This window comes from Streptomyces sp. NPDC056222, assembly GCF_042264065.1.
Lineage (GTDB): Bacteria > Actinomycetota > Actinomycetes > Streptomycetales > Streptomycetaceae > Streptomyces.
Genome location: NZ_JBHJTL010000042.1, coordinates 1 through 55140 on the forward strand (window position 1 = coordinate 1; position 55140 = coordinate 55140).

Below are 55140 nucleotides of genomic sequence, written 5' to 3' on the forward strand. Positions count from 1 at the left end.
CGGGCCTGGCCCTCGGCCACCTGCGGGAAGGCGACCCGTAAAAACCGGGGCGGCTCTCCGACCCACCCGGGGGGGCCCCGGCCCCCCGGCCCCCCGCCGAGGAGCCCGGCCCAGAACCGCACCAGAGCCGCCGGATCGGCGCAGTCGAAAACGATCTCCGAAACGTGTGCGCGCATGGCTCCAGCTTACGGAGGTCAGGGCCGGGCGGCGCTCGCGGTGAACCCCTCGGCATCCCAGACGCCGCCGAGCGCCGGGGCCAGCCACTCGCCCGCGCGCGCCCGGAACGAGGCCGGATCGAGACCGCCCGCGCCCTCCGGTACGGCACCGAGCAGAGGCGCCCCGGCCATCTCCGGCAGTTCGGCCAGGTTGCAGCACGACGCCAGGTCCGGAGCGGTCGGCCAGCTGCCGACGACGACGCCGAGCTGCTCGATGCCGCGTGCCGCGAGCGCCTCGGCGGTGAGCTGGGTGGTGTTGAGCGTGCCGAGCCCGGCGGGCACCACGACGAGCACCGGGGCGTCGAGCAGACGGGCCACGTCGGCGAGAGTGCCGCCGTCCTCGTCGAACCGGACCAGGAGCCCGCCCGCACCCTCCACCAGGACCAGATCGTGCTCGGTCGCCAGCTTCGCGGCCGCCTCGGCGACCTCCTGCGGCCCGACCGGCGCCATGCCCGCCCGCCGGGCGGCCGTGGCGGGCGCCAACGGCTCAGGGAACCGAGCCAGTTCGGCCGAGGTCCCCGCCCCGGAGAGCCGTACGACCTCGTCCGCGTCCCCGCGCTCGCCCGGTTCGAGCCCGGTCTGGGCGGGCTTGAGCACGGCGACCGACCGGCCCTGGGCGGTGGCGACCGCGGCCACGGCGGCCGTCACGATCGTCTTGCCGATCTCCGTCCCCGAACCGCTGACGACGATGACGGTCATGGTGTGTCGAGTCCTCTCTGAGCCCCCGCGCCCGTACGGTCGCGGGGTCGTCCGGCACGCCGGCCGCATCGGGGCCCGAAGGGCACCGACACGGACCGGCGTTCCATTGCTCCGGGCGCGGCCCGGTAGGTCAGCCCGCCACCGCGGCCGCGCGCACCGCGGCACAGATACGGGCCAGGTCCGCGTCGCCGGTCACGAACGGCGGCATCGTGTAGATCAGGTCGCGGAACGGCCGCAGCCACACGCCCGCCCGGACCGCCGCCTCGGTGGCCGCGGCCATGTCGACGTCGTGGTCGAGCTGGACGACACCGATGGCGCCGAGCACCCGCACGTCCCGGACACCGGGCAGCGAGGCGGCCTCGGCGAGACCCGTGCGGAGCCCCGTCTCGATCCGCTTGACCTCCAGCGCCCAGTCCTGGGACATCAGCAGGTCGAGCGAGGCCAGGGCCACGGCCGAGGCCAGCGGGTTGCCCATGAAGGTCGGCCCGTGCGCGAGCACCGGAACCTCGCCGAGCGAGATCCCCTCGGCGATCCGCGTCGTGCAGAGCGTCGCCGCCATCGACAGATAGCCGCCGGTCAGCGCCTTGCCCACACACATCACATCGGGCGAGATCCCGGCGTGGTCGGCGCCGAACAGCGTGCCCGTGCGGCCGAACCCGGTCGCGATCTCGTCGAAGATCAGGAGCACGCCGTGCTCGTCGCACGCCTCACGCAGGACGCGCAGGTACTCGGGCGAGTGGAACCGCATCCCTCCCGCGTTCTGCACCACCGGCTCCACGATCACCGCGGCGATCTCGTCCGCGTGGAGCGCGATCTGCTCCCGCAGCATCTCCGCGTACGACTCCTCGTACGCGGTGGGCGGCGCGTCCACGAACACCTGCTGCTGGAGCACGCCCGACCACAGCTGGTGCATCCCGCCCTCGGGGTCGCACAGCGACATCGGCTGCCAGGTGTCGCCGTGGTACCCGCCGCGCCAGGTCAGCATCCGCTGCTTCTCCGGCCGGCCCACCGAGCGCCAGTACTGCAGACACATCTTGGCCGCGACCTCGACGGAGACCGAACCCGAGTCGCTGAGGAAGACATGCTGGAGCGGTGCGGGGGTGATCTCCACCAGACGGGTGGCGAGCCGGACCGCCGGCTCGTGGGTGAGCCCGCCGAACATGACATGGCTCATCCGGTCCAGCTGGCCGTGCGCCGCCTCGTTGAGCACGGGGTGGTTGTAGCCGTGGATGGCCGACCACCACGAGGACATGCCGTCGATCAACTCGTCCTGGCCGTGCACGGGTTCGGCGAGCTGCAGCCGTACCCCGGACGCGGACGCGACGACCAGCGGGTCCGTACGGCCCGGCATGGGGGCGTACGGGTGCCAGACGTGCGCCCGGTCCAGGGCGAGCAGTTCGTCGTTACGCATTCGGCGCGAGCTCCGTCCCGGCGCCGCGTCGACGTACGGCCACGAGGTCGGTGCGCGCTCCCGGCACGGCCTCGGCGGCGGGCTCCGCCTCCGGAGCCGCCTCCGCCGCCGGCGCGTGGCCCCCGCACGGCCCACAGCCGCCGCCCGCCTCGGCGTGCGAACCGCAGCCCGCACCGGCCTCGGCCTGCGAGCCGCAGCCTGCCGACGCCGAGGAGCCGCACCCGCCGGCCTCGCGCGCCGCCGCGAGCGCGTCCGCGCGGTGCTTGGGGAGCGTCGTGGTGCCCGTGCCCTCCACCTCGAAGCCCGCGTCCGCGATCATGTCGAGGTCCGCCTGACCGGCCTGTCCCTCGCTGGTCAGGTAGTCGCCGAGGAAGATCGAGTTCGCGATGTTCAGCGCGAGCGGCTGCATGGAGCGCAGGTGCACCTCGCGCCCGCCCGCGATCCGGACCTCCACATCCGGGCAGACGAACCGCACCATCGCCAGGATCCGCAGGCAGCGCTGCGGGGTGAGGTTCCACTCCTTCGCGAGCGGAGTGCCCTCGAACGGGATCAGGAAGTTCACCGGCACCGAGTCCGAGCCGAGGTCGCGCAGCGCGTAGACGACGTCGACCAGGTCCTCGTCGCTCTCACCCATGCCCGCGATCAGACCGGAGCAGGCCGACAGACCGGCGCCGTGCGCCTTCTGCACGGTGTCCACCCGGTCCTGGTACGTGTGGGTGGTCGTGATCTCTCCGTACGTCCCCTCGGACGTGTTCAGGTTGTGGTTGTACGCGTCGGCGCCGGCCTCGCGCAGCCGCTCCGCCTGGCCGTCCGAGAGCAGACCGAGGCACGCACAGACCTCGACGCCCTCGTTCTGCTCCTTGATGGCCTCGATGGTCTTGCCGACCCGTTCCACGTCCCGGTCCGTCGGCCCGCGGCCGCTCGCCACCAGACAGACCCGCTTCGCACCGCCCGCGACACCGGCGGCGGCCGCCTGGGACGCCTCGTCCGGCTTCAGCCAGGTGTACTTCAGGATCCCGGCAGTCGAGCCGAGCCGCTGGGAACAGTACGAGCAGTCCTCCGGGCACAGCCCGGACTTCAGATTGACCAAGTAGTTCAGCTTCACCCGACGCCCGAACCACTGGCGGCGCACCTTGCCGGCCGCGGCCACCACATCGAGCAGTTCGTCGTCGGAGGTCGCCAGCACGGCGAGCGCTTCTTCACGGCTCGGCAGCTCGCGCCGCAGCCCCTTCTCCACCAGCGTGTTCAGCAGGTCCATAAGGGCTGATCCTCGCCTACCGCACACCTCGCGGCCAAGGAGGATCTGAACAAACGAGGCCGTTTGAGGTGTGTGCATGGCCACACCCTGACCTCGGCCCCGGGCGGCTAGGGTCTGTGCGCTGCCTACAAAAGGATCTGCCCCATGCACCGGGACGAGGACACGCGCAGGACGGCGTTCGACTGGACCGACGCCGAGGCACGCCGCCGCGAGCGGGCGGGGCTCGTCCGCACGCTCAGGCCCCGCGCCGCCGAATCGGACCTGCTCGATCTGGCGAGCAACGACTACCTCGGACTGACCCGCCGGCCGGAGATCACGGAGGCGGCGGCCGAGGCGGCACGCCGCTGGGGCGCGGGCTCCACCGGCTCGCGCCTCGTCACCGGCACCACCCGGCTGCACACCCGCCTGGAGCGCGAACTCGCCGAGTTCTGCGGCTTCGAGGCGGCCCTCGTCTTCTCCTCCGGCTACACCGCCAACCTCGCCGCGCTCACCGCGCTGAGCGGCCGCGACTCCCTGATCGTCTCGGACGCGGGCAACCACGCATCGATCGTCGACGGCTGCCGGCTCTCGCGAGCCGAGACGGCCGTGGTCCCGCACGCCGACCCCGAAGCGGTACGCAAGACCCTGCGCGCCCATGAGGGCCGCCGGGCCCTCGCCGTCACCGACTCCGTCTTCTCCGTGGACGGCGACAAGGCGCCACTGACCGAGATCGCCGACGCCTGTCGCGCCCACGGCGCCGCGCTCGTCGTGGACGACGCCCACGGCCTGGGCGTACTCGGCGACGGCGGCCGGGGCGCCCTGGCCGCAGCGGGTCTCGCCGGTGACGAGGACGTCGTCGCCACCCTGACCCTCTCCAAGTCGCTCGGCAGCCAGGGCGGCGCCGTCCTCGGCCCCGCCCGGGTCGTCGAGCACCTGGTCAACGCGGCCCGGACGTTCATCTTCGACACCGGTCTTGCCCCGGCCGCCGCGGGCGCCGCCCTCGCGAGCCTGCGGCTGATCCACGGAGAGTCCGGCCTCGCCGAGCGCGCGCGTACCGTCGCCACCACGCTGCACCGGATGCTCACCGAGGCCGGACTGACCGCCGTCCGCCCGGACGCGGCCGTCGTCTCGGTGCGCGCCCCCTCGCCCGAGGCCGCGCTGCGGTGGGCGGCCGACTGTCGCGAACTGGGTCTCGCCGTGGGCTGCTTCCGGCCTCCGTCGGTCCCGGACGGCATCTCCCGGCTGCGCCTGACGGCCCGCGCCGATCTGACGGATGCGCAGATCGACCGGGCGGTGGAGACGATCGTGCGTACCGCGCCTCCGGCTCCCTGAACCGCAGCAGCCCGGCTGCCCAAATACGGTCTCCCGTAGCAGAGTTCACCGCTTCGAGCGACAAATATGCACATATCTTGGTGGATCGCCATACAGGGCGGCACCATCGGTGGCACTCTGACGCGTAGCGCAATCCGGGCCGGGCCCGGTGGGAAAGGGACAGCGTCGCCATGGCAGACCACCAGGAAGCAACCGTCACTCTGCCGAGCGATCCCGCCTCGGTGTCCGCCGCCCGCAGATATGTCGCCGACATCCTGACCGGCTGGGGGCTCGCCGAGGTCGGCGACACCGCCGACACCGTCCGGTTGATCGTCTCGGAACTGGCCACCAACGCCGTCCAGCACACCTTCGGGCAGTCGCCCACCTTCACCGTCGACGTCCGACTGGAGCGCGAGGAACAGCTCCACATCGGCGTCACGGACAGCCACCCCCGCTGGCCGAAGCGGCTCCCGGCCGCCGTGCAGCAGGACAACGGCCGGGGGATGGTCATCATCCGTTTCCTGACCGCCGAGGCGGGCGGCCGGCTCTCCGTCACTCCGACCATCGAGGGCGGCAAGACGGTCTGGATCAACCTCCCCTGGACCGCCTCCGCGAACCGGGCGCTCGCTCCTCAGCCGGCCGGCTCCTAGGGAGTGTCCTGCCGGGCCGGGCTCGTGTGCCCTGACACGCACACCCCTAGCCCCGGGCGAACCCGCCCCGCAGCAGCGCCCGCAGGGACCGCGCCGCCGGCCCCGACTCCTCACCGCGATGCGCCACCGAGATCGTCCGGCGGAACGACGTCGGCTCCAGCGCCCGTACACCCAGCGGCGACGCCGCCATCGTGGCGACCATCTCCGGCACCACCGCCACTCCGAGCCCCGCGCTGACCAGCGCGCACACCAGGGCGTACCCCGGCGTCCGGCACACGACGGACGGGGTCGCGCCGGCCCGGGCGAGTGCGCCCTCCACGCCCCGCCTCGGTGGATGGTCCGGCGCGCTGCTGATCAACGGCTGCCCGGCGAGCTCAGCGATCGGCAGCCGCCCCGAACCCTCCGCCAGCGCATGGCCCGGCGCCGTGACCAGGACCAACTCCTCGACCAGCAGGGTCTCCAGCACGACCCCCGGCGGCAGCGGAGCGGCCTCCGCGGGCTCGTAGGTGTGGGTGAGCGCCAGATCGACCTCGCCCTGCGCCACCGCCGTCACCCCGGCCGGCGGCTCGTACTCGGCGACCGTCAGCTCCACGTCCGGATGGGCCCGGCGGAACGCGCTCAGGATCGGTGGCAGCAGATGGATCCCGACGGTGGTGAAGGTACCGACCCGGAGCTGCCCGCCGGAGAGCCCGCTGAGCTGCGCCAGTTCGTGGCGCGCCTGCTCCATCTCGTCCAGGACCCGGCGTGCGCGGGTGACGAGCAGTTCACCCGCGGGAGTCAGCCGCGCGCCCCGATGGTGCCGGACGAGCAGCGCGGCGCCCGCCTCCCGTTCCAGTTTGGCGAGCTGCTGCGAGAGCGCGGGCGGGGTGTAGCCGAGTCGCGCGGCGGCCCGGGTGATCGAGCCGTCCTCGGCGACCGCAACCAGCGCCGCGAGCCGCACAAGATCCTGCATAAAGGATTCCTTTGGCCAGACCCAGAAGATCGTGTCTACACACTAAAGGCTCGCGACGGGCACGCTGGGGTCATGGACGGACAGCTGATCGCCTTCATCGGGGTCGCGGCGGGCATGGTGGCCATGCCGGGCGCGGACTTCACCGTCGTCGTACGCAGCGCCCTCGCCTCCCGGCGGGCCGGGGTGGCCAGTGCCGTCGGGGTGGCGGGAGGCCTCCTGGTACACACCGCCCTCGCGGTGGCGGGGCTCGCGGCCGTGCTGATCGCCGTACCGGTGCTCTACCGCGTCCTGCAGATCGCCGGCGGTGTGTACGTCCTTCACCTCGGCGTGCAGGCGTTGCGCGGCGCGCTGCGGGCGACGGGGGAGGCGTCGGCCGACACCGCGGGCGAGGCGAAGGTCTCCCGCGCCCTCCGGCAGGGGTTCCTGGCCAATGTGCTGAACCCGAAGGCACCCGTGCTGTTCCTGAGTCTGCTGCCGCAGTTCGTGCCGGACGGTGTCGCGGTCGTGCCGCGCACACTGCTGCTCGCGTCGATCGTGGTGCTGCTCGCCCTGCTGTGGTTCCCCCTGGTGGCCGTCCTGGTGGACCGCCTGGGCCACTGGTTGCGTCGTCCGCGGACGGCCAGGACCGTACAGGGGGTGACGGGCGGCGCGCTCGCCGCCCTGGGCCTGACCCTGCTGTCGGCTCCCCTCGCGGGGAACTGAGGCCGGTGCGAGAGGGTGCGGCGGCGCCACCGCACCCCCGTGACGGCATTGTTCAGCCCGTCATGAGGTCAGCCGGTCACTCGGTCATCGGACCCGGCCGTAGTAGACCTTGGACGACCAGATCCGGTCGAGCTTCACCCAGGAGCCCGTCTTCGGCGAGTGCCAGATCTTGTTGTTCCCGGCGTAGATGCCCACGTGGTACACCCGTCCACCCGAGTGAAAGAAGACCAGGTCACCCTTCTGCCGACTGGAGGCGGAGATGTGCCGGGTCTTGTTGTACTGCTGCTGCGCGGTACGGGGCAGCGACTTGCCCGCCTTCTTGTACGAGTAGAGCGTGAGCCCCGAGCAGTCGAACCGAGTGGGGCCGGACGCGCCGTACCTGTAGGGCGATCCCTTCTTGGCCACCGCGACGCTCAGCGCCTTGCCGGCGTGCGCGGTCGCGGCCTGGGCCTCCGAAGTGACGCCCGGCGCCAGCATCGTGCCGCCGACGGTGGCGAGGGTGAGAGCCGAGACGGCTCCGGCCCGGGACAGCAGGGACGGGACATGAATCTGCGCGGTCATGCGCAACCCTTCGTCAGCCGCCTGTGAAGGATGACCTGTCGGGTTCGGACTGGCGAAGTTGCCCGGCCGCGGCTGCGGCTTCACCCCGAGGAACGGCCCCACTGCTCGGTCGTCCCGTACTGCTCGGGTCCTCCACTCCTGCCGATCCACTCCTGTCGACCAGACATCCGGGACAGCGGCAGGACTCGGCGTCCGCCCGGACCGCCCCGCCGCGGTGGCGGGGGCTTGTCGTCGTGAGGGATCTTGACCCACATTCATGGCGAAATCCGAGTTGAAACGACGCTATGTGAGGCTCCTCACGACTGATCCGTTCGGGTGGACAGGCATGTTTCGTGATCTTCTGAGGTTTGGCCGACGAGCCGCGTACCAGGGGAGAAACGCCCGATTCCGCCAGATGCGTACACCTGTTGCGCAACTCACCCCCCACATATGTCGATTCGTCGACTACGCCGAACGGGGGAGGATTTCTATGGTCGTGATAGCTCTAGTGGACCTCGACACGACACGCGGATGTGTCAACTCGCGCGGGCTCCGGGCACGGTGACGCGCTCGGCGCGGCGCTCTCCGTCCAACACCCGCAGCGCGCGCGCCAATGTCTCCGCGTGCACGTCGGTCTCACCGCGCACATGCATCACCGTCAGGGCGGCGCGCAGGGCGGTCGCCCGTCCCACCAGGGCCTGAGCCGCTCGCAACGCCCCATAAGTATGCAAGGTCCTGGATGGATTGATTCGCCCCAGGAGGTCGACGACTTCGAGATAGGCGTCGACGAACTCGCCCTCGGCGCGCGTCAGCGCGGGCAGCGGCGGCAGCTCGGGAACCATCCCCGGCTCACCTCGCCCCGGCGCCGCCGGACGCCCCACGGTTCCGAATCACATGATCCACCAGCCCGTACGCGGTGGCGGCCGACGCGTCGAGGATCGTGGTGCGGTCGATGTCGGCGTCGATCCGCTCGCGATCCTGTCCGGTGTGGGTGGCCAGCATCCCGGCCACCATCGCACGCAGCCGCATCAATTCCCGTGCCTGGATGTCGAGATCGCTGGGCTGGCCCTGCAACGGCTCGTCCATCGTGGGCTGCTGGAGCACCACCCGGGCGCCGGGCAGTGCGAGCCGCTTCCCGGGCGCACCGGCCGCGAGCAGCACGGCGGCGGTGGACGCGGCCTGGCCGAGGCAGGTGGTCTCCACGTCGCAGGTGACGACCTGCATCGTGTCGTAGATCGCGGACATCGCGGTGAGCGAACCGCCGGGTGAGTTGATGTAGAGCGAGATGTCCCGGTCCGGGTCGGCGTACTCCAGGTGAAGGAACTGGGCGATGACGTCGTTGGCCGAGGTCTCGTCGATCGGTGTGCCGAGGAAGATGATCCGCTCCTCGAGCAGCTTGGAGTACGGGTCGAGGGTCCGGCTGCCGAAGCTGGTGCGCTCGGTGAACTCGGGAAGGACGTAGCGGGCATCCATGGGTCGCCTCCTTGTTCCTTTCAAAATGTACAGGACGTACATTCCGTAAGATGAGGAGCATGGCCTATGAGATTCCGGTGACGCAAGCACGCGCTGAGCTCGCCGACCTGATCAACCGCGTGGTGTACGGCAACGAACGTGTCGTCGTGACCCGGCACGGCAAGCCGCTCGTGGCGCTGGTCTCAGCCGCTGACCTGGAGAAACTCGAAGCGGGGCAGGAAACCGCCGAGGAGCAGGTGGTCAGCTCCGTCTCCACCGTCCGTACCCTCACGTCCGCTCCGGGTGAACAGAGCCGCTTCGGCATCGCGGCCCGCCACCGCGCCCCGGGTACTCCTGACGCATGAGAAAGCCGCGTGCCCCCGTCCGCTACAGCGGGGGCACGCGGCCGTTCGAGAAGGCCGTGCGGGAACGTCGTACGAGGACGGGTCAGCCCGCCGGCGCCGGTTCCGGGACCGGGGTCGGTGCCTGCGCGATCGCCGTGCGCTCGCGCCGCCCGCCGAGCAGCAGCGCGGCCAGACCGGCCACCGCCCACACGCCGAGGACCAGCAGCGGACCGCCCGCCCCGCCGCCGTCGAAGAAGGCGACCGAGCGCAGTGCCGAGCCGCCCGCGCCAGGCGGCAGCCACTGGCCGAGCGCGCCGGCCGGGGCAGGCAGCAGCTCGGGTGCGCTCGCCACACCCGAGAACGGGTTGCCGACCAGGATCATCAGGAGCGCCCCGAGCCCGAGACCGGGCTTGCCGAACAGGGTGGCGAGCCCCGCGAGCGTCGCGCCGATGGCGAGGACGGTCAGCGCGAGGACGCCGGCCTCCGCCCACCAGTCACCGGTGAGCGCCCCGAGCCAGCTGTGGCCGAGTGCGGTGCCGACGATGCCGGCGAGCGCGGCCGCGCCCGTCAGGGCGAGGCCCGCCCGGGTGCGGCGCAGGCCGAGGACCGTCACCAGGACGCCGGAGGCCGCGCCGGCCAGGATCAGGGGGAACAGGCTCGACCCGAACGCGCTGCCGCGCGGATCGCCCGCCGGTGCCGGGACGACATCGGTCACCTTCATCGGGGTGCCGGCGGGGGCCTGGGCGGTGACGGCCTCGCGCAGCAGTCCGGCGACGACCGGGCTCGCGGCGGAGGCGGTCAGCAGTTCGGGGCCCTGAGGGGTGACGATCACCGCGCCGTATACGACCCGGTCCTCGATCGCGGCACGGGCGGCGCCCTCGGAGGCGTAGCGGTGGACCTCGAAGGCCCCGTCGTGCTCGGTGAGGCGCTGCTCCAGGGGGGCGGTGGCGGTGGCGGGCCCCGCGACGCCGATCGGCAGGTCGCGCGGGGCGATCCGGGCGGCGGGCCAGGCGAAGGCCGACAGGGCCAGGGCCACGACCACGGGGATCAGCACCATCACCGCGAAGGTCTTGCGGGTGGCGGTGGCAGCCATGACGTACTCGATTCAAAGAGAAGGATCGTTCGTTTTACGTGATGGGCCCACTGTCTCCCCGGGGCGGTCGCTTGTCAAGAATGAATGTTCGTTTTAGATTTTGGTCATGGCTCGTGTCTCCCAGGAACACCTCGATGCCCGCCGCCGTCAGATCCTCGACGGTGCCGCGCGCTGCTTCGCCCGCAACGGCTTCCACGCCACGTCGATGGCGGACGTACTGGCCGAGGTGGGCCTGTCGGCCGGCGCCGTCTACCGCTACTTCCGCGGCAAGGACGAGCTGATCGCGGCCATCGCGGCGGAGGCGTTCGCCGGGATCCGCGGCGCCTTCGAGGAGGCGTCCCGGGCGACCCCGCCGCCCACCCCCGACGTCCTGCTCGGTGCCGTCATGCGGATCTTCCTGGAGGAGCGCATCCCGGGCGGGGACCGGCAGGCCTTCGCGCGGCTGATCATCCAGGTCTGGTCCGAGACGCTGCGCGACGAGCACCTGTTCCAGACCCTCTCCGACGGTTACGACGGGATGCGCGAGGCGTGGGCAGGTCTCGTCGAGGCCTACCGGGCCAACGGGCTGATGCGCGCCGACGTCCCCGCCGACCATGTGGCCCGGACCATGATCGCCACCGCGCAGGGCTTCATCGCCCAGCAGGCGCTCTTCGGGGACGTGGAGGTCCGCATCCTCGAGGACGGGCTGCGGGCGCTGATGTCCATGGAGACGCAAAGCCGGAGTTAACGCGCCGGAAAAACTTCCGCCCTAACGTGCAATGTCTGGCCCAGCAGCCCGTCACCGCAGTTCAACAGCATGTTGAAGATCGGTAGCGTCCGCTGCTGTCCGGGAGAGACCGCCCGGTGGACGACTGTGAGGTGGAAGCGTGCAACTGACCCCGCACGAGCAGGAACGGCTGCTCATTCATGTGGCGGCGGACGTGGCCGAGAAGCGCAGAGCACGCGGAGTGAAGCTCAACCACCCCGAGGCCGTCGCCCTGATCACCACTCATATCCTGGAGGGCGCGCGGGACGGCCGTACGGTCGCGGAGCTCATGGCCTCCGGCCGCAAGGTCCTCACCCGGGACGACGTCATGCTCGGGATCCCCGAGATGATCCACGACGTCCAGGTCGAGGCGACCTTCCCCGACGGCACCAAGCTCGTCACCGTCCATGACCCGATCGTGTGACGGGGGAGTGCCGCCGATGATTCCCGGAGAAGTCCTTTTCGGTGAAGGTGCCGTCGCCCTCAACGAGGGCCGGTCCGTCACCCGCCTCACCGTCCTGAACGCCGCCGACCGGCCCGTCCAGGTCGGCTCCCACTACCACTTCGCCGAGGCCAATCCCGGTCTGGAGTTCGACCGCGCCGCCGCGCGCGGGCAGCGGCTGCACATCGCCGCCGGTACCGCCGTGCGTTTCGAGCCCGGCATTCCGGTCGAGATCGAACTCGTACCACTGCAGGGTCACCGCGTCGTCCCCGGCCTGCGTGGAGAGACCGCGGGGCCGCTCGACACCCTCGCGCGACCGCTCGACGCGCCCGCCGCCGAGACCGCGGGAACGCGGGAGAAGCCGGCCGTCGACGCCGAGGAGGCCGACCGTGCCTGAACTGCATCGCGCCGTGTACGCCGATCTGTTCGGCCCCACCACCGGCGACCGCATCCGGCTTGCCGACACCGACCTGCTCGTCGAGATCGAGGAGGACCGCTCCGGAGGACCCGGCCGCGCCGGCGACGAGGCCGTCTTCGGCGGGGGCAAGGTCATCCGCGAGTCCATGGGCCAGGCCCGTACGACCCGTGCCGAAGGCGCGCCCGACACCGTCGTGACCGGCGCCGTGATCATCGACCACTGGGGTGTCGTCAAGGCCGACATCGGCATCCGCGACGGCCGGATCACCGCCCTGGGCAAGGCCGGAAACCCCGACACCATGGACGGGGTCCACCCCGATCTGGTCATCGGTCCCGAGACCGAAGTGATCGTCGGCAACGGGAAGATCGTGACCGCGGGCGCCATCGACGCCCATGTCCACTTCATCTCGCCCACGGTCGTCGAGCAGGCGCTCGCCACAGGCATCACCACCCTCGTCGGGGGCGGCACCGGACCGGCCGAGGGCACCAAGGCCACGACCATCACCCCCGGCCCCTGGCATCTCGCCCGGATGTTCGAGGCGCTCGACACCTTTCCCGTCAACATCGGACTGCTCGGCAAGGGCAACACGATGTCCAGGGAAGCCATGCACTCCCAACTGCGGGGCGGTGCGCTCGGGTTCAAGATCCACGAGGACTGGGGGGCGACCCCGGCCGTCATCGACGCCTGCCTGAGCGTCTGCGACGAGACCGGAGCTCAACTCGCCATCCACACCGACACCTTGAACGAGGCGGGGTTCGTCGACGACACCCTCGCGGCGATCGCCGGCCGCACGGTCCATGCGTACCACACCGAAGGCGCCGGAGGCGGGCACGCCCCCGACATCATCACCGTCGTGTCCGAGCCGTACATACTGCCCAGCTCGACCAATCCGACCCGGCCGCACACCGTCAACACCATCGAGGAACACCTCGACATGCTGATGGTCTGCCATCACCTCAACCCGGCGGTCCCCGAGGACCTCGCCTTCGCCGAGTCCCGTATCCGCCCCTCGACGATCGCCGCCGAGGACGTCCTGCACGACCTCGGTGCCATCTCGATCATCTCCTCGGACTCGCAGGCCATGGGGCGCGTCGGCGAGGTGATCATGCGCACCTGGCAGACGGCGCATGTGATGAAGAAGCGCCGCGGCGCGCTTCCCGGCGACGGCCGCGCGGACAACCACCGGGCCCGTCGCTATGTCGCCAAGTACACGATCAACCCGGCCGTCGCCCAGGGGATGGACCACCTCATCGGTTCGGTCGAGCCCGGCAAACTCGCGGACCTCGTGCTCTGGGATCCGGCGTTCTTCGGTGTGAAGCCGCAGACCGTGCTCAAGGGCGGCCAGATCGCCTACGCGCAGATGGGTGACGCCAACGCCTCCATCCCCACCCCGCAGCCCGTCCTGCCCCGCCCCATGTTCGGTGCGCTCGGCAAGGCCGCGGCGGCCGGCTCGTTCAACTTCGTCGCCCAGGCGGCGATCGAGGACGACATCACCCAACGGGTGGGCGTGAACAAGGAGTTCACAGCGATCGGAAACACCCGACGCATCACCAAGGCGGACATGCGGGAGAACGACGCGCTGCCCCGGGTCGAGGTCGACGCCGACACCTTCACGGTCACGATCGACGGTGAGCCGGTCGAGCCCGCGCCCGCCGCCGAACTGCCCATGGCCCAGCGTTACTTCCTCTTCTGATGACGAGTCGCGCCGCCCTTCTCGTGCTCGCCGACGGGCGTTTCCCCGCCGGCGGGCACGCCCACTCCGGCGGGGCCGAGGCCGCGGTCAAGGCCGGCCGGATCACCGACGCGGCGAGCCTCGCCGCGTTCTGCCGGGGCCGGCTGCACACCAGCGGCCTGACCGCGGCGGCGCTCGCCGCCGCGGCCGCGCTCGGCCACGACCCGTACGCGCTCGACGCGGCCGCCGACGCCCGCACTCCCTCGCCCGCCCTGCGCGCCGCCGGCCGCAAGCTGGGCCGGCAGATGATGCGAGCCGCCCGCGCCGCCTGGCCCTGTCCCGAACTCGACGCGCTGGCCACCGCGTTCCCGCGCGGCGCCCACCAGCCCGTCGTCCTCGGCGTCGCCGCCCGCGCCGCCGGGCTCGGCCCCGAGGACGCCGCACACTGCGTCGCGTACGAGACCGTCAGCGGCCCCGCCACCGCCACGGTGCGGCTGCTGAGCCTGGACCCCTTCCAGGCCACCGCCGTCCTCGCCCGCCTCGCCCCCGCCATGGACCGGGTCGCCGAGGAAGCCGCCGCCGCGGCCCGGCAGGGCATCGACGCCCTGCCCGCCGCCTCCGCGCCCCTCCTCGACATCACCGCCGAGCAGCACGCTTCCTGGCCCGTCCGCCTCTTCGCATCCTGAGAACCACTGGAGCCCGCCCATGCACCTCGACCACTCCCACGACCACCTCGGCGCCGTCTCCGCCGACGCCCACCGGCCCGACGGCACCCGGCGCGCACTGCGGATCGGACTCGGCGGACCCGTCGGCTCCGGCAAGACCGCGACCGTCGCCGCGCTCTGTCGGGCCCTGCGCGACCAGCTCTCCATCGCCGTCGTCACGAACGACATCTACACCCGCGAGGACGCCGAGTTCCTGCTCCGCAACGCCGTCCTGCCCCCCGAGCGCATCCAGGCCGTCGAGACCGGCGCCTGCCCGCACACCGCGATCCGCGACGACATCTCCGCCAACCTCGAAGCCGTCGAGGAGCTCGAGGACACCGTGGGCCCACTCGATCTGATCCTGGTCGAGTCCGGCGGCGACAACCTCACCGCCACCTTCTCCAAGGGTCTCGTCGACGCCCAGATCTTCGTCATCGACGTCGCGGGCGGCGACGACATCCCCCGCAAGGGCGGCCCCGGCGTCACCACCGCCGACCTGCTGGTCGTCAACAAGACCGACCTCGCCCCCTACGTCGGCTCCGACCTGGAGCGCATGGCTCGTGACGCCAAGCAGCAGCGCGGCGATCTGCCCGTCGCCTTCACCTCGCTCACCGGCGAGCACGGAGTCGCCCCCGTGGCCGACTGGGTCCGCGCCCGGCTCGCCGCCTGGACCGCCGTCACCGCCGCATGAGCCTGCGCGCCACCGCCCGGATCGTCGCCGACGCCGACGGCGGACTGCCGCTCCTGGAGAGCGACGGCCCCCTCGCCCTCCGCCGCACCCGCACCACCGGCCCGTACACCCGCGTCACCGTCGTCGGCGCGATGAGCGCGCCGCTCGGCGGCGACCGGCTCGCGATCGAGACCGAGGTGCGGGACGGGGCGCGGCTCCTGGTCGACTCGGCCGCCGCGACCGTGGCCCTCCCCGGCCGCGCCGCCGACCCCGCCGCGTACGACATCAGGATCACGGTCGGCGACGGCGCCGTGCTGCGCTGGCTGCCCGAACAGCTCGTCTCCGCGTACGGCTCCGACCTGCGGATGCGGACCACCGTCGAACTCGCCGCCACCGCACGGCTCGTGCTCCGCGAGGAGCAGATCCTCGGCCGCCACGGCGAGGAGACCGGCACGCTCCTCACCCGGCTCACCGTCCGCCGCGACGGACGGCCCCTGCTCGACCAGGAGTTGGCGTACGGACCCGGTGCCCGCGGCGGATGGGACGGCGGCGCGGTCCTCGCCGGAAACCGAGCGACCGGACAACTCCTCGTCGTCGACCCCGAGTTCGAGGACAAGCCGGTCGAGCCCCGGCCGCTCGGCGGAAACGCCGTCCTCGCACCGCTCGCCGGACCCGCCGCCCTCGTCACCGTCGTCGCCGGCGACGCCCTCGAACTGCGCCGCACCCTCGACGAGGCGCTGGGCATCCTCGCGCCGTCCTGACTTCACCGCTCAGCGGTACACCGCTCTCCGGTTATTGGTTCGGCAAAGAAACAGGTGTACGCCCTTTTGCGGTGCGCCGGTGGAACGAAAGGATCCACCGGACAGACCGACACCACGGCGCCGCCACGGGGGCAGCGCCGACAGAGGGGGAGGCAACACGTGAGACGCACAGCAGTGCTCGGCTCGGCTGGCACTCTGATAGCGGGCACGCTCATGGCGGGCGCACTGGCAGCACCGACCGCCGCTGCCGACAGCCGCCACCGGCCGGACAGCGAGGCGCGCGGCGTCGCCCTGGCCGCCGAACGGGCGGCCAGGCAGGGCATCGACTGGCAGGACTGCCCGGCCGACTGGGGCCTGGAGAAGCCCATCACCTGCGGCTGGGTCACCGTCCCGGTCGACTACAGCAGGCCGAACGGCAAGCAGATCAAGATCGCCGTCGACCGCATCGGCGCCACCGGCACGCCCGCCGAGCGCCAGGGCGCGCTGCTCTACAACCCGGGCGGCCCCGGCGGTTCCGGCCTGCGCTTCCCGCGCCGGGTCACCACCAAGGCCCCGCTCTGGGTGAACACCGCCAAGGCGTACGACTTCGTGGGCTTCGACCCGCGCGGCGTCGGCCACTCGGCGCCCATCTCCTGCGTCGATCCGGCCGAGTTCGTCAAGGGACCCAAGCTCGACCCGGTCCCCGACAGCGAGGCCGACAAGCGCGCGCAGCGCAAGCTCGCCGCCGAGTACGCCGAGGGGTGCGCGGAGAAGAGCGGCGACATCCTGCCGTACATCAACACCCTCAACACCGCCCGCGACCTCGACGTCATCCGGGCCGCGCTCGGCGAGAGGAAGCTCAACTTCGTCGGCGTCTCCTACGGCACCTACCTCGGCGCCGTCTACGGCACGCTCTTCCCGACGCACGTCCGCCGCATGGTGCTCGACAGCGTCGTCAACCCGTCGACGCGGAAGATCTGGTACGAGGTCAACCTCGACCAGGACATCGCCTTCGAGGGCCGGCTGAAGGACTGGATGACGTGGGTCGCCCAGCACGACGCCACCTTCCACCTCGGCGACACCTACACCGAGGTCCGGCAGCAGTGGGAGACCCTGCGCGCCGATGCCAAGAAGAAGCCCCTCGGCGGCAAGGTCGGCCCGGCCGAGCTCATCGGCTTCTTCCAGAACGCGCCGTACTACGACTCCATGTGGGTGCCGGTCGCCGAGGCCTGGAGCGCCTACGCCGCCGGTGACCCGCAGCCGCTGATCGACTCGGCGGCCGCCGACCCCACCGACACGGCCGGCAACGCCGCCTCCGAGAACGGCAACGCGGTCTACACGGCCGTCGAGTGCGCCGACGCCCCCTGGCCGACCAGCTGGAAGAAGTGGGACCGCGACAACAGCCGGCTCCACGAGCGGTACCCGTTCATGACCTGGGCCAACGCCTGGATGAACCTGCCCTGCGCCACCTGGTCCACCCCGCGCCAGCGCCCGACCGAGGTGCGGACCGGCAAGGGCCTGCCGCCGGTGCTCATCACCCAGGCCGAGCGCGACGCGGCCACGCCGTACGCCGGAGCGCTCGAGCTGCACAAGCGGTTCAAGGGCTCGCGCCTGATCACCGAGAAGGACGCCGGCTCGCACGGCATCACCAACCTCACCAACCCGTGCCTGAACACCCGGGTGGAGGCCTACCTGCTGTCGGGCAAGCTCGACAGCAAGGACGTGACCTGCGCACCGCACGCCACGCCCCAGCCGTAACCACCGAGTGACCCTTGGAGGGGCGGCCGTCGCGCGACGGCCGCCCCTCGTTCACGCGCGGGCGGCGAGCCAGGCGTCCTCTGCCGCGTAGTCGAAGAAGTCCACCTGGTACTTCACCAGTCCCGGGAACGCCTCCCGCCAGTCCCGCACCGCCAGCTGCGCCGAAAGCCACTCGACCGTCGCCGGCAGGGACTCCTCGTACGACACCACCGGCCGGTACCCCAGCTCCTTCTCCGCCGCTGCCATGCCGTAGACGACCGGATGGGCCCCGGTCCACGGCGTGAGCCCCACCGTGCCCTCCGGAGGCCGCCCCTCGAAGAGGACCGTCTCGCTCTCCACGCCCATCACCGCGTCGATCGCCCGGCCGATCTCCGCCACCGTCGGCGCCTGCGGATCCGCGCCGTTCAGCACCCGGCTGCCCGGGTTCGCCGCCGCCAGCCGGATCAACTCCCCGAGATTGTCCGCGTGGACGGGGTGGAACCGTGAGGCGCCGCCGTAGGAGAGGAGGCGCACCGGCCGCCCGTCGAGGGCCCGCTTGACGAACCACAGCTCTCGCGGCCCCGGGCAGTGCAGCCCATGGATCGCCCCTGCCCGCACCACCGTCGTCGGCAGCGCCTCACCCGCCGCGAGCAGCTCACGTTCCAGAGCCACCTTTCGCGTGCTGTACGAAGCGTCGCCCGGGGCGACCGTCCGCCAGGACTCCGGGATCGGCACCGGGTAGGCGGGGAAGCCGTCCGGCTCGTCCTGGGTGTCGAAGCTGCGGCCGCGCTCGTCCTCGTAGACCGCGCCGCTGGAGATCACCACGGCCGAGCCGATCCGGTCGGCGAGCCCGGTCAACTGCCGTCCATGCGCGCCGTCGTAGCCGACGATGTCCACCAGCACGTCACAGCCGTCGCCGAGCGCCGCGGCGAGCGCGCCCTCCTCGTTCCGGTCCACGGTCGCCGAACGGACCTCCGTCGGCCATGTTCCGTCCCGGCCGCCGCGCCGCGACGCCGCCGTCACCTCCCAGCCGTCCGCGACGAGCGCCCGCACGGCCGCCCGCCCCACCTGTCCTGTCGCACCCACCACATACGCGTGTCCCTTGGCCATGGGCGCGACGCTACGGCGGTCATGGCCGTCGCCCCAGGGTCTTTCGCCGTGCGCGGATCCGCCGTCAGCGTCCCCGGCGGGGGAACTTTCGCGGAGCCTTGGCGTTCGCCGCCTTCGCCTGCTCCTCCGCCGCCTTCACCTTGGCCGCGTAGTCGTCGACGTACTCCTGCCCGGACAGCGCCAGGATCTCGTACATGATCTCGTCCGTCACCGCGCGGACCGCGGCCTTCTCGCCCTCCATCCCGGCGTACCGCGAGAAGTCCAGGGGCTCCCCGAACCGGATGGTGACCCGCCTGACCTTGGGCACGACCTGGCCGGGCGGCTGGATCTCGAAGGTGCCCACCATCGCGCACGGGATCACGGGCACGCCGGCCGTGATCGCCATGACCGCGACCCCGACCTTGCCCTTGTAGAGCCTGCCGTCGTGCGAGCGGGTGCCTTCCGGATAGATCCCGAGCAACTCACCCTTGGACAGCACCCCGAGCCCCTCGCGGATCGCCGCCTTCCCGGCCTCCTTGCCGGAGCGGTCGACCGGGATCTGCCCGGCACTGCGGAAGAACGCGGCGGTCAGCCGGCCCTTGAGCCCTGGCCCGGTGAAGTACTCCTGCTTGGCGAGGAAGGTGATCCGCCGCTTGAGCACCACGGGCATCAGGAAATGGTCGGAGAACGACAGATGGTTCCCCGCGACGATCGCCGCGCCCTCCTCCGGGATGTGTTCGAGGCCCTCGATACGAGGCCGGAACAGCAGCCTCAGCAGCGGCCCGAGCAGAACGTACTTCATCAGCTGGTAGAACACCGGCAGCCCCCGTCTCCCTTGAGCATCGCCTATTTGTAACCACTCGCGCGACCGTGGTCCACACTGGAGACGGAGAGTGGACCTTATGGCTGCTGCACACCGACGCATACGGCCCGGCGCAGCCGTCACCGTGCTCCTGTGCGCGGTGACGACCGCCGGGTTGTACGGCTGCGCCGACTCCGGCACCCCCGAGCCCACGCCGACCCCCGCGCCGACCACTCCCGTCCCCACCCAGGAGACGCGGTCGCCCTTCACCGGACTGCCGGCCCGTCCCGCCCCCGTGCTCGCCGTCAAGATCGACAACGTGCCCCCGGCCCGCCCGCACACCGGGCTCGGCGCGGCCGACCTCGTCTACGTCGAGCAGGTGGAGGGCGGCCAGACCCGGCTGCTCGCCGTCTACTCCTCCGATCTGCCGGAACGGATCGGACCCGTCCGCAGCGCCCGCGAGTCCGACATCGAGCTGCTGCGCCAGTTCGGCAGGCCCGCGCTCGCCTACTCGGGCTCGCAGGCCGCCCTGAAGCCCCTCCTGCAAGCCGCCCCGCTGTACCCGCTGCCCCCGGAGGACGCCCCCGGCGCCTATCTGCGCGGCGGCGGCCGACCGGCGCCCCACAACCTGTACGTCCTGCCCGGGCGCGCGCTCGCCGCCGCGCCGAACGCCGAGGACGCCAAGGACATCGGCTTCCGCTTCGGTCCCGCCCCCGCGGGCGGGGAGCAGGTCAACGAGCGCACCGTGCGCTTCCCGGCCTCCCGCTACACCTTCACCTGGAACGCGGGGGAGAAGGGCTGGCGGGTGGCGATGGACGGCAGCCCCGCCCGTACCACCGACGAGGGCCAGGTGACGGCGACCACCGTCGTGGTGCAGCACGTGACCATACGGTCCTCGCGGTTCCGCGACGTCCTCGGGAGCGTCTCGCCCTACACCGAGACGGTCGGCAGCGGCACCGCCGTCGTCCTGCGCGACGGCAAGGCCCACGACGCCCGCTGGAGTCGCCCGGTGGCCGAGAAGGGCACGACCTTCACCACACCGGACGGGGCGCCCCTGAACTTCGCCCCGGGCCACATCTGGATCGTCCTTGCCCCGCGCTGACATCCCGCGCGGATGGCTCCCGCTCCGACGGGTACCCGCCCGACACGACCAGTGAGGAGGCCCGCCATGACCGCCGACATCTGGGGCTACGCCGAGACCTCGGGCCATGTGCCCGGCACCCGGCTCATCGGATACAGCGTCGAGGCCACCGACGGCTCGATCGGGAAGATCGACGAACACACGGAGGACGTCGGCCGGTCCTATCTCGTCGTGGACACCGGACCGTGGATCCTCGGCCGGCGCGTGCTGCTCCCCGCCGGCCTGGTCTCGAGCATCGACACGGAGAGCGAGACCGTCCGGCTCTCCTGCACGAAGGAGACCGTCAAGGGCTCACCGCCCTTCGAGAGCGGGCAGCACGAGGACGACGGCGACTTCATCAGGCTGATCGAGTACTACTACAGCAACCGGCACATGTGAGCTCAGGGCTGCGGGCCGGGCCTGCTCGGCCCGCGGCGACGGGCGCCCGCGGGGGCGGAGCTGTCCGCCGCCGCCATACCGATGGTGACCACACCGAGCACGATCCAGCCGAACCAGAGCCAGCCGCTGCTGCCGAGCGCCACCGTGTACGCCGTCGTCAGCACCAGGGCCGCGACGGTGATCACGCTCATCGCCTTCGTGGGACCGGACATCTGTCCGCCTCCTCCCGACAGGGCCGTCCCCCTCATCGTGACCCCTGAGGCGGGCGAAGCGCTACTCCCGCGTCACACCCACGTCGGACCCGAGCCTCAGTCCCGTGTCCCGACCTGCTGCCCACGGGTCCGGAGCGAGGCGAGATACGCGTTGTACGCCTCCAGCTCCTTGTCCCCGTCACGGTCGGCGGCCCGGTCCTTGCGGACGGCCTGCCGCTGCTCGGAGTGGTACCACTGGTACACCAGCGCGATCAGCACCAGCACAGACGGGATCTCGCTGAACGCCCAGGCGATACCGCCCGCCGCGTTCTGGTCGGTGAGCGCGTCGATCCCCAGCGAGGCCGGTGGATTCTTGTACGCCTCGATCATCGGCTCGCTCGCCATCATCAGCGCGATGCCGAAGAAGGCGTGGAACGGCATCCCCGCGAAGAGCTCCAGCATCCGCATCACATAGCCGGGGCGATGCGGTCCCGGGTCGACCCCGATGATCGGCCAGAAGAAGACCAGGCCGACGGCGAGGAAGTGCACCATCATCGCGATGTGTCCGACCTTCGACCCCATGAGGGTGTCGAAGAGCGGGGTGAAGTAGAAGCCGTACAGGCTCGCGATGAAGAGCGGGATCGTGAACGCGGGATGCGTGATGATCCGCATGTAGCGGCTGTGCAGCAGCATCAGGAGCAGCTCACGCGGGCCCTTGTCGCCCCGGGCCGCGACCGGCAGCGCCCGCAGCGCCAGCGTCACCGGCGCGCCGAGCAGGATCAGGATCGGCGAGAGCATCGAGATGACCATGTGCTGCACCATGTGCACGCTGAACATGACCATGCCGTAGTCGTTCAGCTTGGTGCACATCATCAGTGCGACGGTCAGCACGCCCAGCGTGAAGAGGATCGTCCGGCTGACGGGCCAGGTGTCACCGCGCCTGCGCAGCCGAGCCACGCCCCATCCGTACAGCGCGAGTCCCACGACGCTGCCGATGAGGAAGAACAGGTCCGGCGAGAACTCGAGCCCCCGTCCCAGCGTGAACGGCGGCAGATCCATGGTCATGCCGTGCCCGCTGTGATCCATGTGTGTACTCCTGGAGCCCGATTCGCGCTTGTTGTCCGCACCAGACTAGAACCGCCCCCGTTCGCGGATGCGACCGGGGGCGGTTCGTGGTGTCGGTACGGGGGTCAGAGCACGCACTCGGCCTCTGCGTAGCGCTCCGCCGGGACCGTCTTGAGGGTCTCCACGGCCTGGGCCAGCGGGACCATCGTGATCTCCGTGCCGCGCAGTGCGGTCAGCATCCCGAACTCGCCGCGGTGCGCGGCCTCCACCGCGTGCCAGCCGAAGCGGGTGGCGAGGACTCGGTCGTATGCCGTCGGCGTGCCGCCGCGCTGGACGTGACCGAGTATCACCGGGCGGGCTTCCTTGCCGAGCCGCTGCTCCAGCTCGACCGAGAGCTGGTTGGCGATGCCCGTGAAGCGCTCGTGCCCGTACTGGTCCTTGGCGCCGACCTCGAAGTTCATCGAGCCCTCGCGCGGCTTGGCGCCTTCGGCCACGACCACGATCGCGAAGCGCTTGCCGGCCTCGAAGCGCTCGCCGACGCGGGCGGTCAGCTCGTCGATGTCGAAGGGGCGCTCGGGCACGACGATCGCGTGGGCGCCCGCGGCCATGCCGGAGTGCAGGGCGATCCAGCCGGTGTGCCGGCCCATGACCTCGACGATCAGGACGCGCTGGTGGGACTCGGCGGTGGTCTTCAGCCGGTCCAGGGCCTCGGTCGCTACGCCGACGGCGGTGTCGAAGCCGAAGGTGACGTCCGTCGAGGCGATGTCGTTGTCGATGGTCTTCGGCACGCCGACGATCGGCAGTCCCGCCTGGGAGAGCAGGTTGGCGGCCTTCAGGGTGCCCTCGCCGCCGATCGGGATGATCGCGTCGAGGCCGAGCTCGGCGACATGGCCCTTGGCGCGCTCGACGCCGTCGACGAGGTGGGCCGGCTGGACCCGGGAGGAGCCGAGGATGGTGCCGCCACGGGCCAGGATGCCGCCCACCGCGTCGAGGTCGAGCTTGCGGTAGTCGGCCTCCAGGAGGCCCTTCCAACCGTCGTGGAAGCCGATGACCTCGTCACCGTGGTCGACGACGGCGCGGTGCACGACGGAACGGATGACGGCGTTCAGACCGGGGCAGTCGCCGCCGGAGGTGAGCACACCAATGCGCATAGCCCAAATACCTTTGCAACGTGGGCCGACTTCCGGACCACGTCGTCCGGTTGGATCCCCGCCACCCTATCGGTGCCGAGTGGCGGGGCCGAACCCGATGTCCGCAGTTTGGACACCGTATTTACTTACGAATCCAATGGGCGTAAGGGCGCTCAGACGTGCAGTCCGCCGGACGGTCAGGCGGGCTGGGTCGCCGCCGCGATGCGCTCGGCGCGCAGCGCCTCGTACCACCGGTCGTCGGTCGGCGGCAGCGCGTTCACGTCGAGGGCCAGCTTCAGGAGCAGGTCCGCGATCTGCGGGTTGCGGGCCATGACCGGGCCGTGCATGTACGTACCGAAGACGGTGTCGTTGTACGCGCCCTCGGTGCCGTCGCCCGTGCCGTTGCCCTTGCCCAGGATCGTGCGGGCGAACGGGCGGGCCGTCGGGCCGAGATGGGTGATGCCCTGGTGGTTCTCGAACCCGGTGAGCTGGGGGAGACCGAGCCGCGGGTCGATGTCCGCGAGGACGTCGCCGACGCACCGCTCGCCCTCGCCCCGGGTGGAGATCACGTCGATCAGCCCGAGGCCGGGCTCGCGCTCGCCGAGGTCGTTGATGAACTCGTGGCCCAGGATCTGGTACCCGGCGCAGACCGAGAAGATGATCGCGCCGTTGGACGCCGCGCGCTCCAGGCCGCCGTCGCGGCGCAGCCGCTCGGCCGCGAGCCGCTGCGGCCGGTCCTCGCCGCCACCGATCAGGTAGATGTCGCCGGAGGTCGGGATCGGCTGGTCGCTGCGGACGTCGACGCGCTGGACGTCCAGTCCGCGCTGGCGGGCGCGGCGCTCGACGACGAGGGCGTTGCCCTGGTCGCCGTACGTGCTGAGCAGGTCCGGGTAGACCCAGACCAGGCGCAGGCTGCTGTCACTCATGCTGCATGTCCTCTACGGGTCAGTTGCCGACGCGGCGGCGGACGTCCTGGAAGGCGGTGTAGTTGGCGATCAGCTCGATCTGTCCCGGCGGGGCGAGCCGAACCGCCTCGTCGAGCGTCTCGCAGACGCGGAACTCCACACCCGCGACCTCCAGGCGGACCGCCAGGTCCAGCTTGCGGTCGCCGATGACCATGATCGGGTGGCCGGCGAGCCGCCCGTAGTCGACGTCCCAGAGCCAGGAGGTGTCCGTGCCGTCGGCGCCGCGCGCGTTGACGGAGAGGATGACCGGGGTCGGCGGCTGGTCGATGAGGGAAAACGTTTCGAGCCACCCCGCCGGGTTCTTCGCGAGCAGCAGCCGCAGGTCACGGTTCTGGAAGGAGACCACGTCGTAGCGGCCGGCCACGGCCTGCACCTGGTACATGCGCTCCAGGGCGACCTGCGGCGGGACGCCGAAGACGGCGGCGACGGCGGCGGAGGTCGCGGCGTTGGCCTTGTTGGCGCGGCCGGGCAGCTGGAGGTGGATCGGCCAGGCCGAACCGTGCGGGTCCAGGACGTGGTCGCCGTTGAGCGCCCAACTCGGCGCCGGGCGGCGGAAACCGCACTCGCCGCAGAACCAGTCGTCACCCGGACGCTGCATCACACCGCCGCAGGCGGGGCACGACCAGGCGTCGTCCTTCCACTCCTGACCGGCGGCGACCCACACCACATTGGGGGAGGAGGAGGCGGCCCACACGATCAGCGGGTCGTCGGCGTTGGCGATGACCACGGCCTTCGTGCCGCTCAGGCCCTCGCGCCACTTCTCCGCGAGCATCCGGGTCTCGGCGGCGCGGTCGAGCTGGTCGCGCGAGAGGTTGAGCAGTGCGATCGCCTTGGGCGTGGTGTCCCGGGCGACTCCGGCGAGGTACTTCTCGTCGACCTCGATGACGCCGTACTTGGCGTCCGAGCCGCCGGCCAGCGCCGACGTGATGCCCGCGGGCATGTTGGCGCCCAGCGCGTTGGAGACGACGGGGCCGCTGGCCCGCAGCGCCTCGGCGATCAGCCGGGTCGTGGTGGTCTTGCCGTTCGTCGCGGACACCAGGACGACGTCCAGATGCTGCGCGAGCCGACCCAGCAGGTCCGGGTCGAGCCTCAGCGCCACCTTGCCGCCGATGACCGATCCGCTGCCGCGTCCCGCTGCGCGCGACACCGCGGCCGCGGCCTTGCCCGCCGTCACGGCCAGCTTGGCACGCGGCGACAGCGGCTCTGGATTACCGGGGTGTCCTGACATCTTTCTTGTTCCTCCTTGCGTCGGTCCGGGCTCAGCCTATCGAGATCAGCCAGGCGACCCGAACTGCGGCACCCCTGGAACCCTCGCCGAAACGACGAGGTCAACGCGGACCGTACCCTTACGTCCATGCGAAACCGGCCGATCCCCGGCAGTTCCGGCCGCGTCCGAGGCATGACCTTGCTCGGCGACCCGGTGCTGCACACCCCCTGTGAACCCGTCAGCGACTTCGGCCCGGAGCTCGCCCGGCTGATCGAGGACATGTTCGCCACGATGTACGCGGCGAACGGCGTCGGCCTCGCGGCGAACCAGGTGGGTGTGGGGCTGCGCGTCTTCGTGTACGACTGCCCGGACGACGAGGACGTGCGCCATCTCGGGCACCTGGTGAACCCACGCCTGGTGGAGGCGGACGGGGACGTGTTCCGGGGCCCCGAAGGCTGTCTGTCCCTGCCGGGTCTGGAGGCCCCGACCCCCCGATTCGACCGCGCGGTCGTCGAGGGCGTCCTGATGGACGGCACTCCGGCCCGCGTCGAGGGCACGGGCTTCTTCGCCCGCTGCCTCCAGCATGAGACGGATCACCTGGAGGGCGGCGTCTACGCGGACCATGTGACGGGGTGGCGCAGGTCACGGCTGCTGCGCGCGATCCGCAAGGAGCCGTGGGGTACGGGAGCGGACGCGCTGCGCCACTGACCGCCTTCGCCGTTCGAGCCCGGGGCCCGGGCCGGGGCCGGGTCGGGTCGGAATCCCGGCGCCGTGCGGCTCGGGTCGGAATCCCGGCGCCGTGCGGCTCGGGTCGGAACCCCGGCGATTTGGGGCGTGGTCCAGAACCCCGGCGCCTTGCGGGCTCGGTTCCGAGTTCGGGTGCCTTGCGGGCTCTGGTCGGAATCCCTGCGCCATGCGGCCCGGGGCGGAGTCCCTGCGCCATGCGGCCCGGGGCGGCACCCCGTGGCCTGCCCGGCGTGGAATCGGAACGCGGGCGCCTTGCCGGTCCGGGTCAGAACCCCGGCGCCCCGACGCGGTCGGCGGCTTCCGCCAGGCGGCCCCACAGCAGGTCCGCGAGGGCTCGGACCAGCTCGCTTCGCGAGCACGGGCGCTCGCCGAGCCACCAGTCGCCCGCCGCGTGCATCATGCCCACGATGCCGTGACCCCAGATCCGTGCCTGCGCTTCGCCGGCCGGGCCGAGGTCGATGCGCTCGGAGATGACCTGGCCGAGCTCCTCGCCCATCTGCCGCAGCACCGGCGCCGAGTGGCGGCCCACGTCGAAGCCCTGTTCGGTCTGGTGCGTCTCCTCCGCGGGGTGCATCAGGAAACGGTAGACCTGCGGCATCGCCTCGATCGAGGCGAGATACGTGTCGAGCGTGGCCTCGACCCGCCGGCGCCGGTCGGCCGGTGCGTCGAGCGCCGCCCGCAGCGCGGAGAGCAGCGCGTCGGTGTGCCGGGTCGCGAGGGCCCGGTACAGCCCACCCTTGTCGCCGAAGTGCCGGTAGAGGATCGGCTTGGTGATGCCCGCCTCCGCCGCGATCGCGTTCATCGAGGCCTTGGGGCCGTCCCGGAGCACGACCCGGTCCGCCGCCTCCAACAGTTCGCGGCGCCGCTGATCGGCCGGCGACTGCTGGTCGGTGGTCCGGTGTGTGATCTCCATAGCGTGTCTCCCCGCCCGTGCGTATTCCGTGAGGCTGTCGCAACGTAACACCCGACCGGCACCCGGTGCCGCCCGGTCCACCGCAGGTTGACAGCGCCTACCGGCGAGTAACAGACTACTGTTACCGCAAGTAACGCAGTGCTGGGAGGGAACATGGCCGAGTTCACGCTCGAACTCAACGACGACCAGAAGCAGGTCCGTGACTGGTTGCACGGCTTCGCCGAGGACGTGATGCGCCCCGCCGCCTCCGAGTGGGACGAGCGTGAGGAGACTCCCTGGCCGATCATCCAGGAAGCCGCCAAAATCGGCATCTACTCTCTCGACTTCTATGCCCAGCAGTTCTTCGACCCGACGGGCCTCGGCATCCCGATGGCGATGGAGGAGCTCTTCTGGGGCGACGCGGGCATCGCCCTCTCCATCGTCGGTACCGGCCTCGCCGCCGTCGGCGTCCTCGCCAACGGCACCGAGGAACAGATCGGCACCTGGATCCCGCAGATGTACGGCGACGTCGACGACGTGAAGGTCGCCGCCTTCTGCTCCTCCGAGCCCGACGCCGGCTCCGACGTCGCCTCGATGCGCACCCGCGCCGTCTACGACGAGGCGAAGGACGAGTGGGTCCTCAACGGCACCAAGACCTGGGCGACCAACGGCGGCATCGCCAACGTCCATGTCGTCGTCGCGGTCGTCGACCCCGAGATCGGCTCCAAGGGGCACGCGTCCTTCATCGTGCCGCCGAACACCCCCGGCCTCTCCCAGGGGCAGAAGTTCCAGAAGCACGGCATCCGCGCCTCGCACACCGCCGAGGTCGTCCTCGAGAACGTCCGCATCCCCGGCCACTGCCTCCTCGGCGGCAAGGAGAAGCTCGACGAGCGCCTCGCCCGGGCCCGCGAGAAGGCGAAGGCGGGCGGCGGCGAGCGTGTGAAGAACGCCGCCATGGCCACCTTCGAGGCCTCGCGCCCCGCCGTCGGCGCCATGGCGGTCGGCACCGCCCGCGCCGCCTACGAGGTCGCCCTCGACTACGCCAAGACCCGTGAGCAGTTCGGCCGCCCGATCATCGACAACCAGGGCATCGCCTTCCAGCTCGCCGACATGCGCACCCAGATCGACGCCGCCCGGCTGCTCGTCTGGCGCGCATCCTGGATGGCGACCACGGGCAAGCCGTTCACCTCGGCCGAGGGCTCGATGTCCAAGCTGTACGCCAGCGAGGTCGCCAAGAAGGTCACCGGCCAGGCGATCCAGATCCTCGGCGGCAACGGCTTCACCCGGGAGTACCCGGTGGAGCGGATGCACCGTGACGCGGCGATCTACACCATCTTCGAGGGTACGAGCGAGGTCCAGCGCCTGGTCATCGCCCGCACGCTCTCCGGGATGCCGATCCGCTAGGCAGCGGCCCGCACGTGCCGGCCCGTGCCCCCTGGTGGGGGCGCGGGCCGACGTGTCGATTCCGGGTGTGGTCGGTCGGGTCAGGACCGGGTCATGTCGCGAGGAGGTTGCGCTTCTGGGCCTCGAACTCCTCCTCGGTCAGCACACCCTGGGCCTTCAGGTCCCCCAGCTGCTTGAGCTGCTCGATCTTGGTGCTCATGTCGTCGCCGGGGGGCGCCGGAGCCGGCGCGGGTGGCTGCTGCTGATACTGCTGCTGCTGTCCGTAGTCCTGCTGGGCCCATCGGCCCGCCTGCCGCCGTGACACTCGGTTGGACACCGCGGTGGCGGTGCCGGCGACGACGGCGGTGCGGGCGACGCCGCGAAGAAGTCCGGGCATGGTCAGTCATCTCCCAGGGGGTGCTCGGGGGCCGGATGTGATCGGGAGGTCAGGCCGCCGCCCCTCCGCCGGACTCGGTCGCATCCAGCGAGGCCAGCAGCGCCTGGACGGGAATCCGTCCGTTCGCCACGATCTGCGCGCCGCTGCGCCGCATGGCTCGTGCGAAGGGGGCGGCCCACAGGTTCTCGTACACGATGACCCCGGCGGAGTTGCCCGGCTCCAGCGCGGAACCGGCATCGTCGACGTCGCTCTGGTCCAGCAGGCCCGACGAGGCGCCCTCGAACACGGTGAGGTCGACCTCGTCCCCGAAGTCCCTCAGCTCCACCGCGGCGACCGAACCGTCCTCGTCCTTGCGGATGAACTGCAGGTCGAGGATGCGAATGATGCCCCGCTCCACCAGGTCGACGAGGAGAGGGAAACCCTCGCCCGTCATCCGGTTGCCGGGAAACTCCAGGATCAGGTAGTCGACGGGTCCCATGTCCTCGAGTTCCGACAGGTCGTCGCTCATGGCCACTCCTCAAGCGCTCGGGATTCCCGCCTCGACCGGGCCCGGTTGCGGGCGGCCCCCGCCTCGGCGACAGGCGGCCTCCCAGCCATTCCAGCACCGCCCGGGGGCCTCCGCATGTCGTGGGGCGGCGCCGTCACACCACGCAGAACTCGTTGCCCTCCGGGTCCTGGAGCACCACCGCGTAATAGTCCATCCCGTTCGGCTCGTCCATCGTGCGGAGGATCGACGCGCCCAGCGCCGTCAGCCGCGCGACCTCCCCGTCCACGCGGTCGCGCCGCAGCGCGAGCGGCACCTCCCGGCCCCCGCCGACCTTCAGATCCAGATGCAGCCGGTTCTTGACCGTCTTCGGCTCCGGGACCTGCTGGAACCAGACCCGCGGCCCGGCCCCCTTCGGGTCCACGATGGACTCGGGAAGCTCTCCGGCCCCCTCGGTCAGCTCCTCCTCCGGCACCCCGATCGACGCCCAGTACGCCCGCCAGGTCTCATGGCCCTCCGGCGGCGGCTGCGGTACGTAACGCAGGGCCTCCGCCCAGAAACGGACGAGCCTCTGGGGGTCGGCGCAGTCGATGGTGAGCTGCAGGGTCATCTCCACGGGTTCCATGGAACGAGCCTCCCAGGCGGCACTGACAATCGGGCCAACAGGCCGGAACCGGCCGGGTGTTCGACCGTACGGCTACCGGTGGGTCGGGTGGTGGGGGAGAATCGGCATGCCGGTGACGATCAAGGGGGCAACGCACACATGGCAACCACCAACGAGATTCCGGGCCCGGCGGGGCTACCGCTGCTCGGCTCGATGTTCGACCTCAAGAACGACTCGCTCGGCACCTTCCTGAACGCCCAGCGCGCACACGGGGACGTCGTCCGGATCACCGCGGGCCCGCCCGGTGTCCGCGCCGTCGTCTACGGAGTCTTCTCCGCCGAGGGGGCCCAGCAGGTCCTGGCCACCGAATCCGCCAACTTCCGCAAGGACAACGCCTTCTACCAGGAGGTCCGCGAGTCCTTCGGCAACGGCCTGCTGACCAGCCAGGACGAGGACTACCTGCGCCAGCGCCGGCTCGTCCAGCCGCTCTTCACCCGCCGCCGCGTCGACAGCTACGCCGAGGCCGTCGCCGCCGAGGTCGGCCGTGTCACCGAGGCCTGGCGGACCGCCGAGGACTCCACCGTCGACGTCCTCGACGAGATGGCCGGCTTCGCCCTGCGCGCCGTCGCCCGCATCCTCTTCGGTACGGACGTCGAGGAGGCCGTCGACATCGTGGAGCGTGCGTTCCCGGTGATGGGCGACTACGTGCTGCGCCGCGGCTTCTCACCGCTGAACATCCCGCGTGACTGGCCCACCCCCGGCAATCGTCGTGCCCGCGCGGCCCATGAGGAGCTGTACGCCGTCTGCGACCGGATCATCGCCGAGCGCCGGGCGGCCGGTGAGGCCGAGGACGGAGGCCAGGACCTGCTGTCCCTCCTCGCCGAGGCCGAGAGCGCCGAGGACGGCACCTTCGACGCCTCCGAACTGCGCGAGCAGGTCCTCGTGTTCCTGCTCGCGGGACACGAGACGACCGCCACCTCCCTCGGCTTCGCCCTCCACCTGCTCGCCCTCCACCCGGAGCAGCAGAAGCGGGCCCACGAGGAGGTCGACCGCGTCCTGGCCGGCCGGGTGCCCGGCGCCGCCGACCTCGACGGGCTGCCCTACCTCACCCAGGTGCTCAAGGAGGCCATGCGGATCTTCCCGGCCGCAGCGGCCATCGGCCGGCGGGCGGTCGAGGCCACCGAGATCGGCGGCCACACCATCCCCGCCGGTGCCGATGTGATCGTCGCCCCCTGGGTCACCCACCGGCACCCCGCGTACTGGGAGGACCCGGAACGCTTCGACCCCGAGCGCTTCACGCCCGAGGCCGAGGCGAGCCGCCCGCGCTACGCATGGTTCCCCTTCGGAGGCGGTCCGCGCGCCTGCATCGGCCAGCACTTCTCGATGCTGGAGTCGGTGATCGCGCTGGCGATGCTCCTTCAGGCGTTCGAGATCGAGGCGATCGACACCGAGGTGCCGGTCAACGCCGGGATCACCCTCCAGGCGGCGGGCTCGGCCCGCTGCCGGGTCCGGCCCCGAACCGCCTAGGGCGAAGGCGCCGGCCCGACCATGAGGTCGGACCGGCGCCACGGGTCAGTGGCGCGTCGAAGGGCGCCACGGGTGGTTGACGTGTCGGACCGGCGCCACGGATCAGTGACGTGACGAGACGACGACCGTCGCGTACAGCTCGTCCGACGTGACCAACCGCGGCGTCAGGCCGTGCCCGGAGACCGCCTCGACGGCGTCGGCGGCCTGGCGCCCGCTCGTCTCGACCAGCAGATGCCCGCCCGGCGCCAGCCAGTCGGCGGCTTCGGCCGCCACCCTGCGCAGCACGTCGAGGCCGTCCGAGCCGCCGTCGAGCGCGACCAGCGGCTCGTGCTCGCGTGCCTCGGGCGGCAGCAGGCCCACCTCGTCGGTCGGAACGTACGGCACATTGGCGACGAGCACCTCGACCCGGCCGCGCAGCACCTGCGGCAGCGGGGCGAACAGGTCGCCCTCGAAGACCCGGCCGCCGCGCGGCTCGATGTTGCGACGTGCGCAGCGCACGGCGGCGGGCTCGATGTCCGAGGCGTACACCTCGGCGCCCTCCACGGCCGAGAGCAGCACGGCCCCCGCCGCCCCCGAGCCGCAGCACAGATCGACACACAGGGCCCCCGGCCCGGCCAGGCCCACGGCGTGCTCGACGAGAAACTCGGTCCGCCGCCGAGGTACGAACACCCCGGGGTCGACGGAGATGCGCAGTCCGGAGAAGGCCGCCCAGCCCACGACGTGCTCGATGGGCAGACCGGTGGCGCGACGCTCGACCATCGTGTCGAGTTCGACGGTGCTGTGCGCGGTGGAGAAGAGCAGCTCCGCCTCGTCCTCGGCGAAGACGCAGCCCGCGGCGCGGAGCCGGGAGACGGTGGTGGAACGAAGAGAGAAGGACGGGTCGATCGACATGGAAACCTTCCGGGAACCGAAGGGGCTCCCGTGGTCACCTCTGTCGGGCTGACCACACGGTCGTCGAGGGGGAGCACCCTGCCTGCATGGCGTTGATGGGTCCCACCTCCTCGGTCGTCCACTGAACTGGAGCCGCACACATTACATGATCGACACCGTGTGGATCATCCGACAGGCTCGCCGGCTCAGGCGGACAGCTGCGCCTCGATCGCCGCGAGGACCTCGGGGGCCTCGGGCTCGGTACGCGGACGGAAGCGGGTGATCTGCCCGTCCTTGCCGATCAGGAACTTCTCGAAGTTCCACTGGACGTCCCCGGACTCGCCCTCGGCGTCGGCGACCTGCGTCAGCTCCGCGTAGAGCGGGTGACGGGCCTCGCCGTTCACATCCGTCTTCTCCAGGAGCGGGAACGTCACGCCGTACGACGTGGAGCAGAAGGTCTGGATCTCCTCGGCGCTGCCGGGCTCCTGCCCCAGGAACTGGTTGCAGGGCACACCGAGGACGGTGAAGCCCTTCTCCCCGTACTCCTTCTGCAGCCGCTCCAGCCCCGCGTACTGCGGCGTCAGACCGCACTTGGAGGCCACATTGACGACCAGGACGGCCTGGTCGCGGTAGTCGGCCAGCGAGATCGGGTCACCGGACAGCGTGCGAAGGGGGATGTCGTACACACTCATGAAGAACTCCTCGTCGAGAATCAGGCTGCGATCACAACATGAGTGAAGAACCACTGGCAATCGCCATCGATTCCGCCCCCGGGGGTACGCGGCGGATCGTACGGTGCCGGCTGTGCGGGCGGCCCCTGACCGGCGCGGAATCCCGCCGTACCGGCCTCGGGCCCTCCTGTGACGCCAAGCTCCACCCGGCGGGCCCGGACATCCGTACCCGTCGCCACGAGGTCGACCAGGACACCCTTCCCGGCACGTAGCGCACGACGTCGTGCTCGGGGGCGCCCATGGCTACAGCTTCCGGAACAGTCCCTCCTGCACCACCGACACCAGGAGCCGGCCCTCGCGGTCGTAGATGCGGCCGCGGGCCAGGCCGCGGCCGCCCGTGGCGATGGGGGACTCCTGGTCGTACAGGAACCACTCGTCCGCGCGGAAGGGCCGGTGGAACCACATCGCGTGGTCCAGCGAGGCCATGTCGAAGCCCCGCGGGCCCCACAGCGGCTCCACCGGGATCCGCACCGCGTCGAGAAGCGTCATGTCCGAGGCGTACGTCAGCGCACAGGTGTGCACCAGCGGGTCGTCGCCGAGCGGACCCACCGCACGCATCCACACCGCGCTGCGCGGGTCGGCGCCCGTGACCTCGCCCTTCGTCCAGCGCAACCGGTCCACGTAGCGGATGTCGAAGGGCTGGCGGCGGGCCATCCGCTCCAGGGCCTCCGGCAGTACGCCCAGATGGTCGCGGATCTCGTCCGCGAGCTTCGGCAGGGTCTCCGGGTCGGTCATGTGCCGCGGCGGAAGCTGGTGCTCGATGCCGGCCTCCTCCGGCAGGTGGAAGGAGGCCGTCAGGTTGAAGATCGTCCGCCCCTGCTGGACCGCCGTGACCCGACGGGTCGTGAACGAACGCCCGTCCCGCACCCGCTCCACCTGGTACACGATCGGCACGCCCGGCCTGCCGGGCCGCAGGAAGTAGGAGTGCAGCGAGTGCACCGGCCGGTCGCCCTCCGTCGTGCGCCCGGCCGCGACCAGGGCCTGGCCGGCGACCTGCCCGCCGAAGACCCGCTGCAGCGACTCCTGCGGGCTCTGGCCACGGAAGATGTTGACCTCGATCCGTTCCAGATCGAGCAGGTCGACGAGGCTCTCGGCGGGGTTGGTCACCGTCTTCTCCTTAGAGCTGTCCCACGGACGTCACACGGACGATCGCACGGCCCTCTTCGTCGGAGGCCGCGAGATCCACCTCCGCGCTGATGCCCCAGTCATGGTCGCCGTTCGGGTCGGCGAAGGTCTGCCGGACGCGCCACAGGCCGTGCGCCGCGTCCTCCTCGATCGACAGCAGCTTCGGGCCGCGCGCGTCCGGACCCGTCCCCAGGTCCTCGTACTCGTCCCAGTACGCGTCCATCGCCTCGCCCCAGGCGTCCGCGTCCCAGCCGGACTCGGCGTCCATCTCGCCCAGCGCGTCCACGTTGTCCAGGGCCGCCAGCTCCACCCGGCGGAACATCGCGTTGCGCACCAGGACCCGGAAGGCGCGGGCGTTCGCCGTGACCGGCTTGACCTGATCGGCCTTCTCCTGCGCCTCCTCGGCCGTCTCGACCTCCGGGTTCGCCAGCTGCTCCCACTCGTCGAGCAGGGAGGAGTCCACCTGGCGCACCATCTCGCCCAGCCAGGCGATCAGGTCCTCCAGATCCTCGGTCTTCAGGTCGTCCGGGATCGTGTGGTCCAGCGCCTTGTACGCGCTCGCGAGATAGCGCAGCACGATGCCCTCGGTCCGCGCCAGCTCGTACCAGGACGTGAACTCCGTGAAGGTCAGTGCCCGTTCGTACATGTCACGGATGACGGACTTCGGCGAGACCGGGTGGTCCCCCACCCACGGGTGGGACTTCCGGTACACGTCGTACGCGTGCCAGAGCAGTTCCTCCAGCGGCTTCGGGTACGAGATCTCCTGGAGCCGCTCCATGCGCTCCTCGTACTCGACGCCGTCCGCCTTCATCCGCCCGACCGCCTCTCCGCGCGCCTTGTTCTGCATGGCGGCGAGGATCTGGCGCGGGTCGTCGAGGGTCGACTCGACGACCGACACCATGTCCAGGGCGTACGACGGGGACTCCGGGTCCAGCAGGTCGAACGCGGCGAGCGCGAACGTCGACAGCGGCTGGTTGAGCGCGAAGTCCTGCTGGAGGTCCACGGTCAGCCGGATCGTGCGGCCCTCGGCGTCCGGCTTGTCCAGCTGCTCCACCACCCCGCCGTCGAGGAGCGAGCGGTAGATCGCGATGGCCCGGCGGATGTGCCGCAGCTGCGCCTTGCGCGGCTCGTGGTTGTCCTCCAGGAGCTTGCGCATCGCCTCGAACGCGTTGCCCGGCCGGGCGATCACCGACAGCAGCATGATGTTGGTGACCTTGAAGCGCGAGGTCAGCGGCTCCGGCTCGGAGCCGATCAGCTTCTCGAAGGTGGTGTCGCTCCAGGCGACGAAGCCCTCCGGTGCCTTCTTGCGCACCACCTTGCGGCGCTTCTTCGGGTCGTCGCCGGCCTTGGCGAGCGCCTTCTCGTTCTCGATGACGTGCTCGGGTGCCTGCGCGACCACGAAACCGGCCGTGTCGAAGCCCGCCCGGCCGGCCCGGCCGGCGATCTGGTGGAACTCCCGCGCCCGCAGCGTGCGCACGCGGTTGCCGTCGTACTTCGTCAGCGCCGTGAACAGCACCGTACGGATGGGGACGTTGACGCCCACGCCCAGCGTGTCCGTGCCACAGATGACCTTCAGCAGACCCGCCTGCGCCAGCTTCTCCACCAGGCGCCGGTACTTCGGCAGCATCCCCGCGTGGTGCACGCCGATGCCGTGGCGGACGTAACGCGAGAGGTTCTGGCCGAACTTGGTGGTGAAGCGGAAGTTGCCGATCAGCTCGGCGATCTTGTCCTTCTCCTCGCGCGAGCACATGTTGATGCTCATCAGCGACTGCGCCCGCTCGACGGCCTGCGCCTGCGTGAAGTGGACGATGTAGACCGGGGCCTGCTTGGTCTCAAGCAGCTCGGTCAGGGTGTCCGTGATCGGCGTCAGCCGGTACTCGTACGAGAGCGGCACCGGGCGCGTCGCCGAGCGGACCACCGACGTCGGCTTGCCCGTGCGCCGGGTCAGGTCCTTCTCGAACATCGACACGTCGCCGAGAGTGGCCGACATGAGCACGAACTGCGCCTGGGGGAGTTCCAGGATCGGGATCTGCCAGGCCCAGCCGCGGTCCTGCTCCGCGTAGAAGTGGAACTCGTCCATCACGACCTGGCCGATGTCGGCGTACTTGCCGTCCCGCAGCGCGATGGACGCCAGCACCTCGGCCGTACAGCAGATGATGGGAGCATCGGCGTTCACCGACGCGTCGCCGGTCAGCATGCCGACGTTCTCGGTGCCGAAGAGCTTGCACAGGTCGAAGAACTTCTCCGACACCAGTGCCTTGATCGGCGCGGTGTAGAACGTCACCTGGTCATTCGCGAGCGCCGTGAAGTGCGCACCCGCCGCGACCAGCGACTTTCCCGAGCCGGTCGGCGTGGACAAGATCACGTTCGCACCCGAGACGACCTCGATCAGCGCCTCTTCCTGGGCCGGGTAGAGCGTGATGCCGCGGCCCTCCGCCCATGAGGAGAAAGCCTCGAAGAGGGCGTCGGGGTCGGCGTTCGGCGGGAGCTGATCGATAAGGGTCACGCCCCCATCTTGCCTGGATTCCGACCGGATGAGGGAACCGGCCACCTGCATGAAGATCACGGACGATACGCTGCCTTGTCGACCGGTCGTCAACTGAGCGCCGGCGCGGGAGGAATGGGGCGGGAACGAGCATGATGGGACCGGCGCACTCGCTGTCCGGAGCGGCGGCCTGGCTGGGCGTCGGAGCGGCGGCCGCGGCCGCCGGGCACCCGATGCCCTGGCCGGTGGTCGTCGTCGGGGCGCTCATCTGCGCGGGCGCGGCACTCGCCCCCGACCTGGACCACAAGTCCGCGACCATCTCGCGCGCCTTCGGTCCGATATCGAAGGGCCTGTGCGAGATCGTCGACAAGCTCTCGTACGCGGTCTACAAGGCCACGCGCTCCACCGCCGACCCCCGACGGTCGGGCGGGCACCGCACCCTCACCCACACCTGGCTCTGGGCCGTCCTCATCGGCGCCGGAGCCTCGGCACTGGCCATCACCGGCGGCCGCTGGGCGGTCCTGGCGATCCTCTTCGTCCACCTCGTACTCGCGGTGGAGGGTCTGCTGTGGCGGGCCGCCCGGATGTCCAGCGACGTCCTCGTCTGGCTGCTCGGCGCCACCAGCGCCTGGATCCTCGCGGGCGTTCTCGACCAGCCGGGCAACGGCGCGGACTGGCTCTTCACCGGCCCCGGGCAGGAGTACCTGTGGCTGGGCCTGCCGATCGTCCTCGGCGCCCTCGTCCACGACATCGGCGACGCGCTGACCGTCTCCGGCTGCCCGATCCTGTGGCCCATCCCGGTGGGGCGCAAGCGGTGGTACCCGGTCGGGCCGCCGAAGGGGATGCGCTTCCGCGCGGGCAGCTGGGTCGAGCTGAAGGTCCTGATGCCGGCGTTCATGCTGCTCGGCGGGGTGGGCGGAGCCTCGGCGCTCGGCTTCTTCTAGCGGGTACGGGACCCCGGAGGCCCGCTTCGGTCGGTCCGGGGGACGCCCAGCGTCGTCACGAGCCGGGCCAGCTCCTCCTGGAAGAGCTTGTCCGGGCTCGCCGTCTGGCGACCGAGATGCCCGTACACCTCCAGTGCCACCAGGCCGTGCAGATGCCCCCAGACGCGCAGGGCCAGCGCGACGCCGGCCGGCGGCAGTTCGGGGAAGGCCGGGCGCACCTTGTCGAGGAGTCCGGCGTCGAAGTCCGACCAGGTGAACGCGCTGTCCCGGTAGAGGGGTTCGGCGAACGGCCAGGCCGCCGCGGCGAGTCCGGCGAGGCCGGTGCAGACCCGGCGGGCCGCGTCCGGGGCGGGGCCGCCCTCGGGGGCCCGGTAGCCGGGCACGGGGTCGCCGTAGACGAGCCGGAAGCCCTCGGGGTTGGTCAGGGCCCAGGTACGGAAGGCGCCGGCCCAGGCCAGGATCCGGGCGGCCGGGTCCTCGGCGGGTGCGTGCGTCCAGGCCGTGTCCACGGCGTCGGCCAGCGCCGAGTACACGTCGTCGATGAGCGTGGTGACCAGGTCGTCGCGCGTCGCGAAGTACCCGTAGATCGCGTTGGCCGTCATGCCCATCTCGCGGGCGATGGCCCGCAGCGTGATGGCGTCCGGACCACCCGAGGCCATCAGCCGCAGGGCCGTGTCCTTGATCTCGGCCGTGGTCTCGGCCCGCAGTCGCTCACGGCGCCCCCGGCCTGCCGGTGCCGTCCCCGCGTCTGTGCCTGTCCCTGATCTTCCCGTCACGCGGGCACTCTACAGCGTCACTCATGTTCGTGCCGTATGGAAACTGCACGGTGTGAACTTCACGGCGTATAGTTTTCGCACGGCGTTACGTCAGAAGTGTGATCACAGGGGAGAGTCATGCACATCGGAGTCATCGGAGCCACCGGAACCATCGGCAGCCGCGTCGTCGCGGAGGCCCTGGAGCGCGGGCACCACATCAGGGCCTTCAGCCGCGACGCCACGGAGGCGGCGGCAGGCGAGACCCGCGAGAACATCACCTGGGCCGGCCTCGACGTCCTCGACCCCGACGGCATCGCCGCCGTCCTGCCCGGGCTCGACGTCCTGATCAGCGCCTTCCAGCCGGGAAACGCGGCGCGGGACCTCACGGACACCGTGCGGCGCTCCATCGCCGACGCCACCGTCTACGCGACCGCGGCGCGGGCCTTGCTCAAGGCGCTGGAGAGCCACCCCCGAACCCGGCTGATCGTGATCGGCGGCGCGGGCAGTCTGGAGGTCGAACCCGGTGTGGTGCTCGCCGACGCGGAGGAGCGGCTGCACGAGACCCTGGACGCCGTCGGGCTGCCTCGCGCCTACGCGGCGGCGGTCCGCGGCCACCGGGACGCCCTCGACGTGCTGCGCACCTCGAACCGTCGGTGGACCTACTTCAGCCCCGCCGAGGACATCGCACCCGGCGAACGCACCGGCCGTTTCCGCGTCGGCGGCGACGAGCCGATCCGGGACGCCGAGGGCCGTAGCCGCGTCTCGGCGGAGGACGCGGCCATGGCGCTGGTCGACGAGGCGGAACTGCCCCGCTTCGTCCAGCGCCGCTTCACGATCGGGTACTGAGGGCGGCGACGAGCGGGTCGGCCCCGTCGCACGTCGGCCGGTTCACCGGCGCCGGCCCGCCCGGGCCGACGGTCCGACCGGCGCCTGCCGGGCCGGTTCGCGGGCGCCGACGGTCGTTGTCGGCTCGTCGGGCCCGACGGGCCGCGCCGACCGGCACGCGCTCGGCGATGTGCCGGTCCACCCGAGCGGATCCCGCCGGCCGGCACGCGCCGACGGTCCGATCGACGCGCGCCGGGCCGGTTCGGCACGCGCCGACGGTCCGTGCCGGCTCACACGCCCGTGTTGGCCTGTCCGGCCGGCCCGTCCCTGCCCGCGGTCCGCGTCGACATGGCCGGCCCGGCGCGTCCGTCGGGTCAGCCGTGCCAGGAGCGCCAGAGGGCCGCGTACGCGCCGTCCGCCGCCACCAGTTCGTCGTGGCTGCCCAGTTCGCTGATTCGGCCCCCTTCGACCACCGCGATCACATCCGCGTCGTGCGCGGTGTGCAGTCGGTGGGCGATGGCGACGACCGTGCGGCCGTCGAGGACCCGGGCCAGCGAGCGCTCCAGATGGCGCGCCGCCCGCGGGTCGAGGAGCGAGGTCGCCTCGTCCAGGACCAGCGTGTGCGGGTCGGCGAGCACCAGCCGGGCCAGTGCGATCTGCTGGGCCTGCGCCGGGGTGAGCGCGAGCCCGCCCGAGCCGACCTCGGTGTCCAGGCCCTCGTCGAGCGCCCGTGCCCAGCCGTCCGCGTCGACCGCTCCGAGCGCCGCCCACAGCTCGCCGTCCTCGGCGCCCGTGCGGGCGAGCAGCAGGTTGTCGCGGAGCGAGCCGACGAAGACGTGGTGCTCCTGGTTGACCAGGGCCACATGCTCCCGGACCCGCTCGGGCGGCATCTTCGCCAGCTCGGCCGAGCCGAGCGTGACCGATCCGGTCCGCGGGGCGTAGATGCCGGCGAGCAGCCGGCCGAGCGTCGACTTGCCCGCGCCGGACGGGCCGACCAGCGCGAGCCGGGTGCCCGGGGCGACGTCCATCGACACCTGGTGGAGCACGTCGACGCCCTCGCGGTAGCCGAAGCGCACCTCGTCCGCCCGGACGTCCCGTCCCTCGGGACGCAGGGCCCCGTCCCCCGCGTCCGGCTCGATGTCCCGGACGCCGACGAGCCGGGCCAGCGACACCTGGGCGACCTGCAGCTCGTCGTACCAGCGCAGGATGATCCCGACCGGCTCGACCAGCATCTGGGCGAGCAGCGCGCCGGTGGTCAGCTGCCCGACGTCGATCCAGCCGCGCAGGACGAACACGCCGCCGAGCATCAGGACACCCGCCAGAACGAGTGTGTGCGTGAGGTTCACGACCGGGAAGAGCACCGATCGCAGGAAGAGCGTGTACCTCTCCCACGCGGTCCACTCGGCGATCCGCCGGTCGGAGAGGGCGACCCGGCCTGAACCGAGGCGGTGCGCCTCGACCGTCCGGCCCGCGTCGACGGTCTCCGCGAGCGCCCCCGCGACCGCTGCGTACCCGGCGGCCTCCGAGCGGTACGCCGACGGCGCCCGCTTGAAGTACCACCGGCACCCCACGATCAGCAGCGGCGCTGCGACCAGCAGGGAGAGCGCGAGCGGCGGCGCGGTCACGGCGAGTCCGCCGATCAGCAGACCGGCCCAGACCACGCCGATGGCGAGCTGCGGGACGGCCTCGCGCATCGCGTTGGCCAGCCGGTCGATGTCCGTGGTGATACGGGACAGCAGGTCGCCGGTCCCGGCCCGTTCGAGGACCCCCGGCGGCAGCCCGACCGACCGCACGAGGAAGTCCTCGCGCAGGTCCGCCAGCATCTCCTCGCCCAGCATCGCGCCGCGCAGCCGCACCATCCGTACGAAGAGCGTCTGGACGACGAGGGCGAGCGCGAACAGGGCGACGGTGCGCTCCAGATGGAGGTCGCGCGCCCCCTCCGAGAGCCGTTCGACGAGCGAGCCGAGCAGGTACGGGCCCACCATCGAGGCGGTCACCGCGACCGCGTTGACGCCGATGAGAAGCGCGAACGCCCCACGATGGCGGCTCAGCAGATCGCGTACATAGGTGCGCACGGTCGCAACCGTGCCCACGGGCAGGGTCGTCGCCGACGTGGGGGCCGCCGGGTCGTACGCCGGTGGCGCCAGGCCGATCATGCCGACTCTCCTTCCAGCTCCGATGCGAGCTTCGACGCGAGCTCGTCCTCCCTTGCCGGGGCTTCGCTCGCGTGGTCTTTCCTCGCCCTGTCGTCCAGGGCCTGTTCGTCTTCGGTCTCCCGGGTGACGACGGCCCGGTAGCGCGGCTCGGTACGCAGCAGTTCGCGGTGCGTACCGACGGCCACCACCTCGTCGTCGTGGACGAGGGCAACCCGGTCCGCCCGGTCGAGGAGCAGCGGCGAGGAGGCCAGGACCACCGTCGTACGGCCCTCGCGCAGCCCCCTCACCCCGGCGGCGACACGCGCCTCGGTGTGCGAGTCGACCGCCGAGGTCGGCTCGTCGAGGACCAGCACCTCCGGGTCGGTCACCAGCGACCTGGCCAGCGCCAGACGCTGGCGCTGACCGCCGGAGAGCGACCGGCCGCGTTCGGTGATCCGGGTCCTCATCGGATCGCCGTCGGTGTCCACGGACGCCTGCGCGAGCGCGTCGAGGACGTCCCCGCACCGCGCCGCGGCCAAGGCTTCCTCGGGCCGGACCGCGCCGGAGGAGGGCACGTCGAGCAGCTCGTGGAGCGTGCCGGAGAGCAGGACCGGGTCCTTGTCCTGGACGAGCACGGCGGTACGGGCGGTGTCCAGGTCCAGTTCGTCGAGCGGCACCCCGCCGAGCAGGACCGAGGTGTGCCCCTCACCCGCCTCCGTGGGGTGGCCGCCGAGCCGGTCCGCCAGCCGTCCGGCCGCGTCCGGGTCGCCGCAGACGACCGCGGTGAGGAGGCCGGCGGGGGCGAGCAGCCCGGTGACGGGGTCGTACAGATCGCCCGTCGCCCTGCGGTGCCCCTCCGCCGTCGTGGTGGTGGTCCGCGCCAGCGACAGCACCCGGGCCGCGCGCTTGGCGGAGGGGCGGGAGAAGGAGTACGCCATGGCGATCTCCTCCACGTGCCGAAGGGGATGCAGCATCAGCGCCACCGCGCCGTAGACGGTGACCAGTTCGCCGACCGCGATCCGCCCGTCGAGCGCGAGCCTCGCCCCGTACGCGAGCACACCCACGAGGAGCAGACCTGGGAGCAGGACCTGTACGGCCGCGATCAGGGCCCACATCCGGGCGCTGCGGACGGCGGCGCGCCGGACCTCCTGGGATGCGGTGCGGTAGCGGGCGAGGAACAGCTCCTCGCCGCCGATGCCGCGCAGCACCCGCAGCCCGGCCACGGTGTCCGAGGCGAGCTCGGTGGCCTTGCCCGCCTTCTCGCGCTGGACGTCGGCGCGACGTGTCGCACGGGGGAGCAGCGGCAGCACCGCGAGGGCGAGGACCGGCACACCGACGGCGACCAGGACACCGAGCGCGGGCTGGTAGACCACCAGGCCCACGCAGACCAGGACCATCGTGAGAGCGGCCGCGGCGAAGCGCGACAGCGCCTCGACGAACCAGCCGATCTTCTCGACGTCGGAAGTGGAGACAGCCACGACCTCGCCCGCGGCGACCCGCCGCGTCAGGACGGAACCGAGCTCGGCGGTCTTGCGGGAGAGCAGCTGCTGGACGCGCGCGGCCGCGGTGATCCAGTTGGTGACGGCGGTGCGGTGGAGCATCATGTCGCCGACCGCGATGGCCGCGCCCAGCACGGCGAGCAGGCCGCCCGCGAGCGCGAGCCGCCCGCCGTCGCGGTCCACGACGGCCTGCACGGCGAGGCCGACGGCGAGGGACAGCCCGGCGATGCCGAGTTGCAGCAGCAGTCCCCACAGCAGGGAGTTGACCTGCCCGCCGAGTTGGTTGCGGCCGAGCCAGAAGAGGAACCGGGTGCCCGAGCGGACATCGGGGATCCCTGGATCGGCATACGGTAGATCGCGAATCTTCATGTCGTCCCAGGGCTTTCCGTGGCTTAGCCGAGTGGCGCAAACCGTGCAAGGTTCGCTCTGCCGGACCCCCCGGAGCAATCGAATTTTTCGCAGAGGCACACAGAACGCGCCAAGGTCGCACGACGCCCTCTGGACGCCTCGAACGCCCCGCGCTTCACTCGCGATCCATGAGACATCAGAAGATCATGAGCATGATCGGTGGGCTCGTCCTGGCCGTCGGAGCCCTGCTCACGGCTCACCCGGCGAACGCGGACGCTCCGGCCGATCCGCCGCCGGCCGAGTTCGGCAGCGACTGGCACGACCCGTTGACCGCCGCACCGCCCGTGACCAAGCCTCCGACCCGCTCCTGCGAGGTCCTGCTGGCAGCGGCTCAGTTCCGCGACTTCACGCCGTACAAAGGGAGTTACGCGCCTCCGAAGGAGTGCGGCACCCGCTGGAGCAAGGTCGTCCTGCGTCTAGAAGGAGAGGTGAAGGGGCGTCAGTACGACCGCCTCGGCCACCTCGCCGTCGGCGGCGTGGAGATCTTCCGCACCTCCACGCCCCAGCCCTCGCCCGACGGCATCCGTTGGTCGGTGGAGAAGGACGTCACCCGCTACCGCGACACCCTCGCCCGCCCTCAGCCGGTCGAGATGCTCATCGGCAATGTCGTGAACGAGACGTACACGGGTGTCATAGACGTCCGGGTCACGCTCACCTTCTTCACCGCGCGGGGCGCGGTGAAGCCGGCGGCGAACACCCCCGACCGGGTGCTGCCGCTCGACCCCACCGGCCTGACCACTCCGCGCAACACCGAACGCATCCTCGCCGAGGTCCACGCCACGGGCTCCGGCGGCGGCTGCGAGGAGTACTGGTACCTGACCGTCCCCGACGCGGCCCCGTACTCCTGCAAGGCGACCGACGGGCCGTACCGCGAGGTCCGGATCTCCGTCGACGGACGGACGGCGGGCATCGCCGCCCCGTTCCCGACGGTGTGGACGGGCGGCTGGTCCAACCCCTTCCTCTGGTACGTCACTCCCGGCCCGCGCGCCTTCGACATCCGGCCGATCGTCTACGACCTGACCCCGTTCGCGGGCATCCTCAACGACGGCCGCCGCCACCGGGTCGAGGTGTCCGTCCTGGGCGTCCCCGCCGGTCAGAGCGGCTGGAGCACGCCCACCAACATCCTGCTCTGGCAGGACGAGGGCCGCACCGTGGTGACCGGCGGACTCGACCGGTACGAGGAGACCGCGCCGCGCAACTCCTCGGTGCACACCCCGGGTTCGGAGCACCGGCTGGACACCGAGGGCGGGCACGCGCTCACCGTCGCCGGCCATCTGAACACCTCGCGCGGCCGTGTCGACACCACGGTCACCCGAACCCTCGCGAACACCTCCGTGCACCGCTGGGCCGAGGGCGAGAACCCGGACGCGCTCACCGCGCGGTGGACCGACGACGAGACCGTGACCGTCGGACGCACCAGCACCCGAACCCACCGCACGTACACCATGGACGGTGAGACGACCATCGGTGCGGGCGACCGCCTGCGGACCGTGCTGGCACTCGGCGACCGCGCCCACACCGAGGTCGCGCGGGGCGGCAAGCGGCTCTCCTGGTCACGCCTCGACCACAGTTACGCCGGTGATGCCACGTACACCACCGGTGTGCCCCGCGATCAGCGGCACGCGGTCGGGACGACGTCCGACCACTACCGGCTCCACGGCTCCGGCGGCTGCTACGACCGCACGGTGAAGACGGCGCAGGGGATGGTCACCGAGGATCGTCTGCGCTGCTGAGCGGCGTGAAGGTGCTGGTGACGGGCCGGTTTGGAGCAAGGTCCAAGATTTGCATGGATGTTCCATCGGGTCTTCTGTGGAATACACGGCTCCGACATAGTGGCGCGCACTGCGGAAGTTTCTTTCCGCATGACAGAAGTCCGCTACGGAGGAGTGCCCGTGCCGCACGCCGCCCCACCAGCACCACCCGCGCCGTCCCTCGCGCGCCGCGCAGCCCGTCTGCTGCGCACCTCGCTCTTCGCGCAGGTCGCCTGCGCGCTCCTGCTCGGAATCCTCGTCGGGCGGTTGTGGCCCGAGGCCGCATCGGCCGCCCAGCCGCTCGGCGACGGATTCATCCGCCTGATCAAGGCGATGATCGCCCCGCTCGTCTTCTGCGTGGTCGTCGCCGGCATCACCAAGGCGGGCGACCTCAAGGCCTTCGGCCGCATCGGCGTCAAGGCTCTCATCTGGTTCGAGATCGCCACCACCGTCGCCCTCGTCCTCGGTCTGCTCGCCGGGAACATCTTCGGGCCCGGCACCGGGATGAACATCGACCCGGCCACCCTCGACGCCTCCGCCGTCGACGCCAAGACCGGAGGCGGGGAGCTCCCCTCGACCTCCGAATTCCTGCTGCACTCACTGCCCGACAGCGCGGTCGGCGCCTTCGCCGAGAACTCGCTGCTCCAGGTGCTCGTCCTGTCCTGCCTGGTCGGCGCCGCCCTGCTGCACCTCGGCCAGAGCAAGGTGCCGGCCATCCTGCCCGCCATCGAGCAGGCCCAGGAAGTCGTCTTCGCCGTCGTCGGCTTCATCATGAAGCTCGCCCCGCTCGCGGTCTTCGGCGCCACGGCCCACCTGGTCGGCGAGTACGGTCTCGGCGCGCTCTCCACGTACGGCAAGCTCATCGCCGTCTGTTACGGCGTGGCGCTGCTCTTCCTGCTCGCCCTGGCGCTCGCCCTCAAGGCGCTCACCGGGATCAGCCTCTGGAAGTTCGTCCGCTACACCCGCGAGGAGATGCTCCTGGCGCTGGGTACCGCGTCCAGCGAGACCGTGATGCCGCGGATGATGCAGAAGCTGCGCGCCGCCGGCTGCCGCGACGACGCGGTGGGCCTGGTGCTGCCGACGGGCTATTCGTTCAACCTCGACGGAGCCTCGATCTACCTCTCCGTCGGTACGCTGTTCATCGCCCAGGCCGTCGGTGTGGACCTCGGCATCGGCCAGCAGATCACCGTCGTCCTCGTCCTGATGCTCACCAGCAAGGGCATGGCGGGCGTGCCGGGTTCGGCGTTCCTCGCGCTCTCCGCGACCGCCGCCGCCCTGGGCGTCATCCCGGTCGCGGCCGTGGCCCTGCTGCTCGGCGTCGACCGGATCATGGACGCGATGCGCGTCGCCACGAACCTGCTCGGCAACTGCGTGGCCGTGTTCGTGGTCTCCCGCTGGGAGGGGGCGCTGGACCGGGTGACGGCCAAGGCCGTACTGAACGGTGAGATCCCCTTCGTACCGGAAGAGGCCGACGAGACCGCATCGGCCAAGGAGCCCGCAGACGCCGCCGAGCAGTCACGGGCGGCACAGCAGCCCGCGAGTTGAGCGACCGCGGGGCCCGGCCGGTGCGAGCCGGGCCCCGCGCCGCTCGCCCTACGCCGGCTTGACCGAATCCACGCCCGACCGGGCCTTCTTCCACTCGCCGCGGGTGAAGTCCGGGATCGCCAACGGTACGCCCTTGGCCTTGATCGAGGCGTGACTGAGCGGCACAGGCGCCGTCCAGGTCGCCGCGTCGTACACATCGAAGTCGGGGACCAGACCGAGCTGCATGCACTGCATCAGCCGGAAGATCATGATGTAGTCCATGCCACCGTGCCCGCCCGGCGGATTCGCGTGCTCCTTCCAGAGCCAGTGGTCGAACTCGGTGGCGTACGCCGAGAAGTCGCCCCACTGGTGTCCCTTGTGGTCCGGCTCCACATAGATCCGGGCCGGATAGTCCTCGAAGACCCCCAGGGTCCCGCCCAGACTGTTGATCCGGCTGTACGGGTGCGGGGTCGAGACATCGTGCTCCAGCCGGATCACCCGGCCCTTCTCCGTCTGGACCAGGCTGATCGTCCGGTCGGCCCCGATGTACGTCTCCTTCCAGCTCGGGTCGCCCGGCGGCATCTCCTTGGCCCGGTACTCGGCGAGACCGAGCGCCGGCGTCCCGAAGCTGCTGATGCTGACCGCACGGTCGCCCCGGTTGATGTCCATGTAGTTGGCGACCGGACCGAATCCGTGGTTCGGATAGAGATCGCCCCGCAGCTTGGTGTGCCAGAGCCGGCGCCACGGGCCCTCGTAGTACGTGGGCGAGAACATCAGCTCGCGCAGATCGTGGTTGTACGCGCCCGCGCCGTGCAGCAGCGTCCCGAACTTGCCCGCGTGCGCCATCCGCAGGACCCGCATCTCGTTGCGGCCGTAACAGCAGTTCTCGAGCTGCATGCAGTGGCGTCGGGTCTGCTCGGAGAGGTCGACCAGCTCCCACAGGTCCGGGAGCGTCATCGCGATCGGACACTCCACGCCGACGTGCTTGCCGTTCAGCATCGCCGCCCGCGCCATCTCGACATGGAGTTCCCAGGGCGTCGCCACATAGACGAAGTCCAGGTCGGAACGCTCGCAGAGGTTCTCGTAGTCGTCCTCGCCATGGGTGTACAGACCTGGGGAGGGCTGTCCGGCGGCGACCACCTTGGCGGCGGCGCGCTCCGCCTTCTCCTTGACCGGGTCGCAGATCGCGACCACCCGCACCCATGGGAGCGCGAGGAAGAGGTCGATCATGCTGCCGCCCCGGTTGCCGAGGCCGACGATGCCGACCCGGACGATGGAGCGCCCCTCGAAGGGGACACCGGCCATGGTGGCGCCTCTGCGCCGGGGAGCCCGGGCGGTCTGCTCGGTGGTGTCCGCGGCGGCAGCGGCGGCCCCGGGCGAGGCGGCCTCGGCGTGGCCGGCGCCCAGGGCGCCGAGGCCGATGCCCGCTCCCGCGACCCCGGCCGTGGTCCGCAGGACGGAGCGGCGGCTCGGCGGCTGCGGTGCGTTGTCGTTCATGGAACCTCCAGTAGCTGTGTGCACGGCTGGCTCATGAATCCCGCTCAGGACCCTGGCCGTTGAGACTGGTGGTACGCAAGGGCGCGGATTGGACTCTTGCGACGGGTAGTTGGACTCTTCCATTCCGCATGGCCGCGTCATGCGGACGACGAGGGCCACTCACCCACATGGGGCAAGGGCCCTCGTCATGCAGCGCAGGGCGTCACGGACGCGTCGCGCGCTCCAGGGCCAGGAGCACATGCTCATAGCTCCGGCCGGTCGCCCGGTCCATACCGATCTCGCACATCCGGTTCGCCGACAGATGCGCGTCGAAGGGACGCGCCGTCACCTCGGCCGCCTCCCGCGCGGTGGCCGAGGCCGTCAGCTCCGGATGGAGCATTCCCCGGTCGCCCGCGAAGGCACAGCAGCCCGCCTCCTCGGGCACCACGACCTCCTCGGCACAGGCCCGGGCCAGCGCCGTCAGCTGCTCCTCGTCCCCCAGATGCCGCATGGAGCACGTCGGATGCACCACCGCCGAACCCACCGCACGCCGTACGTCGAGCCGCGGCAGCAGCTCGTCGGCCGCCCACACCAGGGAGTCGAGGATCGTCATCTCGGCGTGCAACTCCCGGTTGTCGTCGGTGAGATACGGCACCACCTCGTGCGCGATGCCGAGCGTGCACGAGGAGGCGTCGACGACGAGCGGCAGCCGCCCGCCCGCCGTCCAGCCCCAGGCAGCCTCCACGATCCGGTTGGCCATCACCTCGTTGCCGCGCTCGTACCCCTTGGAGTGCCAGATCGTCGCGCAACACGTCCCCGACACGTCGTCCGGAATCCACACCGGCCTGCCCGCCCGCGCGGAGAGCGCGACGACCGCCTCGGGGAGCGAGGGGCCCGGCCGGCCCTCCGGCCCGCCGAAGATGCGGTTCACACAGGCCGGGTAGTAGATGGCGACGGCCGCCGGGCGGTGGGTGCGGGGGAGCCGGAAGGCCGCCGCGCCCGGGATCTCGGGCAGCCACTCCGGTACGAGGTCGGGGCGCACCGCCTTGCGTGCCAGGCCGGTCGCCGCTGCCAGGAGACGGTCCCCGATCCGGTCCGCCACGGCGACGGCGAGCCGCGCCGATGCCTCCACCGCGCGGAAGTTCCTCGCCGCCAGAGTCGCGACGAACTCCTCGCGCGGCGAGTGCCGCCGATGCCGGAAGTCCTTCATCATCGCGCCGGTGTCGATGCCGACGGGACAGGCCAGCTTGCAGGTGGAGTCGCCGGCGCAGGTGTCCACGGCGTCGTAGCCGTACGCCTCCAGCAGGCTCGCCTCGACGCGGGAGCCGTCGCTCTGCCGCATCATCTCCCGCCGCAGCACGATGCGTTGGCGCGGAGTGGTCGTCAGGTCGTGGCTGGGGCACGTCGGTTCGCAGAAGCCGCACTCGATGCAGGGATCGGCGACCGCCTCCACCTTCGGGATCGTCTTCAGACCGCGGAGATGGCCCTGTGGGTCGCGATCGAGGACGATCCGCGGCGCGAGGACCCCGTCAGGGTCGATGACTTCCTTGGTCCGCCACATCAGTGCCGCCGCCCTCGGCCCCCACTCCAGCTCCAGAAAGGGCGCGATGTTGCGGCCGGTGGCGTGCTCGGCCTTCAGCGAGCCGTCGAACCGCTCGACGGTCAGCTTGCAGAACTCGTCCATGAAGGAGGCGTACCGCTCCACGTCGGCGGGGTCACCGGCGTCGAACGCGAGCAGGAAGTGCAGGTTGCCATGGGCGGCGTGACCGGCGACAGCCGCGTCGAAGCCGTGCCGGGACTGCAGCTCCAGCAGCTCCGCGCAGGCCTCGGCGAGCCGGGTCGGCGGTACGGCGAAGTCCTCGGTGATCAGCGTCGTACCCGAGGGGCGCGAGCCGCCCACGGCGGTCACGAACGCCTTGCGGGCCTTCCAGTACCCGGCGATGGTCCCGGGGTCGCGGGTGAAGGCGTTGCTCACCGAGGCGACGGGCGCGATCAGGTCCAGGCCGTCGAGCACGGCTGCCGCCGCTCGCTCGTACGCCTCCTGCGCCGCTGTGTCCGGCGCGCGGAACTCCACGAGCAGCGCCGCCGTCTCCTTCGGCAGCTCCGCCCAGTCCGCAGGCACCCCGGCGACACGGACCGAGGCGCGCAGGGTGTTGCCGTCCATCAGCTCGACCGCGATCGCCCCGGCGTCGTTGAAGCGCGGTACGGCGGCGGCCGCGGCCGGCAGCGAGGGGAAGAACAGCAGCGCCGTCGAGACCTGCCTGTCCAGGGGCAGGGTGTCGAAGACGACCTCGGAGATGAAACCGAACGTGCCCTCCGAGCCGACCATCAGTCCCCGCAGGATCTGCGCGGGGGTGTCACCGTCCAGGAAGGCGTCGAGGCGATAGCCGTTGGTGTTCTTGATCGCGTACTTGGCGCGGATGCGGGCGACCAGCTCGGGGTCGGCCTCGATCTCGGCCTTCAGCTCCATCAGGCCCGCGCACAGGTGTGGCTCGGCGCGCGCGAGCTCCGCGTCGGCGGTCGGATCGGCGGTGTCCACGACGGTGCCGCTCGGCAGGACGCAGGTGAGGGAGGCGACGGTCCGGTACGAGTTCCGTGTCGTTCCCGCGGTCATGCCGGAGGCGTTGTTGGCGACGACCCCGCCGATCGTGCAGGCGACGGCGCTCGCCGGGTCGGGCCCGAGGACCCGGCCGTGCCGGGCGAGCGCGGCGTTGGCCCGGACGACCGTGGTGCCGGGGCGGATCCGGGCTCGGGCACCGTCGTCGAGCACCTCGACGCCCACCCAGTGTCGGCGCACGTCGACCAGGATGTCCTCTCCCTGGGCCTGCCCGTTGAGGCTGGTCCCGGCCGCCCGGAACACCACCTCGCGGCCCTTGCCGTGGGCGTACGAGAGGACCGCGGAGATGTCGTCGATGTCCTCCGCGACCACCACGACCTGCGGGACGAACCGGTAGGGGCTGGCGTCGGAGGCGTACCGCACCAGGTCGGAGACCTTCGAGAGGACCTTGCCGGGGCCGAGGAGCGCGGTCAGCTCCTCCCGCAGGTGCCGTGGCGTGCCGCGGGACTGGAGATCGGGGACCCGGTCCGGGGCCGGGGTCCGCTTCGTGCCCGGACGCAGGGCCTGCGGGTTCGGCTCCAGCAGTGGCATGTCACGGCTCCCCTCGGCGCTGCCTGCGCCTCCTCGGTCAGCAGCGCCGCTCCGGCACATGGTCGACCAGAGCGGACAGCAGACCTCCGAGCACCTCGCGCTGATCGACGGTCAATGGAGCAAGGATGTCCTCTGCGGCGGCCCGACGGGCGCTTCGCAACGCGCGCAGCGTGGCGCGCCCCGAGTCGGTGACCTCGATCCTGACCACCCTGCGGTTCGTCGGATCGGCGACGCGGCGCACCCGCCCGGCGGCCTCCAGACCGTCCACGAGGCTGGTCACGGCCCGGGGGACGACCTCCAGGCGCTCGGCGAGATCGGCCATCCGGGGCGGATGGTCGTAGTGCGCGACGGTGCGCAGCAGACGGGACTGCGCGGGGGTGATGCCGATCGGCTCCAGCTGCCGCTTCTGGCTGCGCTGCAGGCGTCGAGTGAGGCGCAGCAGCTGCTCGGCGAGGAGGCCGTCGGCGTCGGGGGTGCTCATGGGGGAACGATATCAGGACCATGTTCATTGTGAGTATAGGTAACAATGAGCTATGCTCTGATCGACTTCAGTTCTCTCACCCCTCGTAGGAGCCCATGCGCCCCCATGAAGAGTCCGAATGGACACCCCCACCGCGTGATCCCGCGCAGCCGAAGGAGCCCACGCAGATGCGGCGCATCCTGCGGCTCTTCCGGCCCTACCGCGGCCGGCTCGCCGTCGTCGGCCTGCTCGTCGGTGCCTCGTCCCTGGTGACGGTCGCTTCGCCCTTCCTGCTGAAGGAGATCCTCGACACCGCGATCCCGCAGGGCCGCACCGGGCTGCTCAGCCTGCTCGCCCTCGGCATGATCGTCACCGCCGTGATGACGAGCGTCTTCGGCGTGCTCCAGACCCTCATCTCCACCACCGTCGGCCAGCGGGTGATGCACGACCTCCGCACCGCGGTCTACGCGCAGCTGCAGCGGATGCCGCTCGCCTTTTTCACGCGTACGCGCACGGGCGAGGTCCAGTCCCGGATCGCCAACGACATCGGCGGGATGCAGGCGACGGTCACCTCGACCGCCACCTCCCTCGTCTCGAACCTCACCGCCGTCGTCGCCACCATCGTCGCCATGCTCGCGCTGGACTGGCGCCTCACCGTCGTCTCGCTGCTCCTGCTCCCGGTCTTCGTCTGGATCAGCCGCCGCGTCGGCCGCGAGCGCAAGAAGATCACCACGCAGCGCCAGAAGCAGATGGCCGTCATGGCCGCGACCGTCACCGAGTCGCTCTCCGTCAGCGGCATCCTGCTCGGCCGGACCATGGGCCGAGCCGACTCGCTCACGAAGTCCTTCGCCGAGGAGTCCGAGCGCCTCGTCGACCTCGAGGTGCGCTCCTCCATGGCCGGACGGTGGCGGATGTCCACCATCGGCATCGTCATGGCCGCCATGCCCGCGCTGATCTACTGGGCCGCCGGCTTCGCGCTCCAGTCGGGCGGACCGGCGATCTCGCTGGGCACCCTCGTCGCCTTCGTCTCGCTCCAGCAGGGCCTGTTCCGGCCCGCCGTGAGCCTGCTGTCCACGGGCGTCCAGATCCAGACCTCCCTCGCCCTCTTCCAGCGGATCTTCGAGTATCTCGACCTCCCCGTCGACATCACCGAGTCCGCCGACCCCACCCGGCTGGAGAAGATCAGCGGCGAGGTGGCGTTCGAGAACGTCGACTTCCACTACGACAGCGAGGCGACCGGCAGGGCCACGCTCGAATCCATCGACCTGACCGTCCCGGCCGGCGGCAGTCTCGCCGTCGTCGGACCCACCGGCTCCGGCAAGTCCACGCTCAGCTACCTGGTGCCCCGGCTCTACGACGTGACCGGCGGACGGGTGCTGATCGACGGTGTCGACGTCCGCGACCTGGACTTCGACAGCCTCGCCCGGGCCGTCGGCGTCGTCTCCCAGGAGACGTACCTCTTCCACGCCTCCGTCGGCGACAACCTGCGCTTCGCCAAGCCCGACGCCACCGACGAGGAGATCGAGGCCGCCGCCCGAGCCGCCCAGATCCACGACCACATCGCCTCGCTGCCGGAGGGCTACGAAACCCTCGTCGGCGAGCGCGGCTACCGCTTCTCCGGCGGCGAGAAACAGCGCCTCGCCATCGCCCGCACCATCCTGCGCGACCCGCCCGTGCTCATCCTCGACGAGGCGACCAGCGCGCTGGACACCCGTACCGAACACGCCGTGCAGCAGGCCATCGACGCGCTCTCCGCCGGCCGCACCACCATCACCATCGCCCACCGGCTCTCCACCGTCCGGGACGCCGACCAGATCGTGGTCCTCGAAGCCGGCCGGATCGCCGAGCGCGGCACACACGAGGAGCTCCTCGAACGGGACGGCCGGTACGCGGCCCTCGTGCGCCGTGACGAACACACGAACGTGGGAGCGGTTGTTCCCCAGAACGTGTGATCGTTCCGGCTTTCGTTGCTCAACTCCCTTGTGACGACTGATGATTACGGTGCGCAAGCGACGGGCTGCAGACCGCGATCGCGCACTGTCCCGCAGATGCACCCTGCACAAGGAGAAAGCACCACCATGAACGTGATCACCAACCTGCTCGCCGGCGTCTTCCACTTCCTGGGCTGGCTCGTCTGACCCTGGTTCGTCCGACTCCGTACGACCGGTACGCGCAGTGCACGGCGCCGTCGGTTCCCCGTCCCAGGGGGCCGGCGGCGCCGCCGCATGTGAGGCTCCGCGGATTCGCGGGTCGGCCGGGTTAGCGTGCGGCCATGACGCACCGGTCCTGGCAGCCCGAACACCGTCGCCGCCGCCCCCGGCTCACCCGCCGGGGCAAATTCGCGCTGCTCCTCGGCGCGGCCCTCGCGGTGGCGGCCGCGATCACCGTGCCGCTGCTGCTCCGCGGGGAGGAGAAGCCCGAGCCCGTCCCCGTGAAGCAGCGGACCCTGCTGATCCCCGAGGGCTTTCGGGCGGGCCAGGTGTACGCGGCCATCGACCGCTCCCTCGGCCTCGCCGAAGGCACCGCCCGCAGCGCGGCGGCAGCCCCGGCCACCGCGCTAGAACTGCCCGCGGCCGCGGGGGGAAACCCCGAGGGCTACCTCTTCCCGGCGACGTACCCCGTGGAGGCCGCGACCACCCCCGAGAGCCTGCTGCGCTACATGGTCTCCACGGCGGGGAAACGCTTCGGCACCGATCACATCGGCGCGGGCGCCCAACGACAGGGCCTCAGCGTGCACCAGACGGTGATCATCGCCAGCATCGTGCAGGCCGAGGCCGACACCGCCGAGGACATGGGCAAGGTCGCCCGGGTCGTCCACAACCGCCTCGCCAAGGGCATGGCGCTTCAGATGGACTCGACCCTCAATTACGCCCTGGGCCGCTCCACCGTGGACACCACCCATGAGGACACGAAGATCGACAGCCCGTACAACACCTATGAGCGTCCTGGGCTGCCGCCGACCCCGATCGGGAACCCCGGCGAGCAGGCGATGGCGGCGTCGGTCGAACCGGCGACGGGCGACTGGCTGTACTTCGTGACCGTGAGGCCGGGGGACACCCGCTTCACCGCCGACTACGCCGAGCACCAGGCGAACGTGGCCGAGTTCAACGAGAATCGCCGAGTGGCGAGGGAGGGGTGACCTCGGGCCCCCAGAGCCTGGTCCGTTCCGATCCGACGCGAATTGTCAGACAGGCTCCAGGCCGTGTCCGATGGGGGTTGCTACGGGTTCCCGCTCCAGAAGGCGGCGGATCTCGGTGACGGCGGCGCG

Annotated in this window: 55 protein-coding genes and 1 riboswitch (1 of these 56 only partly in view); of the genes, 24 read left to right on the forward strand and 31 right to left on the reverse strand. The window is 71.3% G+C overall.

Features of this window, described 5'->3' with window-relative positions; translation table 11 throughout:
* The 4 genes from ACFC0D_RS20525 to bioB all read right to left on the reverse strand — a co-directional run.
* A partial coding sequence (locus ACFC0D_RS20525) for a VOC family protein (RefSeq protein ID WP_376437895.1) occupies positions 1–176 on the reverse strand: 176 nt, incomplete at its 3' end.
* Between the two features lie 18 nt (positions 177–194).
* Positions 195–914 carry a dethiobiotin synthase gene (gene bioD / locus ACFC0D_RS20530; RefSeq protein WP_376437740.1) on the reverse strand — a complete coding sequence of 240 codons (720 nt, stop codon included), beginning with the start codon at positions 912–914 and terminating at the stop codon, positions 195–197.
* A 130-nt stretch (positions 915–1044) separates the two neighbouring features.
* Positions 1045–2325: an adenosylmethionine--8-amino-7-oxononanoate transaminase gene (locus ACFC0D_RS20535; RefSeq protein WP_376437743.1), complete on the reverse strand. Its 1281-nt coding sequence runs from the start codon at positions 2323–2325 to the stop codon at positions 1045–1047.
* Positions 2318–3583: a biotin synthase BioB gene (gene bioB / locus ACFC0D_RS20540; RefSeq protein ID WP_376437745.1), complete on the reverse strand. Its 1266-nt coding sequence runs from the start codon at positions 3581–3583 to the stop codon at positions 2318–2320. The genes ACFC0D_RS20535 and bioB overlap by 8 nt, the downstream gene beginning before the upstream one ends.
* Before the next feature lie 144 nt (positions 3584–3727).
* Here bioB and ACFC0D_RS20545 point away from each other — a divergent pair, with 144 nt between their 5' ends.
* Complete coding sequence (locus tag ACFC0D_RS20545) at positions 3728–4894, forward strand: 8-amino-7-oxononanoate synthase (RefSeq protein WP_376437748.1); 1167 nt, start codon at positions 3728–3730, stop codon at positions 4892–4894.
* A gap of 170 nt (positions 4895–5064) precedes the next feature.
* Positions 5065–5523: an ATP-binding protein gene (locus ACFC0D_RS20550; protein ID WP_376437750.1), complete on the forward strand. Its 459-nt coding sequence runs from the start codon at positions 5065–5067 to the stop codon at positions 5521–5523.
* Between the two features lie 46 nt (positions 5524–5569).
* On the opposite strand, the gene ACFC0D_RS20555 is transcribed toward ACFC0D_RS20550, so the two are convergent.
* On the reverse strand, positions 5570–6475 hold the full coding sequence (locus ACFC0D_RS20555) for a LysR family transcriptional regulator (protein ID WP_376437752.1): 906 nt from the start codon (positions 6473–6475) through the stop codon (positions 5570–5572).
* A 72-nt stretch (positions 6476–6547) separates the two neighbouring features.
* Here ACFC0D_RS20555 and ACFC0D_RS20560 point away from each other — a divergent pair, with 72 nt between their 5' ends.
* Entirely contained in the window at positions 6548–7177 is a 630-nt protein-coding gene (locus tag ACFC0D_RS20560) for a LysE family translocator (protein WP_376437755.1), read from the forward strand.
* An 84-nt stretch (positions 7178–7261) separates the two neighbouring features.
* Here ACFC0D_RS20560 and ACFC0D_RS20565 read toward each other — a convergent pair whose 3' ends face one another.
* The 3 genes from ACFC0D_RS20565 to ACFC0D_RS20575 all read right to left on the reverse strand — a co-directional run bounded on the left by ACFC0D_RS20565 (position 7262) and on the right by ACFC0D_RS20575 (position 9190).
* On the reverse strand, positions 7262–7738 hold the full coding sequence (locus tag ACFC0D_RS20565; protein WP_376437758.1) for a C40 family peptidase: 477 nt from the start codon (positions 7736–7738) through the stop codon (positions 7262–7264).
* A 3-nt stretch (positions 7739–7741) separates the two neighbouring features.
* A riboswitch (cyclic di-AMP (ydaO/yuaA leader) is annotated at positions 7742–7939 on the reverse strand.
* Between the two features lie 314 nt (positions 7940–8253).
* The gene (locus ACFC0D_RS20570) at positions 8254–8559 is read right to left on the reverse strand and encodes a hypothetical protein (protein WP_376437761.1); all 306 of its coding nucleotides are present in this window, start codon (positions 8557–8559) and stop codon (positions 8254–8256) included.
* A 7-nt stretch (positions 8560–8566) separates the two neighbouring features.
* Positions 8567–9190 (reverse strand): ATP-dependent Clp protease proteolytic subunit, encoded by a 624-nt coding sequence (locus tag ACFC0D_RS20575; protein WP_376437763.1) that lies wholly within the window; start codon positions 9188–9190, stop codon positions 8567–8569.
* A gap of 59 nt (positions 9191–9249) precedes the next feature.
* Here ACFC0D_RS20575 and ACFC0D_RS20580 point away from each other — a divergent pair, with 59 nt between their 5' ends.
* On the forward strand, positions 9250–9534 hold the full coding sequence (locus tag ACFC0D_RS20580; protein ID WP_376437897.1) for a type II toxin-antitoxin system Phd/YefM family antitoxin: 285 nt from the start codon (positions 9250–9252) through the stop codon (positions 9532–9534).
* Between the two features lie 82 nt (positions 9535–9616).
* Here ACFC0D_RS20580 and ACFC0D_RS20585 read toward each other — a convergent pair whose 3' ends face one another.
* Entirely contained in the window at positions 9617–10606 is a 990-nt protein-coding gene (locus tag ACFC0D_RS20585) for an ABC transporter permease (RefSeq protein ID WP_376437766.1), read from the reverse strand.
* Positions 10607–10712: 106 nt separating this feature from the next.
* On the opposite strand from ACFC0D_RS20585, the gene ACFC0D_RS20590 reads away from it, so the two are divergent.
* From ACFC0D_RS20590 to ACFC0D_RS20625, 8 genes are all read left to right on the forward strand, one after another.
* Positions 10713–11333 carry a TetR/AcrR family transcriptional regulator gene (locus ACFC0D_RS20590; protein WP_376437769.1) on the forward strand — a complete coding sequence of 207 codons (621 nt, stop codon included), beginning with the start codon at positions 10713–10715 and terminating at the stop codon, positions 11331–11333.
* A gap of 139 nt (positions 11334–11472) precedes the next feature.
* The gene (locus tag ACFC0D_RS20595; RefSeq protein ID WP_329123332.1) at positions 11473–11775 is read left to right on the forward strand and encodes an urease subunit gamma; all 303 of its coding nucleotides are present in this window, start codon (positions 11473–11475) and stop codon (positions 11773–11775) included.
* Positions 11776–11791: 16 nt separating this feature from the next.
* Entirely contained in the window at positions 11792–12190 is a 399-nt protein-coding gene (locus ACFC0D_RS20600; protein WP_376437773.1) for an urease subunit beta, read from the forward strand.
* Positions 12183–13904 (forward strand): urease subunit alpha, encoded by a 1722-nt coding sequence (locus ACFC0D_RS20605; RefSeq protein WP_376437776.1) that lies wholly within the window; start codon positions 12183–12185, stop codon positions 13902–13904. Before ACFC0D_RS20600 ends, ACFC0D_RS20605 begins: the two co-directional genes overlap by 8 nt.
* Positions 13904–14569 carry an urease accessory protein UreF gene (locus tag ACFC0D_RS20610; RefSeq protein ID WP_376437779.1) on the forward strand — a complete coding sequence of 222 codons (666 nt, stop codon included), beginning with the start codon at positions 13904–13906 and terminating at the stop codon, positions 14567–14569. The genes ACFC0D_RS20605 and ACFC0D_RS20610 overlap by 1 nt, the downstream gene beginning before the upstream one ends.
* A gap of 19 nt (positions 14570–14588) precedes the next feature.
* A complete protein-coding gene (gene ureG, locus ACFC0D_RS20615) occupies positions 14589–15278 on the forward strand; it encodes an urease accessory protein UreG (RefSeq protein ID WP_376437782.1) in 690 nt (229 codons plus the stop codon).
* Positions 15275–16018, forward strand: a complete 744-nt coding sequence (locus ACFC0D_RS20620) for an urease accessory protein UreD (protein ID WP_376437785.1) — start codon at positions 15275–15277, stop codon at positions 16016–16018. The genes ureG and ACFC0D_RS20620 overlap by 4 nt, the downstream gene beginning before the upstream one ends.
* Positions 16019–16177: 159 nt before the next feature.
* The gene (locus ACFC0D_RS20625; protein ID WP_376437788.1) at positions 16178–17755 is read left to right on the forward strand and encodes an alpha/beta hydrolase; all 1578 of its coding nucleotides are present in this window, start codon (positions 16178–16180) and stop codon (positions 17753–17755) included.
* Positions 17756–17806: 51 nt separating this feature from the next.
* On the opposite strand, the gene ACFC0D_RS20630 is transcribed toward ACFC0D_RS20625, so the two are convergent.
* Positions 17807–18844, reverse strand: a complete 1038-nt coding sequence (locus ACFC0D_RS20630) for an NAD-dependent epimerase/dehydratase family protein (protein ID WP_376437791.1) — start codon at positions 18842–18844, stop codon at positions 17807–17809.
* A gap of 64 nt (positions 18845–18908) precedes the next feature.
* A complete protein-coding gene (locus ACFC0D_RS20635) occupies positions 18909–19640 on the reverse strand; it encodes a lysophospholipid acyltransferase family protein (RefSeq protein ID WP_376437794.1) in 732 nt (243 codons plus the stop codon).
* Between the two features lie 85 nt (positions 19641–19725).
* Here ACFC0D_RS20635 and ACFC0D_RS20640 point away from each other — a divergent pair, with 85 nt between their 5' ends.
* Both ACFC0D_RS20640 and ACFC0D_RS20645 read left to right on the forward strand, forming a co-directional pair.
* Positions 19726–20727 (forward strand): DUF3048 domain-containing protein, encoded by a 1002-nt coding sequence (locus tag ACFC0D_RS20640; protein WP_376437797.1) that lies wholly within the window; start codon positions 19726–19728, stop codon positions 20725–20727.
* A 66-nt stretch (positions 20728–20793) separates the two neighbouring features.
* Positions 20794–21144, forward strand: coding sequence for a PRC-barrel domain containing protein (locus ACFC0D_RS20645; RefSeq protein WP_376437800.1), 351 nt, complete (start codon positions 20794–20796; stop codon positions 21142–21144).
* A 2-nt stretch (positions 21145–21146) separates the two neighbouring features.
* Here ACFC0D_RS20645 and ACFC0D_RS20650 read toward each other — a convergent pair whose 3' ends face one another.
* The 5 genes from ACFC0D_RS20650 to ACFC0D_RS20670 all read right to left on the reverse strand — a co-directional run bounded on the left by ACFC0D_RS20650 (position 21147) and on the right by ACFC0D_RS20670 (position 25723).
* On the reverse strand, positions 21147–21356 hold the full coding sequence (locus tag ACFC0D_RS20650; RefSeq protein WP_376437802.1) for a hypothetical protein: 210 nt from the start codon (positions 21354–21356) through the stop codon (positions 21147–21149).
* A gap of 96 nt (positions 21357–21452) precedes the next feature.
* Entirely contained in the window at positions 21453–22421 is a 969-nt protein-coding gene (locus tag ACFC0D_RS20655) for a cytochrome c oxidase assembly protein (RefSeq protein WP_376437805.1), read from the reverse strand.
* A 104-nt stretch (positions 22422–22525) separates the two neighbouring features.
* Positions 22526–23551: a 6-phosphofructokinase gene (locus ACFC0D_RS20660; RefSeq protein WP_376437807.1), complete on the reverse strand. Its 1026-nt coding sequence runs from the start codon at positions 23549–23551 to the stop codon at positions 22526–22528.
* Positions 23552–23727: 176 nt separating this feature from the next.
* The gene (locus ACFC0D_RS20665) at positions 23728–24456 is read right to left on the reverse strand and encodes a type 1 glutamine amidotransferase (RefSeq protein ID WP_376437809.1); all 729 of its coding nucleotides are present in this window, start codon (positions 24454–24456) and stop codon (positions 23728–23730) included.
* Between the two features lie 19 nt (positions 24457–24475).
* Positions 24476–25723, reverse strand: a complete 1248-nt coding sequence (locus ACFC0D_RS20670) for a MurT ligase domain-containing protein (protein WP_376437812.1) — start codon at positions 25721–25723, stop codon at positions 24476–24478.
* Between the two features lie 126 nt (positions 25724–25849).
* Between ACFC0D_RS20670 and def the strand changes: the two genes are divergently transcribed.
* Positions 25850–26410, forward strand: a complete 561-nt coding sequence (gene def, locus ACFC0D_RS20675; RefSeq protein WP_376437815.1) for a peptide deformylase — start codon at positions 25850–25852, stop codon at positions 26408–26410.
* A 304-nt stretch (positions 26411–26714) separates the two neighbouring features.
* Here def and ACFC0D_RS20680 read toward each other — a convergent pair whose 3' ends face one another.
* On the reverse strand, positions 26715–27362 hold the full coding sequence (locus ACFC0D_RS20680) for a TetR family transcriptional regulator (RefSeq protein ID WP_376437817.1): 648 nt from the start codon (positions 27360–27362) through the stop codon (positions 26715–26717).
* A gap of 153 nt (positions 27363–27515) precedes the next feature.
* On the opposite strand from ACFC0D_RS20680, the gene ACFC0D_RS20685 reads away from it, so the two are divergent.
* A complete protein-coding gene (locus ACFC0D_RS20685; protein ID WP_376437819.1) occupies positions 27516–28745 on the forward strand; it encodes an acyl-CoA dehydrogenase family protein in 1230 nt (409 codons plus the stop codon).
* Between the two features lie 91 nt (positions 28746–28836).
* Here ACFC0D_RS20685 and ACFC0D_RS20690 read toward each other — a convergent pair whose 3' ends face one another.
* From ACFC0D_RS20690 to ACFC0D_RS20700, 3 genes are all read right to left on the reverse strand, one after another.
* Positions 28837–29121, reverse strand: a complete 285-nt coding sequence (locus tag ACFC0D_RS20690) for an SHOCT domain-containing protein (RefSeq protein ID WP_376437822.1) — start codon at positions 29119–29121, stop codon at positions 28837–28839.
* Positions 29122–29170: 49 nt separating this feature from the next.
* Complete coding sequence (locus ACFC0D_RS20695) at positions 29171–29629, reverse strand: DUF6325 family protein (protein ID WP_376437825.1); 459 nt, start codon at positions 29627–29629, stop codon at positions 29171–29173.
* Positions 29630–29762: 133 nt separating this feature from the next.
* Positions 29763–30230, reverse strand: a complete 468-nt coding sequence (locus tag ACFC0D_RS20700) for a VOC family protein (RefSeq protein ID WP_376437829.1) — start codon at positions 30228–30230, stop codon at positions 29763–29765.
* 138 nt (positions 30231–30368) lie between these two features.
* Here ACFC0D_RS20700 and ACFC0D_RS20705 point away from each other — a divergent pair, with 138 nt between their 5' ends.
* A complete protein-coding gene (locus tag ACFC0D_RS20705) occupies positions 30369–31736 on the forward strand; it encodes a cytochrome P450 (RefSeq protein WP_376437832.1) in 1368 nt (455 codons plus the stop codon).
* Positions 31737–31838: 102 nt separating this feature from the next.
* Here the strand turns inward: ACFC0D_RS20705 and ACFC0D_RS20710 are convergent, their stop codons facing one another.
* Together ACFC0D_RS20710 and ACFC0D_RS20715 are read right to left on the reverse strand one after the other, a co-directional pair.
* Positions 31839–32627 carry a putative protein N(5)-glutamine methyltransferase gene (locus ACFC0D_RS20710; protein WP_376437835.1) on the reverse strand — a complete coding sequence of 263 codons (789 nt, stop codon included), beginning with the start codon at positions 32625–32627 and terminating at the stop codon, positions 31839–31841.
* 185 nt (positions 32628–32812) lie between these two features.
* Positions 32813–33298, reverse strand: a complete 486-nt coding sequence (locus ACFC0D_RS20715) for a glutathione peroxidase (protein ID WP_376437838.1) — start codon at positions 33296–33298, stop codon at positions 32813–32815.
* A 38-nt stretch (positions 33299–33336) separates the two neighbouring features.
* On the opposite strand from ACFC0D_RS20715, the gene ACFC0D_RS20720 reads away from it, so the two are divergent.
* Positions 33337–33549: a DUF6011 domain-containing protein gene (locus ACFC0D_RS20720; RefSeq protein WP_376437841.1), complete on the forward strand. Its 213-nt coding sequence runs from the start codon at positions 33337–33339 to the stop codon at positions 33547–33549.
* Between the two features lie 31 nt (positions 33550–33580).
* Here ACFC0D_RS20720 and ACFC0D_RS20725 read toward each other — a convergent pair whose 3' ends face one another.
* A complete protein-coding gene (locus ACFC0D_RS20725) occupies positions 33581–34444 on the reverse strand; it encodes an acyl-CoA thioesterase (protein ID WP_376437844.1) in 864 nt (287 codons plus the stop codon).
* Positions 34445–34454: 10 nt separating this feature from the next.
* Entirely contained in the window at positions 34455–37028 is a 2574-nt protein-coding gene (locus ACFC0D_RS20730; protein ID WP_376437847.1) for a DEAD/DEAH box helicase, read from the reverse strand.
* Between the two features lie 71 nt (positions 37029–37099).
* Here ACFC0D_RS20730 and ACFC0D_RS20735 point away from each other — a divergent pair, with 71 nt between their 5' ends.
* Positions 37100–37891, forward strand: coding sequence for a metal-dependent hydrolase (locus tag ACFC0D_RS20735; RefSeq protein ID WP_376437849.1), 792 nt, complete (start codon positions 37100–37102; stop codon positions 37889–37891).
* Here ACFC0D_RS20735 and ACFC0D_RS20740 read toward each other — a convergent pair.
* On the reverse strand, positions 37888–38667 hold the full coding sequence (locus ACFC0D_RS20740) for a TetR/AcrR family transcriptional regulator (RefSeq protein ID WP_376437851.1): 780 nt from the start codon (positions 38665–38667) through the stop codon (positions 37888–37890). The two genes, ACFC0D_RS20735 and ACFC0D_RS20740, sit on opposite strands and share 4 nt — an antisense overlap.
* 117 nt (positions 38668–38784) lie before the next feature.
* Between ACFC0D_RS20740 and ACFC0D_RS20745 the strand changes: the two genes are divergently transcribed.
* Positions 38785–39492, forward strand: coding sequence for an NAD(P)-dependent oxidoreductase (locus ACFC0D_RS20745; protein WP_376437854.1), 708 nt, complete (start codon positions 38785–38787; stop codon positions 39490–39492).
* Positions 39493–39845: 353 nt separating this feature from the next.
* On the opposite strand, the gene ACFC0D_RS20750 is transcribed toward ACFC0D_RS20745, so the two are convergent.
* Positions 39846–41627, reverse strand: a complete 1782-nt coding sequence (locus ACFC0D_RS20750) for an ABC transporter ATP-binding protein (RefSeq protein WP_376437856.1) — start codon at positions 41625–41627, stop codon at positions 39846–39848.
* Positions 41624–43474, reverse strand: a complete 1851-nt coding sequence (locus tag ACFC0D_RS20755) for an ABC transporter transmembrane domain-containing protein (RefSeq protein ID WP_376437858.1) — start codon at positions 43472–43474, stop codon at positions 41624–41626. Before ACFC0D_RS20755 ends, ACFC0D_RS20750 begins: the two co-directional genes overlap by 4 nt.
* Before the next feature lie 167 nt (positions 43475–43641).
* Here ACFC0D_RS20755 and ACFC0D_RS20760 point away from each other — a divergent pair, with 167 nt between their 5' ends.
* Entirely contained in the window at positions 43642–45246 is a 1605-nt protein-coding gene (locus ACFC0D_RS20760; protein ID WP_376437860.1) for a peptide-N4-asparagine amidase, read from the forward strand.
* A gap of 219 nt (positions 45247–45465) precedes the next feature.
* Positions 45466–46809, forward strand: a complete 1344-nt coding sequence (locus tag ACFC0D_RS20765) for a cation:dicarboxylate symporter family transporter (RefSeq protein WP_376437899.1) — start codon at positions 45466–45468, stop codon at positions 46807–46809.
* A 48-nt stretch (positions 46810–46857) separates the two neighbouring features.
* Here ACFC0D_RS20765 and ACFC0D_RS20770 read toward each other — a convergent pair whose 3' ends face one another.
* The 3 genes from ACFC0D_RS20770 to ACFC0D_RS20780 form a co-directional block, all read right to left on the reverse strand.
* Positions 46858–48285: a Gfo/Idh/MocA family protein gene (locus ACFC0D_RS20770; RefSeq protein ID WP_376437863.1), complete on the reverse strand. Its 1428-nt coding sequence runs from the start codon at positions 48283–48285 to the stop codon at positions 46858–46860.
* Between the two features lie 202 nt (positions 48286–48487).
* A complete protein-coding gene (locus ACFC0D_RS20775) occupies positions 48488–51412 on the reverse strand; it encodes an FAD-binding and (Fe-S)-binding domain-containing protein (protein WP_376437866.1) in 2925 nt (974 codons plus the stop codon).
* Positions 51413–51449: 37 nt separating this feature from the next.
* The gene (locus tag ACFC0D_RS20780; protein WP_376437868.1) at positions 51450–51893 is read right to left on the reverse strand and encodes a MarR family winged helix-turn-helix transcriptional regulator; all 444 of its coding nucleotides are present in this window, start codon (positions 51891–51893) and stop codon (positions 51450–51452) included.
* Between the two features lie 95 nt (positions 51894–51988).
* On the opposite strand from ACFC0D_RS20780, the gene ACFC0D_RS20785 reads away from it, so the two are divergent.
* The gene (locus ACFC0D_RS20785) at positions 51989–53824 is read left to right on the forward strand and encodes an ABC transporter ATP-binding protein (RefSeq protein WP_376437871.1); all 1836 of its coding nucleotides are present in this window, start codon (positions 51989–51991) and stop codon (positions 53822–53824) included.
* A 320-nt stretch (positions 53825–54144) separates the two neighbouring features.
* Positions 54145–55011 carry an endolytic transglycosylase MltG gene (mltG, locus tag ACFC0D_RS20790; protein ID WP_376437874.1) on the forward strand — a complete coding sequence of 289 codons (867 nt, stop codon included), beginning with the start codon at positions 54145–54147 and terminating at the stop codon, positions 55009–55011.
* A gap of 45 nt (positions 55012–55056) precedes the next feature.
* Here the strand turns inward: mltG and ACFC0D_RS20795 are convergent, their stop codons facing one another.
* Positions 55057–55140, reverse strand: partial view of an NAD(P)-binding domain-containing protein gene (locus ACFC0D_RS20795; RefSeq protein ID WP_376437876.1) — the final stretch only. It continues 1044 nt past the right edge of the window; the window shows 84 of its 1128 coding nt (coding positions 1045–1128); its start codon lies beyond the right edge, outside the window — the gene reads right to left on this strand; its stop codon occupies positions 55057–55059.

Excerpts from the sequence above, each read along its gene's own strand:
- ACFC0D_RS20670 (WP_376437812.1), bottom strand. The coding sequence starts at position 25,723 with ATGTCAGGACACCCCGGTAATCCAGAGCCGCTGTCGCCGCGTGCCAAG.
- ACFC0D_RS20545 (WP_376437748.1), top strand. The coding sequence starts at position 3,728 with ATGCACCGGGACGAGGACACGCGCAGGACGGCGTTCGACTGGACCGAC.
- ACFC0D_RS20560 (WP_376437755.1), top strand. The coding sequence starts at position 6,548 with ATGGACGGACAGCTGATCGCCTTCATCGGGGTCGCGGCGGGCATGGTG.
- ACFC0D_RS20705 (WP_376437832.1), top strand. The coding sequence starts at position 30,369 with ATGGCAACCACCAACGAGATTCCGGGCCCGGCGGGGCTACCGCTGCTC.
- ACFC0D_RS20755 (WP_376437858.1), bottom strand. The coding sequence starts at position 43,474 with ATGAAGATTCGCGATCTACCGTATGCCGATCCAGGGATCCCCGATGTC.
- ACFC0D_RS20585 (WP_376437766.1), bottom strand. The coding sequence starts at position 10,606 with ATGGCTGCCACCGCCACCCGCAAGACCTTCGCGGTGATGGTGCTGATC.
- ACFC0D_RS20665 (WP_376437809.1), bottom strand. The coding sequence starts at position 24,456 with ATGAGTGACAGCAGCCTGCGCCTGGTCTGGGTCTACCCGGACCTGCTC.
- bioD (WP_376437740.1), bottom strand. The coding sequence starts at position 914 with ATGACCGTCATCGTCGTCAGCGGTTCGGGGACGGAGATCGGCAAGACG.
- ACFC0D_RS20610 (WP_376437779.1), top strand. The coding sequence starts at position 13,904 with ATGACGAGTCGCGCCGCCCTTCTCGTGCTCGCCGACGGGCGTTTCCCC.
- ACFC0D_RS20720 (WP_376437841.1), top strand. The coding sequence starts at position 33,337 with ATGAGTGAAGAACCACTGGCAATCGCCATCGATTCCGCCCCCGGGGGT.
- ACFC0D_RS20715 (WP_376437838.1), bottom strand. The coding sequence starts at position 33,298 with ATGAGTGTGTACGACATCCCCCTTCGCACGCTGTCCGGTGACCCGATC.
- ACFC0D_RS20700 (WP_376437829.1), bottom strand. The coding sequence starts at position 30,230 with ATGGAACCCGTGGAGATGACCCTGCAGCTCACCATCGACTGCGCCGAC.
- ACFC0D_RS20655 (WP_376437805.1), bottom strand. The coding sequence starts at position 22,421 with ATGGATCACAGCGGGCACGGCATGACCATGGATCTGCCGCCGTTCACG.
- ACFC0D_RS20550 (WP_376437750.1), top strand. The coding sequence starts at position 5,065 with ATGGCAGACCACCAGGAAGCAACCGTCACTCTGCCGAGCGATCCCGCC.
- ACFC0D_RS20660 (WP_376437807.1), bottom strand. The coding sequence starts at position 23,551 with ATGCGCATTGGTGTGCTCACCTCCGGCGGCGACTGCCCCGGTCTGAAC.
- ACFC0D_RS20575 (WP_376437763.1), bottom strand. The coding sequence starts at position 9,190 with ATGGATGCCCGCTACGTCCTTCCCGAGTTCACCGAGCGCACCAGCTTC.
- mltG (WP_376437874.1), top strand. The coding sequence starts at position 54,145 with ATGACGCACCGGTCCTGGCAGCCCGAACACCGTCGCCGCCGCCCCCGG.
- ACFC0D_RS20570 (WP_376437761.1), bottom strand. The coding sequence starts at position 8,559 with ATGGTTCCCGAGCTGCCGCCGCTGCCCGCGCTGACGCGCGCCGAGGGC.
- ACFC0D_RS20780 (WP_376437868.1), bottom strand. The coding sequence starts at position 51,893 with ATGAGCACCCCCGACGCCGACGGCCTCCTCGCCGAGCAGCTGCTGCGC.
- ACFC0D_RS20645 (WP_376437800.1), top strand. The coding sequence starts at position 20,794 with ATGACCGCCGACATCTGGGGCTACGCCGAGACCTCGGGCCATGTGCCC.
- ACFC0D_RS20685 (WP_376437819.1), top strand. The coding sequence starts at position 27,516 with ATGGCCGAGTTCACGCTCGAACTCAACGACGACCAGAAGCAGGTCCGT.
- ACFC0D_RS20600 (WP_376437773.1), top strand. The coding sequence starts at position 11,792 with ATGATTCCCGGAGAAGTCCTTTTCGGTGAAGGTGCCGTCGCCCTCAAC.
- ACFC0D_RS20750 (WP_376437856.1), bottom strand. The coding sequence starts at position 41,627 with ATGATCGGCCTGGCGCCACCGGCGTACGACCCGGCGGCCCCCACGTCG.
- ACFC0D_RS20735 (WP_376437849.1), top strand. The coding sequence starts at position 37,100 with ATGATGGGACCGGCGCACTCGCTGTCCGGAGCGGCGGCCTGGCTGGGC.
- ACFC0D_RS20770 (WP_376437863.1), bottom strand. The coding sequence starts at position 48,285 with ATGAACGACAACGCACCGCAGCCGCCGAGCCGCCGCTCCGTCCTGCGG.
- ACFC0D_RS20555 (WP_376437752.1), bottom strand. The coding sequence starts at position 6,475 with ATGCAGGATCTTGTGCGGCTCGCGGCGCTGGTTGCGGTCGCCGAGGAC.
- def (WP_376437815.1), top strand. The coding sequence starts at position 25,850 with ATGCGAAACCGGCCGATCCCCGGCAGTTCCGGCCGCGTCCGAGGCATG.
- ACFC0D_RS20535 (WP_376437743.1), bottom strand. The coding sequence starts at position 2,325 with ATGCGTAACGACGAACTGCTCGCCCTGGACCGGGCGCACGTCTGGCAC.
- ACFC0D_RS20650 (WP_376437802.1), bottom strand. The coding sequence starts at position 21,356 with ATGTCCGGTCCCACGAAGGCGATGAGCGTGATCACCGTCGCGGCCCTG.
- ACFC0D_RS20680 (WP_376437817.1), bottom strand. The coding sequence starts at position 27,362 with ATGGAGATCACACACCGGACCACCGACCAGCAGTCGCCGGCCGATCAG.
- ACFC0D_RS20640 (WP_376437797.1), top strand. The coding sequence starts at position 19,726 with ATGGCTGCTGCACACCGACGCATACGGCCCGGCGCAGCCGTCACCGTG.
- ACFC0D_RS20620 (WP_376437785.1), top strand. The coding sequence starts at position 15,275 with ATGAGCCTGCGCGCCACCGCCCGGATCGTCGCCGACGCCGACGGCGGA.
- ACFC0D_RS20785 (WP_376437871.1), top strand. The coding sequence starts at position 51,989 with ATGCGCCCCCATGAAGAGTCCGAATGGACACCCCCACCGCGTGATCCC.
- ACFC0D_RS20590 (WP_376437769.1), top strand. The coding sequence starts at position 10,713 with ATGGCTCGTGTCTCCCAGGAACACCTCGATGCCCGCCGCCGTCAGATC.
- ACFC0D_RS20775 (WP_376437866.1), bottom strand. The coding sequence starts at position 51,412 with ATGCCACTGCTGGAGCCGAACCCGCAGGCCCTGCGTCCGGGCACGAAG.
- bioB (WP_376437745.1), bottom strand. The coding sequence starts at position 3,583 with ATGGACCTGCTGAACACGCTGGTGGAGAAGGGGCTGCGGCGCGAGCTG.
- ACFC0D_RS20695 (WP_376437825.1), bottom strand. The coding sequence starts at position 29,629 with ATGAGCGACGACCTGTCGGAACTCGAGGACATGGGACCCGTCGACTAC.
- ACFC0D_RS20580 (WP_376437897.1), top strand. The coding sequence starts at position 9,250 with ATGGCCTATGAGATTCCGGTGACGCAAGCACGCGCTGAGCTCGCCGAC.
- ACFC0D_RS20710 (WP_376437835.1), bottom strand. The coding sequence starts at position 32,627 with ATGTCGATCGACCCGTCCTTCTCTCTTCGTTCCACCACCGTCTCCCGG.
- ACFC0D_RS20565 (WP_376437758.1), bottom strand. The coding sequence starts at position 7,738 with ATGACCGCGCAGATTCATGTCCCGTCCCTGCTGTCCCGGGCCGGAGCC.
- ACFC0D_RS20630 (WP_376437791.1), bottom strand. The coding sequence starts at position 18,844 with ATGGCCAAGGGACACGCGTATGTGGTGGGTGCGACAGGACAGGTGGGG.
- ACFC0D_RS20745 (WP_376437854.1), top strand. The coding sequence starts at position 38,785 with ATGCACATCGGAGTCATCGGAGCCACCGGAACCATCGGCAGCCGCGTC.
- ACFC0D_RS20760 (WP_376437860.1), top strand. The coding sequence starts at position 43,642 with ATGAGACATCAGAAGATCATGAGCATGATCGGTGGGCTCGTCCTGGCC.
- ureG (WP_376437782.1), top strand. The coding sequence starts at position 14,589 with ATGCACCTCGACCACTCCCACGACCACCTCGGCGCCGTCTCCGCCGAC.
- ACFC0D_RS20690 (WP_376437822.1), bottom strand. The coding sequence starts at position 29,121 with ATGCCCGGACTTCTTCGCGGCGTCGCCCGCACCGCCGTCGTCGCCGGC.